Source organism: Streptomyces sp. CB02366 (assembly GCF_001905905.1).
Lineage (GTDB): Bacteria > Actinomycetota > Actinomycetes > Streptomycetales > Streptomycetaceae > Streptomyces.
The window spans coordinates 766,933-823,953 of sequence record NZ_LIVT01000001.1; the positions used below are offsets into that span (position 1 = coordinate 766,933).

A 57,021-nucleotide genomic window follows, 5' to 3' on the forward strand; every position below is an offset into this window, starting at 1 on the left:
TACCGGCGGCGGACATGAGGGCGCGGACTTCTTCGGCGGACATGGGGGTGGAGCCTGGCACGGGCGGAGCGGCCCGTGCCAGGGAATTACCGGCGGCCCCGGCGGTAGAGGTCGCCGAGGTCCACATCGACCGGGAAGGGAACGGACAGGTTCATCTTCTGGTGGTGGATTCCGGTGGGCGTGTAGGCGCGCGTCGCCGGGTCGAGCTCGTAGACGTAGACGACCGGCAGATCGTCGTCTCCCTGCTCGACCCGCCAGAAGTGCTTGACCCCGGCCTCGGCGTACTTGCGCGGTTTGACGCCGCGGTCGCGCTCGACGGAATCGGGGGACACGACCTCGACGGCGAGCACGACGTCCTCCGGTGCGTACCAGGTCTGGTCGGGTCCGGTGTCGGCGTCGGCCCGGTACACCAGCAGTACGACAATGCCGCCGCTCAAACGAATGAGCGACGGCATCGGCGTTGGCCCTGAAGGGCCCCGGAGAGCGCTCGGAGGCCCTCAGGGCGCGGGAGGGGTCACTCCCACTCGATCGTCCCCGGCGGCTTGCTCGTCACGTCGAGCACGACGCGGTTGACGTCGGCGACCTCGTTGGTGATGCGGGTGGAGATCTTCGCCAGCGTCTCGTACGGCAGGCGCGACCAGTCGGCCGTCATGGCGTCCTCGGAGGAGACCGGCCGCAGCACGATCGGGTGGCCGTAGGTGCGGCCGTCGCCCTGGACGCCGACCGAGCGGACGTCCGCGAGGAGGACCACCGGGCACTGCCAGATGTCGCGGTCCAGGCCGGCCGCCGTCAGCTCCTCGCGGGCGATGGCGTCGGCCTCGCGCAGCAGGTCCAGGCGTTCCTTGGTGACCTCGCCGACGATGCGGATGCCGAGGCCGGGGCCGGGGAACGGCTGGCGCTGGACGATCTCCTCGGGGAGGCCCAGCTCCTGGCCGACCATGCGGACCTCGTCCTTGAACAGCTGGCGCAGCGGCTCGACGAGCTGGAACTCGATGTCGTCGGGGAGGCCGCCGACGTTGTGGTGCGACTTGATGTTGGCGGTGCCGGTGCCGCCGCCGGACTCGACGACGTCCGGGTAGAGCGTGCCCTGGACGAGGAAGGCGACCTCGGGCCCTTCCTCCTGGAGGATCTCCAGCTGGGCCTGCTCGAAGACGCGGATGAACTCGCGGCCGATGATCTTCCGCTTCTGCTCGGGGTCGGAGACCCCTGCCAGGGCGTCGAGGAAGCGCTTCTCCGCGTCGACCACCTTCAGCTTCGCGCCGGTCGCGGCGACGAAGTCCTTCTCGACCTGCTCGGTCTCGCCCTTGCGCATCAGCCCGTGGTCGACGTACACACAGGTCAGCTGGGAGCCGATGGCCTTCTGGACGAGAGCGGCCGCGACGGCGGAGTCCACGCCGCCGGAGAGGCCGCAGATGGCGCGCTTGTCGCCGACCTGCTCGCGGATGAGGGCGACCTGCTCCTCGACCACGTTGGTGGTGGTCCAGTTCGGCTCGATGCCCGCGCCGCGGTAGAGGAAGTGCTCCAGAACCTGCTGGCCGTGGGTCGAGTGCATGACCTCCGGGTGGTACTGGACGCCGTACAGCTTCTTCTCGTCGTTCTCGAAGGCGGCGACCGGGACCACGTCGGTGGAGGCGGTGACCGTGAAGCCCTCGGGCGCGGCCGAGCAGGCGTCGCCGTGCGACATCCACACCGGCTGCTCGGTGGGCGTGCCCTCGAAGAGCGTCGAGCCCGCCTTGCTGACGTGCAGCGGGGTGCGGCCGTACTCACGGGCCCCGTTGTCGTCGACCGTGCCGCCGAGCGTGGTGGCCATCAGCTGGAAGCCGTAGCACATGCCGAAGACCGGCACCCCGGCCTCGAACAGCGAGCGGTCCAGGGAGGGCGCGCCCTCCGCGTACACCGAGGAGGGGCCGCCGGAGAGGATGATCGCGCGGGGGTTCTTGGCCAGCATCTCGGCCACCGGCATGGTGGACGGGACGATCTCGCTGTAGACCCGGGCCTCACGGACTCGGCGGGCGATGAGCTGGGCGTACTGCGCGCCGAAGTCGACGACGAGGACCACGTCGGCCGTGGCGTCGGGGGCGGCGGGGGGTGCTGCTGGCACGGGAGCGGCCTTCCGGCGGTGGTGAAGGGGGTCGGTTCTTCCGATTCTACCGGCCGTGCGCGAACACCCCGCCGGGCCGGCGTGCGCGCTGGCGCGACCGCCCCCGTCTCACGATGCGGGCCCCGGGGCGGCGGGGCCTTCGACGGGGGCCATACTGGTCCCATGCGTCAGCACACGACCTTCGTCTTTACCTATGGCATCCGGCCCGCCGGCTGCCATGGTCGTGCTGCTTGAGCCACTGACAAGCAACGTTCCAGGCGCCCCGGGCCATCAGGCCCGGGGCGTCTCGCGTATCCGGGTCCGTTCGCCCCGGGGGCCGTCGTCCACCACGACCCACCGGGAGTCACCACCGTGAGCACCACCGTCACCACCTCCGAAGCCACCCCCGCCGAGCTGACCGGCGCCCGCACCGACGAGGCCGCCGCCCTGATCGGCGGGGCCCGGGAGCGCATCGACGCCCTCGACGACCGGATCATCGGTCTCGTCCAGGAACGGATGGCCGTCTCGGCGGTGATCCAGGAGGCGCGGATCGCCTCCGGCGGCCGCCGGGTCAACCTGTCGCGCGAGACCGCCGTGCTCGGCCACTACAGGGACGCGCTGGGCCGGCCGGGCACCGCGCTGGCGATGACGCTCCTGGAGCTGTGCCGCGGCCGGGTGTGAGACCCCCGGGCGCGGAGGCCCCGCGCGGAGGGCCCGCGCGGGGCCGGGCCGGGGCCGGGCCGGGGCTCCCCGCTCCCCGCCGGCCCGCCCCTCCGTGCGGCGGGTCGGCGGGGCCCTCGCGGGCCCCTTCGAGGGAACGGTTCTCCGCTTGGCGGGGCGAGGGCGTATCTGCGTTCGGGAGCCGTCTCACCCGTACGGCGCGTGACCGGGAGCGCGGTGCCTTCGTTGTTCCCGGTGTCCGTGCCAACCAGGGGCGGCATCGAGAGGAAGAACCACGCGTGGCTCCGCCGGGACGTGTGACGCACCACAGGTGCGTCGTGGGACCGCATTCCGGCGTATGTGACCGGTCCGCAGGGGACAGCGGCCCGGCCACCCCATATGCGGCCGGTCCCGGGGACGCCCGGGGCCGGCCGCATCGGAACGTCTCCGGGCGGAGGCCCGCTCCCTCCTCCGCCGCCTCCCCTCCGGCTCGGCCGGATCAGGTGTGCCGGCCCGCCCGCCGCCGTGCCGCCGCGACCAGCGTCACCCCCGTCGCCAGCGCCACCGCCGCCGCACTCGCGACCGCCCCGGCGGCCGAACCCGTCGCGGCGAGGCCGCCCCCGGAGCCGGAACCGCCGGGCACGCCCGAGGCGGTGGACGCCGAGGGCGCCGGGGCGCCGGACGGGCTCTCCTCCGGGGCCGGGACCGGCGGGGCGGACGGCTCGCCCCCGCCGCCGCCCGTGCCCCCGGGTGCGGAACCGCCGTCCCCGGCGTTGAGGACGAGCCGGGCGGTGTCGTTCGCGGGGACCGGGTCGAAGGGGAGCGCCGGGTTCCGTGCGTAAAGGCCCCGGACGGCGACCTCGCCCTCCGCCCCGGTCAGGACGTCGTCGATCCGCAGCGCGAACGGCAGGTCGAGCCCTTCACCGTCGCGCACGGCCGTCCCGGTCGGACAGAGGTAGCGCGGCGCGGGGCTCGCCTGGTCCTCCCGGTACGCGCCGGCGGCGGTCACCGCCCGGCAGCGGTCCGGCTTCCCGACGACCGAAGCGCCCCGGGGGACCGTGAAGTCGACGACGGCGACGTCCTCGCCGGAGCGGAGGTGGCCGATCCAGGCCGGACCCTCGTTGCGGAAGCCGATACCGGCCGTGACGGTGGCGCCCCGGGCCCCGGAGACCTGGTCGCCGTACGCCGCGAAGTCGGCCGTGTTCTCCGTGCGGAAGTCGGCCTCGCGCTGGTTGTCGTGGGGGGTGGGGTCGGTGTTCCGCGCTGCCGTCCGCTTCGTGGGGGCCTTCACCGGGACCGCTGTCAGCACGTCGCCGCCGCCGGACGCGGAGCGTGCGCGGCCGGGCCGGGCCGCACCGGCCTCCTCGACGCGGTAGAGGAAGGTGTCGCGGTAGGCGCGCTCGGTGGCCTCGATGGTCAGGGGGGTGGCCAGGGTGTACGTTCCGCCCGCCTCGAACGCCCCCTCGACGGAGCAGAGCGCCGTGGTCCAGCCGAAGTCCGGCAGGCCCGGACCGCCCTCGGAGTACCGGCAGTTGGAGTAGCGCTGGGGGATGTCCAGCCCCCGGGTGTACCGCAGGGTGAGCAGCACGCCGTCGGCGTCCCCGGCGCCGCGGTTGGCGAAGGTGATCGGGGCCCGCTGCCGGTCGCCCGGGGTCAGTTCCGTCCGGAACGGCAGCTCCTCCATCACGAGGTCGGGGCCGCCGACGGTGACCCGCGCGGTGAACGGCGCGACCGCGGCGCCCTCCGCCTCGCCGCTCACCGTGATCGTGCCGCTGTCGCCGGTCGCGCTGCCGGGGGCGGCGGTGACGAGGAGGTCGGCGACGGACCGCGTGCCCGGTCGGACGCCCCGGTCCTCGCAGACCGCCTTCACCCCCCTGACCTGGCACTCCGGCCCCGCCCCGGCGGCGAACGCCACGTCGGCGACGCCCGCGATCCCCTGGAGGTCGAAGGTGAGCGTGAGCTCTCCCCCGAAGCCGCTCCCCTCCCCGGCGGCCGGGGCGTCGAGGGTGATGCCGACCGTGGACGCCTTCGGCCCGCCGTCGGCCGGATACGGGTGCAGGCCGGTCTCCGGAGGGCCGCCGAGCACGACCACCGGGAGGCCGGCGGCGTTCGCCGGGCCCGCCGCCCCGGCGAGCGGGGCCACGGCCAGCAGGCCCGCGGCGGCGAGCGGACCCGCTGCGCGGCGCAGCGCGGTTCCCGGGGACAAGCGTGTCATCGAAACCTCTGGTACTCGGCGGGGCCGTGCCGCCCGGCAGCGGCCCCGCGGCCGCCGCGGTGGTGGCGGCGGTGGACGCGGTACGGGTTCGACCGCGCGGCTCCCCGAACAGTTGCCCGGAGGAAGATCACGGATTGGGTACGGATCACGGGCCGGGTCCGGGGTCCGGGGCGGGCCCGGGGTCCGGGGCGGGCGGGCGTCCCGGACCGGGCACGGTCACGGGTGGGACACGGGGGTGTCCCCCACGCCCTCCACGTCCTTCCCTGCCTCCGCCGTCCCCTTCGGCGGCACCACGGGGATGCCCAGGAACGGCAGTTTCAGCGCGCCGAACGCCTCCTTCGGCACGGCGGGCGTGCGCGGTGCGACCGGGGTGAGCCGTTGGTACGCCTCGCCCTGCTCCGGGCGCGGGTCCGGCTCGCCCTTGTTGGGCCAGAAGGACATCGCGCGCTCGGCCTGGGCGGTGATCGTCAGGGACGGGTTGACGCCGAGGTTGGCGGAGACCGCGGAGCCGTCGACCACGCTGATGCCGGGGTGGCCGTAGAGGCGGTGGTACGGGTCGATGACGCCTTCCTCCGCGCTCGCGCCGATCGGACAGCCGCCGAGGAAGTGGGCGGTGAGCGGGGTGCCCATCAGCTCGCCGATGTTGGACCCGGCGAAGCCGTTGATCTCCTCGGCGAGCAGGGTGGCGCCCCGGGTGGCGTCGGGTATCTGGACCGGGTTGGGGGCGCCGTGGCCCTGGCGGGCGGTGAGCAGACCCTTGCCGATGCCGCCCGGTTTGCGGTACGTGGTCAGGGAGTTGTCCAGCGACTGCATGACGAGCCCGATGATGGTGTGCTCGGACCAGCGGCGGTTGGAGAGCGAACGGAGGGCGAGGACGGGGTGCTTGGCCATGTTGCCGAGCCAGCCGAGGACCCGGTGTCCGCCGTAGGGGACCTGGAGGATCGTCAGCGAGCCCATGGCGTTGGAGCCCTTGCCGTAGCGGACGGGTTCGATGTGGGTGTTCTCGTCGGGGTGGATCGAGGAGGTGATCGCGACGCCCCGGGTGAAGTCGGCCCTGGGGACGCCGTGCTTCTTGCGGTAGCGGCGGTCGCTGGTCTGCGCGCCCACCAGCCCCTCGGAGTTGGTCCGGGTCAGCTCGCCGAGCTTCGGGGAGAGCCGGGGCAGCAGGCCCCGGTCCTTCATGGTGTGCAGCAGGGTCTGGGTGCCGTACGTTCCGGCGGCGATGACGACCTCGCGGGCGCGCAGCCTGGTGGGCCTGGCCCTGCGGCGGCGGTCGGTGGGGACGGTCAGGACGCGGTGGCCGCCCCGCGCGTCCTCGGTGACCGCGACGACGGAGGTCATCGGGTGGATGACCGCTCCGGCCCGCTCCGCGAGGTGGAGGTAGTTCTCGTTGAGCGTGTTCTTCGCGCCGTGGCGGCAGCCCGTCATGCACTCGCCGCACTCGGTGCAGGCCGTGCGGTCGGGGCCCGCGCCGCCGAAGTACGGGTCGGGGACGGTGCCGCCCGCCGCGGTCCTCGCGGTGCCGTCGGCGTCCTTGCCGTCGCCGAAGAAGACGCCGACCGGGGTCAGGTGGAAGGTGTCCCCGACGCCCATGGTCTCCGCTACGGCCTTGAGGTGGACGTCGGAGGGGGTCATCGTCGGGTTGAGGCGGACCCCGAGCATCCGGCGGGCCTGGTCGTAGTACGGCTTCAGCTCGTCCTGCCAGTCGGTGATCGAGGCCCACTGGCGGTCCTCGAAGAACGGGGCGGGCGGCACGTACAGGGTGTTGGCGTAGTTGAGCGATCCACCGCCGACGCCGGCCCCGGCGAGCACCATGACGTTGCCGAGCAGGTGGATGCGCTGGAGGCCGAAGAGGCCGAGGGCGGGGGCCCAGAGGTAGTTCTTGATGTCCCAGGAGTTCTTGGGGAGCGTGTCGCGGGTGAAGCGGCGGCCCGCCTCCAGGACGCCGACGCGGTAGCCCTTCTCGCTCAGCCTCAGGGCCGTCACCGCGCCGCCGAAGCCCGAGCCGACGACCAGTACGTCGTAGTCGTACGCGGCGTCGTCCTCCGCCGGGACGTGGCGCACGGTCTGTTTCTGGGCAGGGCTGACCTGGGACATGGCACTCCTCGGAACGGAATCGGTACGAAAAGGGCGGACGGTGCGGCGACCGGGGACGGGCCGGGCGGGCGGCCCGGGCACGGGCGGACGGGGCCCGCCACGGCCCCGGGAGCGGCCGGCGGGGCCCGCGCCCCGGGGCGGCCCCGGGAGCGCGGCGGCCCGCGGGATCAGCGCAGCCCGAACGCCTTCATCGCCTTGAGGCTGCGGGTCATGAACGCGGCGTACTTCTCGTCGTCCATCCCGAAGGCGGGCGCGAGGGGGATCAGCCGCTGCTGGGCGACGGTCTGGGCCTCGGTGTACTTGAGGATGCCCTCGGAGCCGTGCCGCCTGCCGAGGCCGGAGTCCTTCATGCCGCCCATCGGGGACTGGACGCTGCCGTAGGCGGGGGCGTACCCCTCGTTGATGTTGACGGTGCCGGTGCGCAGCCGGGCGGCGACCTCGTGGCCGCGCCGGGAGTCGGTGGTCCAGACGCTGGAGTTGAGGCCGTACGGGGTGGCGTTGGCCAGCGCGATCACCTCGTCCTCGTCGCTGAAGCGGTAGATCGAGACGACCGGCCCGAACGTCTCCTCGGTGCAGACGGCCATCGGGGCCTCCACCCCGTCCAGGATGGTCGGCTCGTAGAACAGGGGGCCGATGTCGGGGCGGGCGACGCCGCCGGCGACGAGGGTCGCGCCCTTCTCGACGGCCTCCTCGACATGGCGGACGACCGTCTCCAGCTGGCGTTCGCCGACGAGCGAGCCCATGTCGGCCCCGTACGCGAGGGAGCTGCCGAGCCGCATGGCGCGCGTCCGGGCGGCGAACCGCCGCACGAAGTCGTCGGCGACCGACTCGTGGACGTACAGCCGCTCGATGGAGATGCAGAGCTGCCCGGCGGAGGAGAAGCAGGCGCGGACGGCGCCCGCCGCGGCCTTCTCCACGTCGGCGTCCTCCAGGACGAGCATGGCGTTCTTGCCGCCGAGCTCCAGGGAGACGCCGACCAGCCGGGAGGCGGCGCCGACGGCGACCTCGCGGCCGGTGCGGGTGGAGCCGGTGAAGGAGACGTAGTCGGCGCGGGCGACGACCTCGGGGCCGACGACCGGGCCCTCGCCGAGGACGACCTGGAAGACCTCGGCGGGCAGTCCGGCCTCGATCAGCAGGTCGCGGGCCCACAGGGCGGTGAGCGCGGTCTCCGTGTCGGGCTTCATCACGACGGCGTTGCCGGAGACGAACGCGGGCAGCGCGTCGCCCACGGACAGCTCCAGCGGGTAGTTCCAGGGGGCGATCTGGCCGACGACCCCGCGCGGCTGGCGCAGTTCGGTGACCTTGGTGAGGGTCGGGACGACGCCGGTGTGGCGGCGGGGCTTGAGGTAGGCGGCGGCCTTGCGCCCGTAGTGGCGGGCGGCGACGGCGACGGCCTGCACCTCCTCGTGGGCGTGCAGGCGCGCCTTGCCCGTCTCCAGCTGGATGAGGTCGAGGACCTCGGACTGGCGGCTGAGGACGAGGTCGTGGAAGCGCAGGAGGATCGCGGCCCGCTGCCGTACGGGGACGGCGGCCCAGACGGGCTGGGCGGCGCGGGCCCGGTCGAAGGCGGTGGCGACGTCCTCGGGGGTGGACTCGGGCAGGTCGGCCAGCTTCTCCCCGGTGAAGGGGGTGTGGTTGGCCGTACGGCCCGACCCGACGACACCGCGGGTCAGCTGGGCGATCACCTCGGGGGTGACCACGTCGGCGGCCGTGCGCACGCCGGCGGGGGCGACCGCCACGGGGTTGGTACCGAGAGGGGCGTCAGGGGCCTGCGAGTCCGTCATGGGGCCGAGAGTATGTCCAGCCGGAGCCTTTGGGTACCCGTGGGTAACAGTTTTTCACAGGACCCGCCACCACCATGCGACGCACCCCTCGACCCAGCCAGTGATCGCTGGCGACATAACCGCTGATCAGTGGCGTCGCGCGCCGACCGCCGGGCGACGGTCGGCGCTCGGCGCTCAGGGGGCGTGAATTTTCAGTCCCTCGACGACCTCCGCGAAGATCGCGTCGCCGTCCTTCGCCGCCTGCCCCTTCGCGGGCATCCGCACCCGCACCTGCCAGTAGGGGTCGCCCTTCTTCTCGCCGGGGATCAGCAGCTCCCGGAAGCGGTGGCGGAGCGGGTCGTCGTCGGACGAGGAGTAGGGGACGTACACGGTGTCCATCTCGAACGCCTTCCGCCCCTGGTGCGTGACGTCCTTAGCCGTGACGGAGGCCTCCTTCATCTCCGTGGTGCCCGCCCCGCCCTTCTCGTAGTGCCTCTTGAGGGCCGCCTTGTCGGCCCCCGGGTGTTCGTCGGTGGGGGCGTCGTCCTCCGGGGCGCGGTGCCAGAAGTCGATTTCGAAGACGCCGCTGGGGTCCGCGTACCAGACCACTTCGCCGCTGTCGTCCTGGACCCGCTTGTACTCCTCCGGCACCGCCACGTCCGCCGAGAGGACCTCGTTCTCCGGCCGGACCTGCCAGCCCTCCGGCGGCCCGTCGCCCGCGAACGGGTTCAGCAGGACCAGCACGAGCGCGACCACCACGGCCAGCGCCCCGCCGCCCAGGGCGAACCGGGCGGGCCGGTTGCGGTGCAGCACCGGCGGCACCCACTTGTTGCCGCCGCCCGCCACGAGTGACGCGTACGCGGGGGCGACCGGGGCCGGGGCCGCGAACTGCCGGAGCACCTGGCGGACCTCGGCGGCGGGCGGGCGCGCGGCCGGGTCCTTGCGGAGCAGCTGCATCACGAGCGTGCCGAACGCGCCGGCGCCCCGGGCGGGCGTCTGCGGCTCGGCGGACAGCACGGCCTGGAGGGTGGCCGGGGTGTGCGAGCGGCGGTACGGGGACACGCCCTCGACCGCCGCGTACAGCACGACGCCCAGCGACCACAGGTCCGACTCCGGGCCGGGACGCTGGCCGAGGACCCGCTCCGGGGAGATGTACTCCGGCGAGCCGATGAACGCGCCGGTCTCGGTGAGCCGCTGCTCGCCCTCGACCTGGGCGATCCCGAAGTCGGTGAGGACGACCCGGTCGCCGGCGCCGAGCATGACGTTGTCCGGTTTCACGTCGCGGTGCAGGATGCCCATCGCGTGGGCGGCCGACAGCGCGTCGAGGACCGCGAGGCCGATCCTGGCCGCCTCGCGGGGGTCCAGGGTGCCTTCCTGGAGCCGGTCGCCGAGCGAGTGGCCGCGCACCAGCTCCATGACGATCCACGGCTTGCCGTCCTCGACGACCACGTCGTGGACGGTGACGACGGAGGGGTGGTCGATCCGGGCGGCGGTCCGCGCCTCGCGCCGCATGCGCTCGTACACGGTGTCGCGCTCGCGCTCGCCCAGGTGCTCCGGCGCCCGCGGTTCCTTGACGGCCACCTCGCGGTCCACGACCTCGTCGTGGGCCCGCCACACCGTGCCCATCCCGCCGTGCCCGAGCCGGGCGAGCAGCCGGTAGCGTCCGCCGATCAGCCGGTTCGCCGCGCTGTCCGGGACGCTCGCCGGGGCCGTCGGGGAGGGGATGCGCGCCGGGGGCGCGAGATCCGGTGCGCCGAATCCGCCCGGCGCGTGCGGCGGCTGGAGTCCGTAGCTGGTGGGCTCGTGGGCCCGTCCCCCGTGATCTGTCATGCACATCATCCTGGATCACACCCCGGGTCCGGCACCACCTGGGGCGGTCGGCAGGTACGAAGCCGTGACCGTACGGCGGCCCCGGCGCCCCGGCGGTGGCCGCGTGCCGCGTCGGCCGACGCGGCACGCGGCCACCGCCGGGGTCACTGCCGGGCCCGGGGGGCGCGCCAGCTCCGGAGCATGACGTCGAACTTCTCGCGGCTCTCCGCCCAGCTGTCCTGAGGGGCGGTCAGGTACAGGGCGTACTCGGGCCCGCCGGGACCGCCGTAGTACATCTGGTCGATGCCGTGCCGGGGCCCCGCGTGGTCCTTGGTCTCGTTCCAGGTGAACTCCCAGAGGGCGCCGGGGCGGTCACGGAAGGTGTTCTCCTCCATCGCTGTCCGCCGGTAGCCGGGCAGCCGTTCGGAGAGCTGCTCCTCCATGCTCTGCATGTGCAGGTAGGGGTGGTCGAAGTCCGGGTCCGGGTCGACGCTGATGCGGATGCGGTGGGCCCCGCCGTCCGGGGTGTAGTCGATCTGGCCGTCCTGCACCTGCCGCGTCCAGCCGTCGGGCACCACCAGGCTGAAGCCCGCCGGGTCCTCGACCCGGGTCCAGCCCTCGGGCGTCCCGGACGTCCCCGGCGCGGGGGCGTCCGTCTCCGGGGCGGCGGCGGGCGCGGACGGCGTGCGGCCTGCGGCCGTGGAGCCGCGGGCGGCGCCGGAAGCACCCGGCGCTTCCCCGTACTTCATCGCGATCAGCCCGGCCGCGCCGCCGAGGACGGCCGCGGCGACGACCACGGCGAGCACCGTGCGCCACCGGGATCCGGCGCGCCGGACCACCGGGGCGGTGGCCGGGAACGCCCGGTCCGGGGCGGTGGCCGGGGCCGTTCGCGGGGCGGCGGAGGCCGCTCCGGGCAGCCGGGCGGTGGCCCCTTCGGAGCCGGGCGGGCCGGCCGGGGCGCCGGAGCCGTGCGGGCCCCGGTAGCCGTACCGGGACTCCTCCGGGTAGCGCTGGGTGGGCACATGGGCCTGGGCGGCCCGGGGTTCGCGCCCCTCCATGGCGTCCAGCAGCATCTGCTCGGTCTGCGCGGCCGTGGGCCGGTCCTCCGGTTCCTTGCGGAGCAGCGCGGTGATCACGGGCCCGAGCGGACCGGCGTTGACCGGCGCGGGCGGCTCGTCGGTGACGACCGCCTGCATGGTGGAGATCGGGGACGTACGGCGGAACGGGGAGGACCCCTCGACCGCCGTGTACAGCGTGGCGCCCAGCGACCAGAGGTCGGAGGCCGGGCCGGGGTCGCCGCCGCGTACCCGTTCCGGCGCCAGGTAGTCGATGGAGCCGACCAGTTCGCCGGTACGCGTGATGGTGGAGTCGCCCTCGATGGCGGCGATCCCGAAGTCGGTGAGGAGCACCTGTCCGTCGCGGGCCAGCAGGACGTTGCCCGGCTTGACGTCGCGGTGCAGCACCCCGGCGCCGTGGGCGGCGCGCAGGGCGCTGAGCACGTGCAGCCCGATCCGGGCCGCCTCGCGCGGGGCGACCTCGCCGCTCTCCTTGACGGCGTCGGCGAGCGAGGGCCCGTCGACGTACTGCATGACGATCCAGGGCCGCTGGTCGTACTCGATCACGTCGTGGACGGTGACCACCCCGGGGTGCGTGATGCGCGCCGCCGCCCGCGCCTCCTTCTGCGTCCGGGCGTGCAGGACGAGCCGGTCGGCCTCGGCGACGTACAGCCCGGCGGTCAACTCCTTGACGGCCACCGTGCGGTGCAGCAGTTCGTCGTGGGCCTGCCAGACCTTGCCCATGCCGCCCCGGCCGAGCACGTCGCCCAGCCGGTAACGCCCCGCCAGCACCAGTCCCGCGTCCGTGCCCTGTGATCGATCCACGTGATGTCCCCGCCCCGTTCCTCGGATTCGCCACATTACGGAGGCGGGGCGCACGGGCGGAACGGGGGATCGCCCACGAGACCGCACTGTGATGGTTGTCGCTGTCGTACAACTCCCGCGGCGGACCGGGGGCGGTGACGCGCGATCAGCCGGCGACCCGGTAGGAGGCGACCGCCCGCTCGTAGACCTCGGTGACCCTGTCCCGGTCGTTCACGGGGCCGATGACCTGGATGACGTGGTAGCGGCCGTCGACGATCATCGCGAGGTTGCGGACGAACACCTCGCGCCCGCCGCTCTCCTGCCAGGTGAACTGGCCCTCCGCCATGGCCTGCCGCCCGACGTCGACCCGGCGCACCCCGGACGAGGAGGACCAGCTGGAGTCCCGGAACGGCTGGAGTTCGGGCTCCTTGTCCCGCTGGTAGGCCAGCGGATCGCCGCCGCCCGACGCCACCGTGTCCCGGCCGGGCACGACGAGCAGGGTGAACCCGTCGCTGCCGTAACGGATCTGACGGTCCGCGTTGGCGGGACTGCGCTGCCAGTCCTTCGGCACCCCGATCTCGAAGCCCTCCGCGTCCTTGCGGAGCGCGTACCCGGCGGGCAGCGCGACGGCCGACCGGCTGGTCTGCGGCTGCTGGGAGCCGGTGGCGGCGGAGCCGCTCGGGGAGGCGGACGGGCGGGGCCCGTCCGATGCCGGGGGCGGCGCGGCGGAACCGGTGGCCGCGGGGGCGCCGCCGCTCTCGCCCGGCTCCTGCTTCGGCAGGAACAGCACGGCGTACGCGACGGCGGCGGCCATCAGGAGAAGGATCAGGACGAGCAGCAGCCGGCCCAGGTTGCGCGGGGAGGACGACTCCCCGCCCCGGCGCGGCGGTTCCCGCAGCACCCGGGGGCCCTTGGGCGCACGCGGCGCGCGGGCCGGGCGCTCCTCCTCCCAGGCCCCCACGGTCATGGGCGCGGACCGGTCGGGCGGCAGCAGCGACTCCTGCGGATCGGGCTGGTCGAACCGCTTCGCGGACTGGCGGCGCCGGTCCTGGCGGTGCCGCCCCGGGGCCGCGCCGCCGCCGAACCGGCCCCACCGCCGGCGGACCAGCTCGCCCCGGCGGCGCACGATGGGGAGCCGGGCGGCGTCGGGCGCGGGCAGCGGTACGACGTCGGCGCCCGCCTCCGGTTCCGGCGCGGAGCGCACCAGCGAGCGGAGCCAGCCGCTCAACTCCTCGACGTCCGGCCGCTCGGTGGGGTCCTGGCGCAGCAGCGACTCGACGACGGGCCGCAGCGGGCCGCACTCCTCCGCGAAGGCGGGCGGCTCGCCGCACACCATCTGGACCAGTTCGGCCGCGTTCTCCTCGGGGTAGGGGGCGTGGCCCTGGACCGCCCGGTACAGCAGCGCGCCGAGCGCCCACAGGTCGGTGGAGGGGCCGATCGGCGGCGCGAGCTGCCAGTTCTCGTGGACCGGGCCCGCCTGCTCGGGGGCCCAGCGCTCGGTGACGGCTCCGACGACGGCTATCCGCGCCTGGCGGGCGCGTTCGGCGGCGAGCGGGGTGGCGGGGCCCCGGTGGACGGCGGGTTCGCGCCCGCCCGCGACGGTCTCCTCCCAGGCGCGGGCGGCGTTTCGCCCGGCCGGGTCCGCAGCGGTACGGGCCGGCGGCTTCGGGAGGCGGTCCGGCAGGCCGGGCCGCCGGGAGTCGGCGCGCAGGGCGTCCTCGCCCGAGCCCCCGGCCGGGACGGGCCGCCCCGCGCCGGGGCCGTCGTCCCAGGTCCCGGCGAGGTGGACGCGTCGGCCCGGCGGCCGGGGGCCCTCCTCCTCGTCCTCGTCGTCCTCGTCGTCGTAGGGGTCCTCGGCGGGGCCGCCCCAGGGCGCGCCGGAAGAGGGGGCCTCGGGGGCGGGGCGGCGCTGGAGGGGGAGGACACCGGGGGCCGCGCCGGTGGCGGCGTCGGCGTCCGCGCCCTGACCCGGGTCCATGTCCTGACCCGGGTCCGTGCCCTGGCCTGTGCCCCGGCCCGCGTCCGCGCCGGATGCGGTGGGGTCCGCGTCCCCGCCGGTGCCGGGGTGTGCGTCACCAGGCGTGCCCGGCGCGGCGGGACGGGCTCCGCGCCCCTCGGGCCCCGGGGACTTCGTGAGGTCGGCCGGGGCGCGGTCGGCCCCCTGCCGGTCCTCGGTGGCCCGGGCGGCGGCGCGCGCGCCCGCGCGGTAGGCGGCGATGGCTCCGGCGCGGGCGGCCCGCAGCTGGGCGGCGCTCGACGCGCCCGGCTCGGCGGGCGGTACGGCGGTGTACGGGACGGCGGGCGCGGCGGGACGCGGGACGATCTCCTGCGCGGCCTCCGGTGCGAAGGACCGGGGGGACTCCCCGGGAGCGGAGGCGTCGGAGGGCCCCGGCTCCGGGTCCGGCGTCCGCTCCGGCCCGCGCGGGGGCCCGGCGTCCCTGCCGGACGGCTCTGCGCCCGGCGGCGGTCCGTACCGGCCCTCCCGGCCGTACTCCCGGCCGTCCCCCCGCGGCACGTACCCCCGGGGCAGCGGCGGAACCGGGAACCCGCCGGTCGCCCCGGCCTCCCGGCCCCCGTCGCCGTCGTACTCGCCGTACCCGGCGTCCCCCTGGCCGTCCTCGTCGTCCTGGACGTCCGCGTACTCCTGAGCGCTCCCGTCCGCCCGGCCCGCCGCGAACTCCCCGGCGCTCCCGTACTCCTGGACGTCCGCGTACTCCGCCGCGGCCCCGTACTCCCGGACGTCCTCGACGCCTTCGTAGGCCGCGTAACCCCCGTGCGCGCCGCTCCTGCCCGGCGGGAGCGACCGGGCGCCGTCGAACTCCCCCGGCGGGGCGGGCTCGTGGGCCGGGATGCCGTACGTCGTCGGGCCGTCCGCCGGGTCGGCGTCGGGCAGCGGCGCCGGGGCGTATCCGCAGAGCGCCTCCTCGGCGGCGCCCGTCGCGAGGCCGGTGAGCACGACCCGGCCGTCGTCGCAGACCAGGACCGTGCGCACGGTGATGTTGCGGTGGGTCCAGCCGTGCGCGTGCAGCACGCGCAGGGCGGTGAGCACGTCGGCGCCGATCTCGGCGGCCCGGTAGGGGTTGAGGGGGCGTTCGGCGAGGAGCGCGGCGAGCGGACGGGCCGCCACCAGCTCGCTCACTATCCACAGCGAACCCGCCTCGGCGAACACGTCGTAGACCTGGTCGAGCCGGGGATGGTCGGGCACCTGGGCGGCGGCCTGCGCGGCCTCGATCGCCCGCCGGACCACGGGGTCGGTACTGCGGCGGACCGCCCGCCCGGCAGGGCGCCCGGCCGCCGGAGCCCGCCCGTCCGCGTCGAGCACCTCCGCGTCCACGATCTCCGGCAGCGGCACCTGGCGGACCAGGACCTCCTGCCCGCTGTACGTGTCGAACGCCCGTGTCTCCGCCAGTTCGTACCCGTCCGAAGGGGGCAGCGGAAGGCGGTAGCGGTCGGCGAGCACCCGACCCGCGTAGTCGTCCACGTCGCCTCCCCAGAGCGCGCTGTTCCTCCGGCCGGCACAAGCCGTACGTATCCGCCGGTCACGGCCGGGCGGCGGGCGGTCGGCCCGCCGTACCGGCTGCGTACGGTCCTCGTCCTCTTACGATACGTGGCGAGGCGGGCGGACGGGCCGGGTCGCGCCAACCCGGCCCGAACAAACGTCTACTCGCCGCCCCTCACGGGGCCCGGCGGTCACTTGGTGGGCGTGAACGTGCCGAACGCCGTCTCGCGGAGCGTCCTGCACTCCTCGTCGTCCCACGCGTCGATCCTGCAGCTGATCATGATCGAGTAGCCGCGCCCGGCGTCCACCTTGAAGCCCCGGTTGAGCACCCGGACCCGGACGCCGCTGTGGCTGCGCTCGAACGTCCAGTCCGCGACGGTCGGATAGCCGTTGTACTCGACCTTCTTTATGCTGCCGTGCTTGTAGCCGTCGCTGAGGAGCTTGGCGCTGCCGACCGCCCCGCGCCAGGCGGCCGCCGCGTCGTCCCTGGGCGAGCTGTTGAAGTCGATCTGGACCCGGGGGAAGCCGCCCCGCCGGACGTTGTAGATGCCGCCGGAGTTGCTGCCCGCGATGCCGGTGCGCTTGAAGTCCTCGGGCATCGCCATGGTGAAGTGGAACCGGTCGTCGGTGATCTTCCGGTAGCCGGCGGGCAGGGCGTCGCCCCGGCCCGGCCCGTCCCCTTCCCCGTCCCCGGGACCGCCTGTCTTCGGGTCGCCGGAGGCGTCGCCCGAGGGGTCGGCGGAGGCGCGGCCGTCGTCCGTGCCCTGGCCCTCCTTCTGGCCGCCGCCCTTCTCCCCGGCCGAACCGCCGCCCGTGTCCTCGCCCTTGCCGTCGGCGTCGCCCGACGAGGCTCCGGCCGACGCCGCGGTGCCGCCCTTGCCGCCGTTGTCCGGGTCTTCGCCGCCCAGGGTGAGCGCGAGGACCGTGCCGAGGATGGCGAGGGCGACGACGGCCGCGATGATCGCGAGGGTGCGGCGGGGCACCACGTCGGTGATCGAGGCACGGGTTGAGGCGGGTCCGTACGGCGGGCGCTGACCCGGTACGGAAGGGCTCGCCGTCGTCGTGGACGCGGCGCCGGCGGCGGCCCCCTTCGCGGTCCCCGGCGCGGACGCCGTGGCCACCGCGGGCCTCGCACCGGTGGCGGAAGTCCCGGGCGGCGCCGGGGGCTTGGGCGGGGCGGCGGGCGTGCCGGCGGCCGCGGCCGGGGACCCTGCGGCGGCGGCCGCGCCCGCGGCGGCTCCCCCGGCGACGGCCGGGGTCTTCGCGTTCCGCACGGAGCGCAGGGCTCCGCGCAGCCGGTCGCGGGCTCCCTCGCCGGTCTCGCCCGGTCCGGTGGACTGCTTCGGCGGCTTCGCGGCCTTGGGCTTCGGCGTCCGCTTCACGAGGGGGTCGACGGCGGGGGCCGGGGGGACGGCCATGATCTGGGTCGAGTCCGCCGGGGCCGGCGCGGGGGCGTCGGGGGCGTTGACGACGGCGTTGAGCAACGCCCGCGCCCCGGCGTCGTCGAGTCGCTGCTCGGGGTCCCGTTCGAGCAGCCCGTAGATGACGTCGGTGAGCGGCCCGGCGTTCTTCGGCGGGTCGAGCGGCTCGGTCATCACCGCGGTCAGGGTGGCGATGGCCGAGCCCTTGTCGTACGGCGGGCAGCCCTCGACGCTCGCGTACAGCAGTCCGCCGAGGGACCACAGGTCGGCGGGCGGGCCGGGCTTGTGGCCGCGCGCCCGCTCCGGCGAGATGTACGAAGGGGCGCCGACGAGCATGCCCGTGGAGGTGACCGAGGGGTCGCCCTCGACCTGGGCGATGCCGAAGTCGGTGAGCACGACGCGCCCGTCCTCGGCGATCAGCACGTTGGACGGCTTCACGTCGCGGTGCAGGATGCCCTCGCGGTGCGCGGAGCGCAGCACGTCGAGGATGGCGAGCCCGACCTCGGCGGCGCGTCTCGGCGTCAGCGTGCCGTCCTCGCGGATCGCCTCGGCGAGCGACTTGCCCTCGATCAGCTCCATGACGATCCACGGGCGGTCGTCCTCGTCGACCACGTCGTAGACGGTCACCGCGCTGTTGTTGCGGATGCGCGCGATCGCCTTGGCCTCGCGCAGGGTGCGCGTGATCAGGCGGCGCTTCTCGTCCTCGTCGATCGCCGAGGGGAACCGCAGTTCCTTCACCGCGACCGTGCGGCCGAGCGTCTCGTCGTCGGCGCGCCAGACCGTACCCATGCCGCCCCGGCCGAGCACCTCACCGAGCCGGTAGCGCCCCGCGAGGAGACGACCGTTCTTGTCCCGTTGGGGCTCCCGTGCCTGCTCCGCCTCCGACATGCGTCCCCTCTGCGATCAACCCGCCCTGGCAGAGCGTTCATTGTCCCTCACCCCGGGACCGGTCCTGGTGCCGGGTCCGGGGTCCGCCGCGACACGGCCCGGGAGGGAATCCCCCACAGCCTCCTACCTACCGGGCCCTCCCGTCCAGGCCGGACCGGACGCGCGCCCCCGCTCCACCCGGCCGGTGAAACGGGGGCGGCCCGGGCCCGGAGGGACAGTGAAGCCCAACTGGCCCGGCGCCGACGGGTGGTGACCGGCCCTCCGACGGGGCGGTCCGCCGTCCGGGTCAGCCCGGCACGATGTCCGGCGCCCCGAGCCGGGCGGCGTCCGCCGTGAGGTCGTCGGGCTGCCGCTGCGACTCGCGCTCGGCCTCCACCCGCTTCTCGTAGTGCTCGACCTCCTGGTCGATCCGCTCCTGGTCCCAGCCCAGCACCGGGGCCATCAGCTCCGCGCAGAGGCGGGCGCTGCGGACGCCCCGGTCGAAGGTCTCGATGGAGATCCGGGTCCGCCGGGTCAGCACGTCGTCGAGGTGGCGGGCGCCCTCGTGGGAGGCCGCGTAGACGATCTCGGCGCGCAGGTAGTCGTCGGCGGCGGGCAGGGGTTCGCCCAGGACGGGGTCGGCGAGGATCAGTTCCAGAATCTGCTCGGTCATTGAGCCGTACCGGTTGAGCAGATGCTCCACCCGGGCGACGTGGAGTCCGGTCCGGTCCGCGATCCGGGCCCGGGCGTTCCACAGGGCCCGGTACCCCTCGGCGCCGACCAGCGGGGTGTCCTCGGTGACGCAGGCGGCGACCCGCTGGTCGAGGCCGTGCACCGCCTCGTCCACCGCGTCCTTGGCCATGACCCGGTACGTCGTGTACTTGCCGCCCGCCACGACGACCAGGCCGGGGGCCGGGTGGGCCACCGTGTGCTCGCGGGACAGCTTGCTGGTGGCGTCGGACTCGCCGGCCAGCAGCGGTCGCAGCCCGGCGTAGACGCCCTCGACGTCGTCCCTGGTCAGGGGGGTGTGGAGGACGGCGTTGACGTGTTCCAGGAGGTAGTCGATGTCGGCGCTGGAGGCGGCCGGGTGGGCCTTGTCCAGGTCCCAGTCGGTGTCCGTGGTGCCGATGATCCAGTGCCGGCCCCAGGGGATGACGAAGAGGACGGACTTCTCGGTGCGCAGGATGAGGCCGGTCGAGGAATGGATGCGGTCCTTGGGGACGACCAGGTGGATGCCCTTGGAGGCGCGGACGTGGAACTGGCCGCGCTCGCCGATGAGCCCCTGGGTGTCGTCGGTCCACACGCCGGTGGCGTTGACCACCTGCTTGGCCCGGATCTCGTACTCCCGGCCGCCCTCGGTGTCCCGCACGAGCGCCCCCACGACCCGCTCGCCCTCCCGGAGGAAGCCCACGACCCGCGCCCGGTTCGCCACGTGGGCCCCGTAGGAGGCGGCGGTGCGCACCAGCTCGGTGACGAAGCGGGCGTCGTCCATCTGGGCGTCGTAGTACTGGAGGGCGCCGACCAGGGCGTCCTTGCGCAGGGCGGGAGCCACCCGCAGGGCGCGCTTGCGGGAGAGGTGGCGGTGGACGGGCAGGCCGCGCCCGTGGCCGGAGGAGACCGACATCGCGTCGTACAGCGCGACGCCGGAGCCCGCGTAGAGCCGTTCCCAGCCCTTGTGCTGCAAGGGGTAGAGGAAGGGCACGGGCTTCACCAGGTGCGGGGCGAGCCGCTCCAGGAGCAGGCCGCGCTCCTTGAGGGCCTCGCGGACCAGGGCGAAGTCGAGCATCTCCAGATAGCGCAGGCCGCCGTGGATCAGCTTGCTCGACCTGCTGGAGGTGCCGGACGCCCAGTCGCGCGCCTCGACCAGCCCGGTCCTCAGCCCTCTGGTGGCGGCGTCCAGCGCCGTGCCCGCCCCGACCACGCCCGCCCCCACGACCAGCACGTCCAGTTCGCGCGCGGCCATGGCGGCGAGCGCTTCGACGCGCTCGACAGGTCCCAGTGTCGCTGTCCTCACTGCTGCCTCCCGGTGGATCGGGGTGGTCGGAGACGGGAGTGCCACCCGGCCGAGGGGCCGGCCGCCCGTCTCCACTCCTCGATTCTGTCCGCGCTCCGCGACTTCAGCCACCGCCTATGGACAACACCCCGGCGACCGGAGCCCCGCAATGCGACATATAGGTCATATTTACGCCTAGTCTGATATTGCGCTGTCCACAGCAGTTGCGATCTTCGTTCTCCGCCGTTACGGGGGCTCCTCCTATGCCAGCAGACCTCGCCGTCATCGGACTCGGTCACCTCGGCCTGCCCCTCGCCCAGGCCGCCGTGACCGCAGGCATCGACACCGTCGGCTACGACCCCGACCCCCGCCCGTACACGGAGCTGCGGGCGGGCCGCACACCCGTCGAGGGCACCCTCACCGCGTCCGAGGTCCGCCGCATGCTCTCCGGCGGCTTCCGGCCCACCACCGACGCCGCCGAGCTGGGCCGGGTCCGCACCGCCGTGATCTGCTCGCCCACCCCGCTCGGCCCCGACCACGCCCTCGACCTCACCGCCCTCGGCGACGCCGCCCGCGCGCTCGCGGCCCGGCTGCGCCCGCACACCACCGTGCTGCTGGAATCCGCCGTTCCGCCCGGCACCACCGAGGACTTCCTGCGCCCCCTGCTCGAAGAGGGTTCCGGGCTCGTCGCCGGGCGCGACTTCCACCTCGCCTGCTCCCCCAGCCGGCTCGACCCCGGCAACCGCACCCACACCCTGGCCAACACGCCCAAGGTCATCGGCGGCCTCACCTCCGCCTGCACCGAATCGGCCGCCGCCTTCTACGGACGGCTCGCCGACAAGGTCGTACGGGCCCGGGGACCGCGCGAGGCGGAGATGACGAAGGTGCTGGAGACCAACTTCCGGCACGTCAACATCGCCCTGGTCAACGAGATGGCGGTGCTCTGCCACGACCTGGGCGTCGACCTCTGGGACGTCATCCGGTGCGCCGAGACCAAACCGTTCGGCTTCCAGCCCTTCCGTCCGGGGCCCGGCGTCGGCGGACACGGCGTCCCGGTGGATCCGGGCCGGCTGCCCCACAGCACCCGCGCCCCCGGACACCCGCTGCGGATGGTCTCGCTGGCCCAGGAGATCAACGACCGGATGCCCGGTTACGTCATCCAGCGCTGCGCCACCCTCCTGAACGAGCACGGCAAGTCCGTCCGGGGCGCGCGCGTCCTGCTGCTCGGCGTCACCTACAAGCCGGACTCCGCCGACCAGGAGGCCGCGCCCGCCCGGGAGATCGCCACCCGGCTGATGGACATGGGCGCGCAGATCGGCTACCACGACCCGCACGTCCTGGACTGGCGGGTGCGCGAACGCCCCGTCCCGCGCGCCGACTCGCTGTACGAGGCGGCGGCGGCGGCCGACCTGACCGTCCTGCTCCAGCACCACCGCACCTACGACCTCCAGGGCCTCGCGGTGAAGGCCCAACTCCTCCTGGACACCAGGGGAGCCACCCCGGCGGGGGCCGCCCACCGGCTGTAGCGGCCCCCGGGCGCACGGCCCTTCCGGCGGCCGACGGGCCGTCCCCCGGGTGGTGACGGTCCACCCACTGAGACGTGACGGACCGTCGAAAGATTGCCAGTGACCGAATCAGGGGGGTGCTGCTACTCTGCGGCGTCACAGAGCGCACACACGTGCGATCCCGCACATGCGTGCGCCGTCGTCCCAGGGGGAGCCCCGCCGTGAGTCAGCCCGTGCAGCCGCCGAACCAGCCCCAGCAGCCCTACGGTCAGCCGGTGGACGGCAACCCGTACGCGGGCGGCCCGGGCCAGGGCGCCCCCTCCGCACCGACCGGCAACCCCTACGGCCAGCAGCCCCCCGCCCCCGCCGGCAACCCGTACGGCCAGCAGCCGCCCGCCCCGTCCGGCAACCCGTTCGCGGGGCAGCAGCCCGGCCAGGGGGCCCCGTTCGGCGGCGCGCCCCACACTCCGCCGCCCCCGGCCCGCGACAACCTCCTGCTCGGCATCGGCGTCGCGTTCGGCGTGGCGATCCTCGCGGGCATCCTGTACGGCGTGATCGCGGGCTCCATCGAGCGCGAGGTCGGCTACGCGGCGGTCGGCGTCGGCTTCCTGGTCGGCTTCGCGGCGAGCAAGGTCGGCGGCTCCAACCCGGCGATCGTCGCCGCCTCGGCCGTCTTCTCGGTCGGCGCGGTCTACCTCGGCCAGCTCGTCGGCATCTCGATGGTCCTCGCCGACCTGGCGCAGATCCCGTTCTCCGAGGTCGTCGGCGACCACTTCGACACCGTGACGAAGGCGTGGTCGGAAGAGGCGGACTTCATGACGTACCTCTTCCTCGCCCTCGGCGCGATCGCCGCCGTCGGCGGTTCGAAGAAGGCCCGCTGACACCGGACGGCAGCACGCGCCGAAGGGCCCGGACCGGTCCCCCTCTCGGGGGGCGGTCCGGGCCCTTCGCGTACGTACGGGAGGTACGGGGCGGGTCAGCGGCTGTGCTGCGAGTCCGCCACCGTCACCTCGACGCGCTGGAACTCCTTGAGGTCGCTGTAGCCGGTGGTGGCCATCGCGCGGCGCAGGGCCCCGAAGATGTTCATCGAGCCGTCCGGCGTGTGCGAGGGGCCGGTGAGGACCTCCTCCGTCGTCCCGACCGAACCGAGGTCGACCAGCTTGCCGCGCGGCACGTCCTCGTGGACGGCCTCCATGCCCCAGTGGCGGCCGCGGCCCGGCGCGTCGGTGGCGCGGGCCAGCGGGGAGCCCATCATCACGGCGTCCGCGCCGCAGGCGATGGCCTTCGGCAGGTCGCCGGACCAGCCGACGCCGCCGTCCGCGATGACGTGCACGTACCGGCCGCCGGACTCGTCCATGTAGTCGCGGCGGGCGCCGGCGACGTCCGCGACGGCGGTGGCCATCGGGACCTGGATGCCGAAGACGTTGCGCGTGGTGTGCGCCGCGCCGCCGCCGAAGCCGACGAGGACGCCGGCCGCGCCGGTCCGCATCAGGTGGAGGGCGGCGGTGTACGTGGCGCAGCCGCCGACGATGACCGGGACGTCCAACTCGTAGATGAACTGCTTCAGGTTGAGCGGCTCGGCCGCGCCGGAGACGTGCTCGGCGGAGACCGTCGTCCCGCGGATGACGAAGATGTCCACCCCCGCGTCCACGACCGCCTTGGAGAACTGGGCGGTGCGCTGCGGGGAGAGCGCGGCGGCGGTGACGACGCCGGAGTCGCGCACCTCCTTGATGCGCTGCCCGATCAGCTCCTCCTGGATGGGGGCGGCGTAGATCTCCTGGAGGCGGCGGGTGGCGGCCTCGGCCGGCATCTCCGCGATCTCGTCCAGCAGCGGCTGCGGGTCGGCGTGCCGGGTCCACAGCCCTTCCAGGTTCAGCACGCCCAGGCCGCCGAGCTCACCGATGCGGATCGCGGTCTGCGGGGAGACCACGGAGTCCATCGGAGCGGCCAGGAACGGCAGCTCGAAGCGGTAGGCGTCGATCTGCCAGGCGATCGAGACCTCCTTCGGATCCCGGGTGCGGCGGCTCGGAACGACGGCGATGTCGTCGAATGCGTAAGCCCGGCGGCCGCGCTTGCCGCGCCCGATCTCGATCTCAGTCACGATGTGTGGCCTTTCCCTCTACGTCTGCGCTGACCAGTATCCCCGACACGCCCCGAGGGGCGGTACCGGAAACTCCGGTACCGCCCCTCGCCTGCGGCGACGCGTTACTTCTTGCTGTAGTTCGGCGCCTCGACCGTCATCTGGATGTCGTGCGGGTGGCTCTCCTTGAGGCCCGCCGAGGTGATCCGGACGAAGCGGCCCTTGCTCTCCATCTCGTCGACCGTGGCGGCGCCGACGTAGCCCATGGTCTGGCGCAGGCCGCCGACGAGCTGGTGGAGGACGTTGCCCAGCGGACCGCGGTAGGGCACCTGGCCCTCGATGCCCTCGGGGACGAGCTTGTCGTCCGAGGCCACCTCGGCCTGGAAGTAGCGGTCCTTGGAGTAGGACCGGCCCTGGCCGCGGGACTGCATCGCGCCGAGCGAACCCATGCCGCGGTACGACTTGAACTGCTTGCCGTTGATGAACATCAGCTCGCCCGGGGACTCCTCGCAGCCGGCGAGCAGGCTGCCCAGCATCACGCTGTCGGCGCCGGCGGCCAGCGCCTTGCCGATGTCGCCGCTGTACTGGAGGCCGCCGTCGCCGATCACCGGGACGCCCGCGGCGCGCGCGGCGAGCGCGGCCTCGTAGATCGCGGTGACCTGCGGGACGCCGATGCCGGCGACCACGCGGGTGGTGCAGATCGAGCCGGGGCCCACGCCGACCTTGACGCCGTCGACGCCGGCGTCGATCAGCGCCTGGGCGCCGTCGCGGGTGGCGACGTTGCCGCCGATGACGTCGACGCCGACGCTCGACTTGATCTTCGCCATCCAGTCGAGGGCGTTGCGGTTGTGGCCGTGCGAGGTGTCGACGATGAGGAAGTCGACCCCGGCGGAGGCGAGCGCCTGGGCGCGGTCCAGCGCCTCGGGGCTGGCGCCGACGGCCGCGCCGACCAGCAGCCGGCCCTCGGCGTCCTTGGCCGCGTTCGGGTACTGCTCGGCCTTCTTGAAGTCCTTGACCGTGATGAGGCCCTTCAGGAGGCCCGCCTCGTCGACCAGCGGCAGCTTCTCGATCTTGTGGCGGCGCAGCAGCTCCATGGCCTCGACGCCGGAGATGCCGACCTTGCCGGTGACGAGCGGCATCGGCGTCATGACCTCGCGCACCTGGCGCGTGCGGTCCGACTCGAAGGCCATGTCGCGGTTGGTGACGATGCCGAGGAGCTTGCCCGCGGCGTCGGTGACCGGCACGCCGCTGATGCGGAACTTCGCGCAGAGCGCGTCCGCCTCGCCGAGCGTGGCGTCGGGGTGCACGGTGATCGGGTCGGTGACCATGCCGGACTCGGACCGCTTGACCAGGTCGACCTGGTTGACCTGGTCCTCGATGGAGAGGTTGCGGTGCAGCACGCCGACACCGCCCTGACGGGCCATGGCGATCGCCATGCGGGCCTCGGTCACCTTGTCCATGGCGGCGGACAGCAGGGGGATGTTCACCCGTACGTTGCGTGAGATGAGCGAGGAGGTGTCCACAGCGTTGGGCAGGACCTCGGACGCGCCGGGCAACAGCAGCACGTCGTCGTAGGTCAGCCCGAGCGTCGCGAATTTCTCGGGCACTCCGTCGACGTTTGCAGTCATGACACCTTCCCCAAATGGCCTTGATCGGTGCGGATGTCCATGCTAACGGCCCGAGGAGGCGTCTCATTCCACGAGCAAGATCACCCGGTGGTTCCGTAGCTTCGCACCAAGCGGCTCCGGGGGCCGCGCGGCGTTCCCCTGCTCCGCGCCCCGCGGCGCCCGCCGGCCGCCCGGCGGGCGACGGGCCGCCGCTCGGCCGAGGTCCGGCTACTGCTCGGCGAGCGCCCGGAGTCTGCTGAGCGCGCGGTGCTGTGCGACCCGGACCGCGCCCGGCGACATCCCGAGCATCCGCCCGGTCTCCTCGGCGGTGAGTCCGACCGCGACCCGCAGGACCAGCAGCTCGCGCTGGCTCTCCGGGAGGTTGGCCAGCAGCTTCTTGGCCCAGGCCGCGTCACTGCTGAGCAGGGCCCGCTCCTCCGGTCCGAGGGAGTCGTCGGGCCGCTCCGGCATCTCGTCGGAGGGGACGGCGGTCGAGCCGGGATGGCGCATCGCGGCGCGCTGGAGGTCGGCGACCTTGTGGCCGGCGATGGCGAAGACGAAGGCCTCGAAGGGCCTGCCGGTGTCCTTGTAGCGCGGCAGCGCCATCAGCACCGCGACGCAGACCTCCTGCGCCAGGTCCTCCACGAAGTGACGGGCGTCACCGGGAAGGCGGTTGAGCCGCGAGCGGCAGTAGCGCAGGGCGAGGGGGTGGACGTGGGCCAGCAGATCGTGGGTGGCCTGCGCGTCGCCGTCGACGGCCCGGTGCACGAGGGCACCGATCACCGTGGTTTCGTCGTCGCGCATCGGACCATGGTGCCCTGATGCCTTCGGGTCCGCTCCACCACGTCCCGAGTTGTGCACCGAAGCGTTATGAGCGGGTGCGCCGGATGTCATGTCCTGCGCCCTCCCCTTCCGCTCGACCGAATCGTTCCCGAGGAACTCCACGACTCAAGGATGCGTCATCGGCCGGGAAGCGTCACATGGCGCCGGAGCGGGCGCCCTCATGCGGGGTGCGGGGCGGCGGGCCCGCTCCGTGACCCCGCCCGCGGAACGGCGGACGGGGCGCGGTCCGGGCCGGCCCTCAGCGGACCAGGCCCCAGCGGAACCCGAGGGCCACCGCGTGAGCGCGGTCCGAGGCCCCGAGCTTCTTGAACAGGCGCCGGGCGTGGGTCTTGACGGTGTCCTCGGACAGGAACAACTCCCGTCCGATCTCCGCGTTGGAGCGGCCGTGGCTCATGCCTTCGAGCACCTGGATCTCCCGCGCGGTCAGTGTGGGGGCCGCCCCCATCTCGGCGGACCTCAGCCGGCGCGGGGCGAGCCGCCACGTCGGGTCGGCCAGCGCCTGGGTGACCGTGGCCCGCAGTTCGGCGCGCGAGGCGTCCTTGTGCAGATAGCCGCGGGCCCCGGCGGCGACCGCGAGCGCGACGCCGTCCAGGTCCTCGGCGACGGTCAGCATGATGATCCGGGCGCCGGGATCGGCGGAGAGCAGCCGGCGGACCGTCTCCACACCCCCCAGACCGGGCATGCGTACGTCCATCAGAATCAGATCCGAACGATCGGCGCCCCAGCGGCGGAGGACTTCCTCGCCGTTGGCGGCCGTCGTCACGCGCTCGACGCCGGGCACGGTGGCCACCGCGCGACGGAGCGCTTCTCGGGCGAGCGGGGAGTCGTCGCAGACGAGGACGGATGTCATGACCGTCCTCCGCAGCTGATGCGCGTCACCTTGAGCCTCCAGGCTGAATCAAGTCGTCACCTGTGCGGTCGACCCCCTCGGACATGTGCCCGAGCCGGATATTCGTCAACCGCATCCGTTCCCTTAACGACGGTCACTCGAAAGAGTTACGGGTCGGGCGGCCGAGTTCGGCACTCTACGTGAAGGCGTGAACACGGAGGAGAACGACGCGGATGATTCACCCGTCAACTTGATCTTCACCCTCCGGCATGCCCTATTTGGCAGCTTTTCTTCCCTTTCGAGGGTGTCTGTGGCTAGATTCGCAATCAGTCATATTTACATCTACTAGCACCGTAGATGTACGGTCGAGACTTCGGTCACACCGATCACCGACGGTCCGCACACCGCAGCCGTCGATCCCAGACGGTCGAGATGCCGCTTCCGACGCAGCACAGCTCCGAGGGGACAAGCAATGGCAGATTTCTCCCGCCTTCCCGGACCCAACGCAGACCTGTGGGACTGGCAGCTGCTCGCCGCCTGCCGCGGCGTGGACAGTTCCCTGTTCTTCCACCCGGAGGGCGAGCGCGGCGCCGCCCGCAGCGCTCGCGAGACCTCCGCCAAGGAGGTGTGCATGCGCTGCCCGGTACGGGCCGAGTGCGCCGCGCACGCCCTGGCCGTACGGGAGCCCTACGGCGTGTGGGGCGGCCTGACCGAGGACGAGCGCGAGGAGCTGATGGGCCGGGCCCGGACCCGCCTGATCACCGCCGCCGCGGGGAGCCCCGCCTCTCCGGGCCCCGGCGCCACCTGACCCCCGCACGCGCCCCCTGAACGCAGAAACGTTTCTCCGACGCCTCGGCCTCCCGCGCCCTCGGCCCCCCGTGCCTTCGGCCTCCGGCACCCCAGGCCTCCGGCGCCTTCGGCCTCCGGCGTTCTCAGCCCTCCGGCGCCTTCGGCCCGCCGGACCCGCCCGGTCGCGGCCGGCGCCGGGCGGTGCGGCCCGGCGCGGCCTCAGCGGGCGGCCGTGCGCGCGAGTTGGTCCAGCGTGGCCGCCACCGCCGGAACCCGTGCCAGGTCCGGCAGCGTCAGCGCGACGATCTCCCGCTCGATGGCGGGCTCGACCGGCACGGCCCTGGCCCCCTGGGGGCGTACCGTCTCCACGGCCAGCTCCGGCAGCACCGCCACCCCGAGCCCGGCCCCGACGAGGCCCATCACCGCCGGGTAGTCGTCGGTGGCGAAGTCGATGCGCGGGGCGAACCCGGACTCCTCGCAGACCTCGACGAGCTGTCGGCGGCAGCGCGGGCAGCCCGCGATCCACGACTCCTCGGCCAGCTCCCCGATGGACACGCTCTCCGCCTCCGCCAGCCGGTGCCCCTCCGGGAGCAGGCCGATCAGCCGATCGGTGAGCAGCGGCCGGACCACCAGGTCGTCCCACTCGCCGCCGCTCGCCCCGTAACGGAACGCCAGGGCGATGTCGCAGTCGCCCTCGCGCAGCAGGTCCACCGAGCGCGGCGGCTCGGCCTCCACGAGCGAGACGCGGGTGCCGGGGTGCTCGGCCCGCAGCGCGGCCAGCGCCCCCGGGACCAGGGTGGAGCTGCCGCTGGGGAAGGAGACCAGGCGGACCCGGCCGGCCCGCAGCCCGGCGATGGCGGCGATCTCCTCCTCGGCGGCGGTGAGCCCCGCGAGGATGCCCGAGGCGTGCCGTACCAGCGCCTCGCCGGCCTGCGTGAGGCGCATCTCGCGTCCGGTGCGGATCAGCAGCGGGGTGCCGGCCGACGCCTCCAGGGCCTTCATCTGCTGGCTGACGGCGGGCTGGGTGCAGCCGAGTTCGCGGGCGGCGGCGGAGAACGAGCCGGTGGTGGACACGGCGCGCAGGACACGGAGGTGGCGGGCTTCGATCACCTCTCCAGCATAAGGAATGCTTGGAGAAGAAGCCTATTGATATCGGATGACTTGGGGTGTACGCGGCGGCTAGCGTGAGCGCATGAAGCTGCTGACCGTGAACACCGGCCGCCCTCGCCACTCTCCCCACACCGACGGCCCGGAGGGCCTGACCGGGATCGACAAGCGACCGGTGGAGGGCCCGGTCGAGGTGCGCGACCCGGGGGCCAAGGGGGCCGGCGGGAGCGGTCTGGCCGGGGACACCGTGTGCGACCTGCGCCACCACGGCGGCAGCGACCAGGCGGTGTACGCGTACGCCCGTGAGGACCTGGACGCCTGGGAGCGGGAGCTGGGCGGCCGGACCCTGGCCAACGGGGTGTTCGGCGAGAACTTCACGACCCTGGGCCTCGACGTCAGCGGTGCGCTGATCGGCGAGCGCTGGCGGGTGGGGACGGACCTCGTACTGGAGGTGACCTCCGGGCGCATCCCGTGCCGGACCTTCGCCGGACACCTCGGCGAGCAGGGCTGGGTCCGGCGGTTCACTCAGCACGGCGTCACCGGCGCGTACCTGCGGGTGGTCGAACCGGGGACCGTCCGTGCCGGGGACCCCGTGGAGATCGTGCACCGGCCGGACCACGAGGTCACCGCCGCCCTGCAGTTCCGGGCCGTGACGACCGAGCGCACCCTGCTGCCCGCCCTGCTGGCGGCCGGGGACGCGCTACATCCGGAGGCGCTGCGCAAGGCGCGGGAGTACGCCGGGCGGCAGGACTGAGGGGGCGGCGGCAGGGGGCCGCACGAGCCCGGCGGCTCGCCGACCGGTGACGCGGGGCCGTACCCCCAGGGGCAGCCCGGCGGGTCGGCCGGGAACTGGACCGGTGCACGGCGCGTCCCCCTCCAGTGACCCGCGCCCGATCATCAGATGCCGAGCCGAGCGGCACGTCTCAGGGGGAAGACCATGCCCGACCCGCAGCAGCCCTGGTACACCCCGGGCCGGCCGCAGCAGCCCGTTCCCGATAATCCGTACGCCTCGGGGCCCGGTACGCCGCAGGGGTACGCGCCGCCTCCGGCCGGTGCGGGCTACGGGCCGCCAACACCTCCCCCGCCCCCGCCGGGTCGCCGCCGGTTCGGCCGGGGCCCGGTCGTCGCCGCGGTCGTCGTGCTGGTGCTCGTGGTCGTGGCGGGCGGGGTGTACGCCGCCACCGACTGGGGCCGGGGCGAGCCCGCGAAGCCCGTGGCGAAGAAGTCGCCCGGTCCCTCCGCCTCGGCGTCCCCGTCCTCCGCGCCCCCGGCGGGCGGCCCCGAACTGAGCCACATCCCGACGACGAAGGAGGTCGCCGCCGCACGGAAGCCGGGCGAGGCGGCGGCGTGGATCGCCGACGACAAGACCGACATCCCCAAGCAGATCAACAAGGTCCACGACCTGTGGATCGTCGGCGACACCGCCGTCCAGGCGCTGTACCGGAAGGTCACGGCCTACCGGCTCTCGGACGGCGCCGAGGTCTGGAGCGTGACCCTGCCCAGCTCCGTCTGCGAGACACCGGCCAACCCCACGCCCGACGGCAAGGTCGTGGTCTTCCGTCACGAGCGGCCGGACAACGAGCGGAGCAACCTCTGCAACCAGATGCAGATGATCGATCTGAAGACCGGGAAGCAGGGGTGGAGCAAGAAGCTCGACGAACCCGGTGACGAGGACGACACGTTCATCGTCCACAGCGCCATCAGCGGCGACGTCCTCTCCGTCGCCCGGGGGCAACGGGCGGTGGCCTACCGGATGGGCGACGGGAGCACGCTCTACAAGGTCCCCTCGGAGAAGAAGGGCGCCTGCTTCCCCGACGACGTGGCGGGCGGCCCGGCCCGGCTCCTGGTCAACTACACCTGCATGGTGTCCATGGACCGGAGCAAGAACTACGGCCAGGTACGCGAGCTCGACCCCCGCACCGGCAAGGTGCTGTGGCGCTACCGCACGAAGACCGGCTGGAGCTTCGGCAGCCTGATCTCCATGGACCCGGTCGTCTTCACCACCTACAACAACGAGGACACCGCGAAGGACTGGCGGATCACGGTCCTGGACCCCGGCGGCAAGCACCGCGTCACCTTCGACGCCCGTGGCAAGGGTTTCGAGGAGTGCGCCGGCACCGGGTCCGGCGGCGACATCCAGCCCTGCCGGGGCTCGGGGGTCGGCAAGGGCCTGATCATGCTGGGCGGCCAGGACCAGGTCGGCGCGTACGACGTGAGGACCGGGAAGTTCCTGTGGGGCATCAAGGACAACCGGATGAGGACGCTGTATCCCCTGCGCGCGGAGGACGGCAACGCGATGCGTGTCTACGAGGCGGCCGGCCCCAGCAGCCCGGGCCGGACCTTCCTGATGGGCCCGCGCGGCGTCGGCACGGAGACGGAGGTCGTGAAGCACCCGGCGGCGACCGCCCGGTGGGAGTACGAGATGTTCTCCGCGCATACCGCGTACGTGGACGGACGGCTCGTGCTGACGCCGACGCACGTCAGCGGCGACGAGAACCACAAGCCCGTGCGCGAGGCCCGCATGCTGTCCTTCGCGCCGGGGTCCCCCTGACCCATACCCGGGGGGTGCTGCCCCGGTACGGCTCAGGGCGTGAGCTGCCGGATGCCCGGGGCGCGGTACGCACGTCCCACGAGGACGACGGGACGGCGGACGAGTTCGTGGTGGGGGGAGCAGGGGCGGCGGGCGGGTGAGCCGCCGGAGCACGCGGGGCACTAACGTGCCGCGTATGACGACTGCACTGATCACGGGCGCGACGGCGGGCATCGGGGCCGCGTTCGCGCGGCGTCTCGCGGCCCAGGGGCACAACCTGGTGCTGGTGGCGCGGGACACCGAGCGGCTGCGCGACCAGGCCACCGAACTGCACGACCGGCACGGCATCGAGGCCGAGGTGCTGAGCGCCGACCTGTCCACGGACGGCGGTATCGAGGCGGTCGAGAAGCGGCTCGGGGACCGCAGACACCCGGTCGATCTACTGGTCAACAACGCGGGGTTCGGCAACAAGGGGCGCTTCCTGGAGGTGTCCATGGCCGATGAGCTGACGATGCTCAAGGTGCACTGCGAGGCGGTGCTGCGGCTGACGGCGGCGGCGGTCGCCGGGATGAAGGAGCGGGGCCGGGGCGGGGTCGTCAACGTGGCGTCCGTCGCGGCGTTCGTGCCGCGCGGTACGTACGGGGCGTCCAAGTCGTGGGTGGTGCAGTTCACCCAGGGCGCGGCGCGGGACCTGGCCGGGTCGGGGGTGCGGCTGATGGCGCTGTGCCCCGGGTTCGTGCGGACGGAGTTCCACGAGCGGGCCGGGATGGGCACGGACAACATCCCGGGCTGGATGTGGCTCGACGCGGACAAGCTGGTGGTCTCGGCGCTGGAGGACCTGGGCCGGGGGAAGACCGTGTCGGTCCCGGACCCGCGCTACAAGGCGCTGATGGGGCTGGTCAAGATCGCCCCGCGGGGCCTGCTGGGCGGGGTCACCTCGCGGACGGGGCGCAAGTACGGCCCGCGGTAGCCGCGCCCGCGACGGTGGCCGGACGCCGCCGCGCGAGCCCGACGCACCGAGGCCCGGCGCCCCCGCGACGGGGGTGCCGGGCCTCGGGCGTACCGGGAGGTACGGGCCGTGCTAGTGGGAGTGGCCGTGCCCGGCGTCGGCCTCTTCCTCGGCCGGCTTCTCGACGACCAGGGTCTCGGTCGTGAGCAGCAGCGACGCGATGGACGCGGCGTTCTCCAGGGCGGAGCGGGTGACCTTGACCGGGTCGATGACGCCGGCCTTGACCAGGTCGCCGTACTCGCCGGTGGCGGCGTTGAAGCCCTGGCCCTTGTCGAGGTCGGCGACCTTGGAGGTGATGACGTAGCCCTCCAGGCCGGCGTTCTCGGCGATCCAGCGCAGCGGCTCGACGGCGGCGCGGCGGACGACCGCGACACCGGTGGCCTCGTCGCCGGTCTTGCCGAGGTTGCCCTCCAGGACCTTCACGGCGTGGACGAGGGAGGAGCCACCGCCGGAGACGATGCCCTCCTCGACCGCGGCGCGGGTGGCGGAGATGGCGTCCTCGAGGCGGTGCTTCTTCTCCTTGAGCTCCACCTCGGTGGCGGCGCCGACGCGGATGACGCACACGCCGCCGGCCAGCTTCGCGAGGCGCTCCTGGAGCTTCTCGCGGTCCCAGTCGGAGTCCGTGGACTCGATCTCGGCCTTGATCTGGTTGACGCGGCCCTTGACGTCCTCGGCGTTGCCGCCGCCGTCGACGATGGTCGTGTCGTCCTTGGAGACGGTGACGCGGCGGGCGGTGCCGAGCACGTCCAGACCGGCCTGGTCGAGCTTGAGGCCGACCTCCTCGGCGATGACGGTGGCACCGGTGAGGGTGGCGATGTCGCCGAGCATGGCCTTGCGGCGGTCGCCGAAGCCCGGGGCCTTCACCGCGACGGCGTTGAAGGTGCCGCGGATCTTGTTGACGACGAGGGTGGAGAGCGCCTCGCCCTCGACGTCCTCGGCGATGATCAGGAGCGGCTTGGAGCCGCCGGCCTGGATGACCTTCTCCAGGAGCGGGAGCAGCTCCTGGATGGAGCCGATCTTGCCCTGGTGGATCAGGATGTACGGGTCGTCGAGGACGGCCTCCATACGCTCCTGGTCGGTCACCATGTACGGGGACAGGTAGCCCTTGTCGAAGGCCATGCCCTCGGTGAACTCCAGGTCCAGGCCGAAGGTGTTGGACTCCTCGACGGTGATGACACCGTCCTTGCCGACCTTGTCCATCGCGTCCGCGATGAGCTCGCCGACCTGCGGGTCCTGCGCGGAGAGCGCGGCCACGGCGGCGATGTCGGCCTTGTCGTCGATCGGACGGGCGGTCGCGAGGAGCTCCTCGGACACGGCCTTGACGGCGGCGTCGATGCCCTTCTTCAGGGCGGCCGGGGAGGCGCCGGCGGCGACGTTGCGCAGGCCCTCGCGGACGAGCGCCTGGGCCAGGACGGTCGCGGTGGTGGTGCCGTCGCCCGCTACGTCGTTGGTCTTGGTCGCCACCTCCTTGACGAGCTGGGCGCCCAGGTTCTCGTACGGGTCGTCGAGCTCGACCTCGCGCGCGATGGTGACACCGTCGTTGGTGATGGTGGGGGCACCGAACTTCTTGTCGATGACGACGTTGCGGCCCTTGGGGCCGATCGTCACCTTGACCGTGTCGGCAAGCTTGTTGACGCCGCGCTCAAGGGCGCGACGGGCGTCCTCGTCGAACTTCAGAATCTTCGCCATGGGCTGTACTTCCCTCTCGAACGAACTGCGCCCCTCGCCGCCCGGCTAGTCAGTCGCTGGGGGCCAGGGGCGCAGAACACAAGCAAACGTGGGTGAATTACTTCTCGACGATCGCGAGGACGTCGCGGGCCGAGAGGACGAGGTACTCCTCGCCGTTGTACTTCACCTCGGTGCCGCCGTACTTGCTGTACAGGACGACGTCGCCGGTCTTGACGTCGAGCGGAAGTCGCTCGCCGTTCTCGAAGCGGCCCGGGCCCACGGCGAGGACGACGCCCTCCTGGGGCTTCTCCTTCGCGGTGTCCGGAATGACCAGGCCGGAAGCCGTGGTCTGCTCGGCGTCGAGCGGCTGGACCACAATGCGGTCCTCGAGCGGCTTGATCGCAACCTTGGAGCTGGTGGTCGACACGATCCGGTCTCCCCCTTCGGAGATCTCACGGGGTTTAACAGTCAGTGGGAGGCGAACGGACCGATCCGTCGTCGCGGGTGCCGGACCTGCCCTGTCGCGCAAAGTGGTGCTGGCACTCTCCAGGGGGGAGTGCCAGACCTGAGACTATGACCGCGATTAGCACTCGGTCAAGCGGAGTGCCAATTCACCACCCTCGCGCCGCCCCGGCCGGGGGCTGGGCCGGTACGCCGCCGCCGTCCCGGCCCCGGCCCGGCGGGAGCGCCGCCGCCCTCTCCACCGGGCCCCGTCGGGTCGCCGTCCGGACAACGCGGGGAGGGAGCGCGGGGTTCCGTACAGCGCCGCCGGAGCGACGCGTCCCCACAGCCGCCGCCCCGGCGCGGCCGGAGGGGAGCACGGCCGCGCCGGGCCCGGCGGCCGCGCGGAGCCGCTGCCGGGGGGCGGCAGCCGGGCAGGGGTGCGGGCCGCGCCCCCGGCGGGGCGGGTCGCACCGGCCGAGGATCAGACGTAGTCCTCCAGCTTCGCCACCGCGTAGCCCTTGTCCGTGATGGTCTTCATGACCTGGCGGATCATGTCGGGCATCGAGCCCTTCCAGTCGTCCTCGCCCCGGAAGTGGGTGAGGACGATGTCGCCCGGGTGCAGGTCCCGGTCCCACTCGCGCCACTCCATGCGGTCCGGGAACGCCTCGGAGGCCCACAGGGGTACGGCGGTGATCCCGCAGGACTTGGCGGCGACGAGGGTGTCGCGGTTGTAGTTGCCGTAGGGCGGCCGGAAGAGGGTGGGCCGCTTCCCGTACTGCTGGAGCATCTTCTCCTGCTGGCCGCAGATCTCCCGCTTCTGTTCGGCGGCGGAGAGGCCGGGCAGGTAGCGGTGGTTGAGGGTGTGGTTGCTGAGGGCCACCCCGCGCCGCTGCATCTTCCGGAAGTAGCCGTAGTCGTCGCTGGTGACGTAGTCACTGAGGAACGCGCTGTACGGGATGTCCAGTTCGGTCATCATCCGCAGCAGTTCGGGGTCCTTCTCGGCCCCGTCGTCCATCGTCAGGAAGACGATCTTCTCCTTGGTCGGGACGGTGGTGAAGACGGGCGGCAGCCCCGCACCGTCCTGGACCTCGAACCCCTGGCGGGTGGTGATGCGCGGCTTCTCCGCCGGTGGCTCGGGGGCCGCGAGCGGGGTCTTGGCGAGCCCCCACCTCTTCGCGGCGAGGGCCCGTGCGGCCTGCTTCTTCGCGGCCTTCTCCGCGTACGTCTCCGGGGCTCGGGCCGGTCCGGCCTGCGGGGCCGACTCGCCGGGCCGGCCGGCGGCGGACTTCACGGGCCCGCCGCCGGCCGCCGTCTCGCCCCCCTCCTCCCTCTTCTCCGGCGCCGCACATCCGGAGGCGAGGGCGGCGGCCAGCAGGGCCGCCAGCACGACGACGCCCTTTCCGTGCCATTTCATGGCTGATTTTTCGTTTTGTCGTACTAGCTGCATGGCGCCGCATCCTGCCAGCTGCCGGGGTACGCGCCCTCCCGACACCGCGAGCACTCCCGCCCGGTCCCCCGGCCGGCCCACACCCGCGCACCGGCGCACACCCGCGCACCGGCATGCCGGTATACCGCCCACAATGGACCGGGTGAACGCTTCGACCTCCTCCGCCGCGGCCGACGACCCCGCCCGCGCCGCCTTCGCCGCGCTGCGCACCCCTGAGGGCGAGCAGTTGCTGGCCGAGCTGCGCGACCACGACCCCGCCGACGAACTGGCCACCGCGACCCGGCTGCGCCGCACGTACCCGACGGAGCTGGTGTCGGCGGCGCTGGGCCAGGCGCGGCTGCGGCAGCGGGCGGCGGCGAAATTCGGCGCCGAGGACGCGTACCGGATGTTCTTCACGCCCAACGGGGTCGAGCAGGCCACCCGCACCTCGGTCGCCGCCCACCGCGCGGCCCGGTTCGCCGGGCTCGGCGTGCGGAGCGTGGCGGACCTGTGCTGCGGCATCGGCGGGGACGCGATCGAGCTGGCCCGCGCCGGGATCTCCGTGCTCGCCGTGGACCGCGATCCGCTGACCGTCGAAGTGGCCCGCGCCAACGCCGGGGCGCTGGGCCTGGACGGGCTGATCGAGGTGCGGTGCGCCGATGTCACGGAGATCGACGCCTCCCCGTACGACGCGGTCTTCGTGGACCCGGCCCGGCGCGGCGGCCGGGGCAGGATCTTCGACCCGGAGGCGTACTCTCCGCCGCTGTCCTGGGCGACGGCCGCCGCGCTGCGAGCCCCCCGGGCAGCTCTGAAGATCGCTCCGGGCGTCCCGCACGAGGCGATCGGCCCGGAGGCGGAGGCCGAGTGGATCTCGGTCGGCGGGGACGTGAAGGAGGCGGTGCTCTGGTACGGGGAGGGCTTCGCGCCCGGCGCGTTCCGGGCGACGCTGCTGCCGTCCGGGGCGACCCTGACCGCCCCGGCCCCGCTGCCCGCTCCGCCGGTGGGCCCGGTCGGGCGCTATCTGTACGAGCCGGACGGCGCGGTGATCCGGGCGCACCTGGTCGCCGACATCGTGGAGCGGTGCGGCGGGCGGCTGGTGGACGAGACGATCGCCTACGTCACGAGCGACGAACCGTACTCCTCCCCCTACGTCTCCGGTTACGAGATCACCGATCAACTGCCCTTCAACCTGAAGAAGTTGAAGGCGCTGCTGCGGGAGCGGGAAGTCGGTGTGCTGACCGTCAAGAAGCGCGGATCGGCGGTCGAGCCGGAGGAGGTGCGCCGCCGGATGAAGCTCGCGGGGCCGAACGCGGCGACGGTCTTCCTGACCCGCGTGGCGGGCGCGCCGACGATGCTGATCGGCCGCCCTCTGCGCTGAGCCGGCCCGCCCGGCGATGCGCGGCCCGGCGACCCGGCACGGCGGGCGGCGGAGCGGGCTCCGGGCGGCCCGGCCGTTCCCGGACCCGCCCGGTCTCCGCTCCGCGGCGGGCGGGGCGGCCGGGCTCCCGGTCGGGCGCGCTCACGGAGTCACCGCCCCGCGCCGGAGCCGCCGCCCGTCGCGGCTCCGGTCCCGCCCGCCGGCCCGCCACCGGTACCGGCGCCGGTCCCGACGCCCGTGCCCGGCCCGGGAGGAGCCGCCTCCGCGCCCGTTCCCGTACCGCTCCCCCTCAGCACGCCCAGCACCCAGCGGCGGTGTGCCAGGGCGGTCACCGCGCCCGTCAACGCGGTCAGCCAGGCGATCATGCCGACGCCCATCACCAGGACGACCAGCCCGTACGTGTCCCGGCCCGGTTCGGCGCTCGCCGGCCCGATGACGCAGAGGGCGAGGCCCGTCGCGCCGAGGGCGAACGACAGCAGCAGCCAGGTGAGGCTCATGCCGGGCATCCGCAGCCGCCGGTCGCGCTCCGGATCGCGGTCCAGCGCGCCCCAGGAGGCCAGCAGCACACGGACCTTCCGGTCCCGGAGGACGCCGACCCAGAAGAAGACGGCGGCCGGGACGAAGACGGCGGCGCCGAGGACCAGGCTGACGGCTCCGCCGATGACGCTGACGAAGTCGACCAGGTCGATGGCCTGTTCGAGCATGCCGATCCCGGCGCCCACCAGGCTCCAGCCGATCGCGGCGAGCGCCGCCCACATCCCCAGCAGCCCGAGCCGTCCCGGCCCCACGTGCATCCTCACCAACACGCCCAGAACCGCGGCCCGGTCGGCGAGCATCGCCTCGCGGTCGGGCCAGGACCGGATCTCGACGGGCGGCGGAGGGGGCGGGAGCGGGGCACGGCGTGACATGAGCGGAACATTACCGAGCCGGGCCGGCCCACCGCCGAGGACCGTACGCTCGGGCGTCGCGCAGCGTCTGGCCCCCGTCAGGCATCGCGCAGTGCCTGGATGTCCAGCTTGGTCATGCCGAGCATCGCCTTCATGGTCCGGTCCGCCTTCGCCCTGTCCGGGTCGGCCAGCAGGCGGGGCAGTTCGTTCGGCACGATCTGCCAGGAGACCCCGAACCTGTCCTTGAGCCAGCCGCACCGCCCCGTCTCGCCGCCCTCGGAGAGCGCGTCCCAGAACCGGTCCACCTCGGCCTGGTCGGCGCAGTCCACGGAGAACGAGATCGCCTCGGTGAACGGGAACTGCGGGCCGCCGTTGAGCCCCGTGTACTCCTGGCCCGCGAGCCGGAAGCCGACGGTGAGGACTGAGCCCGTCCCGCCGGGGCCGGCCTCGCCGGAGTAGGTGGTGTCCAGGATCCGGGAGTCGCCGCCGAAGATCGCGACGTAGTGCTCGGCGGCCTCCTGGGCCTGCCCGTCGAACCAGAGACAGGGGGTGATCTTCTGCATGGCCTTCTCCTCGTCGAACCGTCCGTACGCCCGGCCCGGGCGGCCGCGACGTCCGGAAGGTAGACCGGTCCCGCCGCCGGAACTCATCGGACTCGCCCCGGATCGCCCGCCCGTGCCCGTACGCCACCGGTACGGCCCCACCGGAAGCCGGGGCGACGAGGACGGCCCGCCGGGCGGCCGTCGCCGGGGGAACGGCCTCACCGGGGCACGGCCGCCGCCCTTCCTTCCGCCGGCAGCAGCACGTACGCCACCGGCGCCGCCACCGCCAGGAGGCCCGCCGCGACCCACAGCGCGGCCGCGTGCCCCGAGGACAGCGCGGCGGGCCCCGTGGCGTCGCCGGTGACCTGGACGGCGACGGTGACCAGGACCGCGAGGCCGAGCGAGCCGCCCACCTGGCGCGAGCTGTTCAGCAGCCCCGAGGCCATCCCGGTCTCCTCGGGGGCCACACCGGTCGTCGCGGCCGTGCCGAGCGGGACGAAGCAGAGTCCGATGCCGAAGGAGCAGAGCAGCGACGGGCCGAGGACGGAGACGAGGAAGGAACCGCCGACCGCGGCGGTCGCCGCGAACCAGGCCATGCCGAGCGCCGCCGGCACCGCGCCCGCCGCCATCAGCCGCCGCATGCCGAGGACCGCGATCGCGCGGGGGGCGAGGACCGAGCCCGCGACGACGCCCGCGCAGAACGGCAGGAACGCCAACCCGGCGGCGGTCGGCCCGAAGCCGAGGACCAGTTGCAGGTGGAGGGAGAGGAAGTAGAACGCGCCGAACTGGGCCGAGGCCAGCAGCAGGCAGAACAGGTTCGCCGTCAGGACCGGCCGCCCCTTCAGCAGGCCGGGGCGGAGCAGCGGGGAGGCGGTCCGCAGCTCGACGGCGACGAAGGCGGCCAGCAGGAGCACCGCCCCGCCCAGCGAGGTGAGCGTGGCCGGCGAGGTCCAGCCGTGGTCCGAGGTCCGTACCAGAGCGAAAACCAGCAGGGTCGTCCCGGCCGTGGCCAGCAGCGCCCCGGCCACGTCGAGCCGCGCCCCGGTCCGACGCCGGCCCCCGACCGGTCCGGTGCGCGCGGTGGCGGCCAGGGCGAAGGCGACGATCGGCACGTTGACCAGCATCACGGACCGCCAGTCCGCCGCGTCGGTGAGCACCCCGCCCGCCAGCACCCCGACCGCGCCGCCCGCCGCGCCCGCCATGCCCCACAGCCCGAGCGCCCGGGAGCGGGCGGGCCCGGCCGGGAAGGCGAGGGTGATCAGGGCGAAGGCCACCGGGGCGAGGGCCGCCGCACCGGCCCCCTGCACCGCCCGCGCCGCCACCAGCGAACCGGGCGACCAGGCCAGCCCGCCCGCCAGACTGGCGAGCCCGAACAGGACCAGGCCCGCCGTCAGGACGCGGCGGGGCCCCACCAGGTCGGCGAGCCGGCCGCCGAGCATGAGGAGCCCGCCGAAGGCGAGGGCGTAGGCGTTCACCACCCACAGCAGCCCTTCCCCCCGGAAGCCGAGGCCGCCGCGGATGTCCGGCAGCGCGATGTTCACCACGGACATGTCCAGCGACACCAGGAACTGCACGGTGAGCGCCACCGTCAGCAGCCACCGCGCGTGCTTCTCCCCCGCCCCCGGTCCGCCCTCCGCCCTTCTCTCCGCCCTTCTCTCCGCCGTGGGCGCCGCCCCTGTGCTCCCCGCGTCGTCCATGGCGTCCCTCCCCCTTCGCGGTCCCTCGGCCGGATAATTACCATACGCGTACAGAAAATAAACGCACCGGTCGGCGGAGGGCGCCGGAAGAGGAGAATGCCCGGGTGTCAGGCAGCGAGAAGACCGATCAGCAGAAGAAGAGGGCGCCGGGGCGTCCCGTGGGGCGGCCCCGCCGCCTCGATCCGGACGTGATGGTCGCCACCGCGCGCCGCATCGTCGAGGAGGAGGGGGTGGAGGCCCTCTCCATGCGCCGGGTGGCGAAGGAGCTGGGCAGCACGCCCATGGCGCTGTACCACTACGTGCAGGACAAGGACGAGCTGCTGATGCTCACCCTGTCCGGCATGACCGCGGCGTTCCCGCGCCCGGAGCTGCCCGAGGACCCGCGCGAGCGGATGGTGGCGGTGGCCGCGCACATGCACGCCGTCGTCGGCCGCATCCCCTGGGTGCTGGACGTCCTGGCGCTGGGCGGCCTGACCGACCGCAACGCCCTGTGGATGGTGGAGGAGATCATCGACTGCGCGCTGGCCTGCGGCCTCTCCCCGGCACGCTCGGTCCGGGCCTACCGGGCCATCTGGAATTACGTGTACGGGGACCTGGTCTTCCGCAGGGCGGCGGACCGCCTGGCGAAGACCCCTTCGCGCCGGGAGTTCTTCCCGGAGCTGATCACGGAGGCGGACGCGGCGGAGCTGCCCCGGCTCACCGGGGTCAAGGACCGCTGGCGGGAGTACGCCGCCGACTACGAGGCCGTCGAGGAGCTGGACGCCCTCGTGGAGGGCCTGGTCCGCCGCGGAACACGGGACGGGGAGAGCGGGGACGGGGCCGGGACCGGCGGCAGGGGCACGGGCGCCTGACCCGCCCGCAGGCGCGCGGGCCCTCTCCCCGGCCGGCGCTCCGCGTGCCTTCGCCACCGGCCCGCCCGCGCGCGGGGGCCCTCAGTCCACCGCCTCGAAGCGCCAGCGGTGCACCGGGCGGGTGATCAGGTCGGCGTCGGGCTCGGGGAGTTCGGGGAGGTCGTCGCCGTACGAGGCGTCCTGCCACCACGTCATCACCAGCACCCGGTCCTGCGGGGCGCGCAGGAGTTCGCGGCGGTGCGGTGCGCGGGCCAGTTCGGCGGAGCGGGCCCGCGCCCACTCCAGGAGTTCGCCGCCCCGGCCCTCGACGGCGCGGGCCTCCCACATCAGGACCATGGTCGCGGTGCTCATGAGTACAGGTTGTCCTTGCTGATCTCGTGCACGTGGTCGTGGGAGTGCCCGTGCGCGGTCCCCGGCACGTGCGGCTCCGTGACCGGCAGCGAGGAGTCGGCGGACAGCTCCAGGTCGGAGGGGAGCCGGTTGCGGGCGACCATCTCCGCCCCGAGCGCCGCGACCATCGCGCCGTTGTCGGTGCAGAGCTTCGGGCGCGGCACGCGCAGCCGGATGCCGGCGCGTTCGCAGCGCTCCTCGGCCAGGGCCCGCAGCCGGGAGTTGGCCGCGACGCCGCCGCCGATCATGAGGTGGTCGACGCCCTCGTCCTTGCAGGCGCGGACCGCCTTGCGGGTCAGCACGTCCACCACGGCCTCCTGGAAGGACGCCGCCACATCCCGTACCGGCACCTCCTCGCCCGCCGCGCGCTTCGCCTCGATCCAGCGGGCCACCGAGGTCTTGAGACCGGAGAAGGAGAAGTCGTAGGGGGCGTCGCGCGGGCCGGTCAGACCGCGCGGGAAGGCGATCGCGGCCGGGTCGCCCTCCTTGGCGAGGCGGTCGATGACCGGCCCGCCGGGGAAACCGAGGTCCAGCACCCGGGCGATCTTGTCGAACGCCTCGCCCGCCGCGTCGTCGATCGTCGCGCCGAGCGGGCGGACGTCGCTGGTGATGTCGGGGGCCAGCAGGAGCGAGGAGTGGCCGCCGCTGACCAGCAGCGCCATCGTCGGCTCCGGCAGGGGGCCGTGCTCCAGCTGGTCGACGCAGATGTGCGAGGCGAGGTGGTTGACCCCGTAGAGCGGCTTGCCGAGCGCGTACGCGTACGCCTTCGCGGCCGAGACGCCGACGAGCAGCGCCCCGGCGAGACCGGGCCCCGAGGTGACGGCGATCCCGTCGAGGTCGCGGGCGGCGACGCCCGCCTCCTTCAGGGCGCGCTCGATGGTGGGGACCATCGCCTCCAGGTGGGCCCGGGAGGCGATCTCCGGGACGACGCCGCCGAAGCGGGCGTGGGCGTCGACGCTGGAGGCGACGGCGTCCGCGAGCAGCGTCGTGCCGCGCACGATGCCCACGCCGGTCTCGTCGCAGGAGGTCTCGATGCCGAGTACGAGGGGTTCGTCGGCAGCCATCATTCAGTCCCGTTCTCCGCTGCGTGTTCGTGCATGGTGAGGCGCATGACCAGGGCGTCGATGTTCCCCGGCTGGTAGTAGCCGCGCCGGAAGCCGATCGGTTCGAAGCCGAAGCGCTCGTACAGCTTCTGCGCCCGGGCGTTGTCGACCCGGACCTCCAGGAGGACGGTGGCGCACTCGAAGTCGGTGGCGGCCTTGAGCAGGTCGGTGAGGAGTTCGGAGCCGAGGCCGGAGCCCCAGGCGTCCCGGCTGACCGCGATCGTCTGGACGTCGGCCAGGTCGCCGAGGGCGGCGAGCCCGGCGTACCCGACGATCCGGCCGGTGGCGGGGTCCTCGGCGACGACGTAGCGGCGGGTGGCGCCGGGGCCGCGCGCGTGGGCCAGCTCGGACCAGAACATGCCGGGCGACCAGGCGTCGTCCGGGAACAGCGCGTGTTCGAGGTCGAGCACCGGCGCGATGTCCCACCAGCGCATCTCGCGCAGTACGGCGGCGGTGGCTGCGCTCACTGGGGGGTGACCACCTTGTAGTTCTTCGGGACCTGCGCGTCGGGCCTGCGCAGGTAGAGCGGCTGCGGCGGCAGCAGCTCCTGCCCGGCGGCGAGGCGTTCGGCGGCGAGGGCGGCGAGCGCCCCGGCGGCCACGTGCTCGGGGCCGCGCGCGTCCGGGAAGGCGTCCGGGTAGAGCACCGCGCCCGCTCCGACCACCGGGAGCCCGGCGAGCGCCGCGGCGATGTCGGCGGGCCGGTCCACGGCGGGCCCTCCCGTGCGGGTGCGGCCGTCCTCGTACCGCGCCCAGTAGACCTCCTTGCGCCGTGCGTCCGTCGCCACGGCGAACGGCCCCTCCAGCCCCTCGGCCCCCGCGGCGTACGCGAGGCCGTCCAGGGTGCACAGGCCGTGGACCGGCACGGAGAGGGCGGAGCCGAAGGTGGCGGCGGTGACCAGGCCGACCCGCAGCCCGGTGTAGGGGCCGGGGCCGACGCCCACGACCACGTCCGTCACGGCGTCGAGCGTCGTCCCGGCCTCCGCGAGGACCCGGTCGACGGCGGGCAGCAGCAGCTCCCCGTGCCTGCGGGCGTCGACCTGTCCCGAGGAGGCGAGGACGGACGTACCGTCGTGGAGGGCGACGGTGACGGCGGGCGTGGCGGTATCCATGGCGAGCAAGAGCACGCAAACAGCCTACGGCTCCGCCGACGGCGTTACGGCGTCCGTACGGCGTCCCGGCCCTCACCCGTGCTGCTGCTACCGTCACCGGGTATCCGACGGGTACGACGTAAACGCTTGTAGGACATGCGGCAGAGGGCCGCCGAAAGGGGACGCACGGTGGCAAGGAGCAGCTCGGGAATCGTGGCCGGGCTCACCGCGGCGGCGGTCGCCGCGGTCGCCTTCCTCGCCTACCAGGCATCGGCGAACGCCCCCGCGTCGGTGGCCTCCACGGCCGGTCCGAAGGCGTCCGTCTCGGCTTCGGCCAAGCCCACCGCGAAGCCGAAGCCCTCGGTCGACCCGCTGGCGGTCCCGGCGGCGTCCGGGGAGGGCGAGCGCGTCGTGTACGCGTTGAAGGACCGCCGGGTGTGGCTGGTGGACGAGAACGGCAAGGCGCTCCGCACCTTCACCGTGATGCCGAGCCCCGTCGGCCCGCCGCCCGGCGTCCACCGGGTCACCTCGCGCTCGGGCACGGTCCAGGGGTCGGACGGCGTCCCGATCGAGCACGTGGTCCGCTTCGCGAACGTGGACGAGGTGGCGATCGGCTTCAGCGCGGCCCAGGACGGCTCGATGGCCAGCCCGGACCCGACGTCGAAGACCGGCGGCGTCCGGATGAAGCGCGAGGACGGCGACGCGATGTGGACCTTCGCGACGGTCGGCGCCAAGGTCGTCGTGGTCCCGTGACCGCCGTCCCGCGCCGCTCCCCGGAGCAGCGCGCCGGCCCCGGGGACCTCTGGTCCACGGGGCCTTTCCGCGTTACGCGGCCTGCCGGCCGGTCTGCGGACGGGCGTCCGCCTCGTCGCGGGGCGTCGCGCGGGCCGCTTCGGCGGGCGGGGTGGAGACGGCGCTGGCCGCCGCGCACGAGGCGAGCAGGTCCTTCATCGACAGGGCGGACGGAGTCGGTCGGGCCTTCGGTCGCGCTGCGCGCTCGGGCGTCGGCATGGATGCCTCCTCGGTGCTCCGGTGGAGGGCACGGTTAGGCAACCCTAACCATGCCTCGTACCCATGTGACCACGCCCACGGGCCCGCACGCAACAATTTACCGACGCCCTGTCGGGAAGGCCACTCCCGGAGCCTTACGACAGCTCCGCCCGCAACCCCGCCCAGCGCGCCCCGACGCCCACCAGGGTGACCTCGCGCCGCTCGTCGTCGGTGTCGCCGGTGGCGCGGTCGATGAGGACCCGCAGCCGGTCGTCGGACAGCTCCTCGACCTTGCCGTCGCCCCACTCCACGACCACCACCGATTCCGGCAGCGACACGTCCAGATCCAGGTCCTCCATCTCGTCGAGCCCGCCGCCCAGGCGGTAGGCGTCGACGTGGACGAGGGCGGGTCCGCCGGTCAGGGAGGGGTGGACGCGGGCGATGACGAAGGTCGGGGAGGTGACGGCCCCGCGTACGCCGAGACCCTCGCCGAGGCCCCGGGTGAGCGTCGTCTTCCCGGCGCCCAGCTCGCCCGTGAGCATCACCAGGTCGCCGGGGGCCAGCACCCCGGCCAGGCGGCGGCCCAGTTCCCGCATCTGTTCGGGGGACGTGACGGTGAGCGTCAGGCTGACGGCTTCCGGCACGGCCCCGGCGGGCTCGCCGGTCCCGCCGGGAGCGGCCGTCCCGGCGGGGCCGGGAGCGATGGTCCCGGGAGCGGTGGGGCCGGGAGCGGTGGGGCCGGCGGGGTCCGGAGCGGTCTCAGCGGCCGGGTTGTCGTGCGGTGCTTCCATGCCCGCCAACGTTAGCGGGCGGCACCGTGCCGCTGCGGACGAGCAGGTCGGCCAACCGGTCGGTGACGGTCTCCGGGTGCTCCAGCATCACCAGGTGCCCGGCGTCCGGCACGATCACCAGCTCGGCGTCGGGCAGCACGTCCGCGATGGCCTCGCTGTGCGTGCCGGGCGTGACCAGGTCCTTGTCCCCGGCCAGGATCAGTACCGGCACGTCCCTGAAGGCGGGCAGCGCGCCGCTCTTGTCGTGCTCGGTGAAGGCCGGGTAGAACTCCGCGACCACGTCGATCGGGGTGGACTCGATCAGCCGCTCCGCGAACCGGGCGACCGCCGGGTCCACGTCCCGCGAACTGAACGAGTACCGCTTGATCAGACCGGCGAAGAGGTCCGCGGTGGCCCGCCGTCCCTTCTCCACCAGCTCCGCCTGCGAACCGAGCGCCCGCAGCAGCCCGGGCAGCACCCGGCGCACCGCGTTGACGCCCGCCACCGGCAGCCCGAAGTCCACCTCGGCGAGCCGGCCGCTGGAGGTGCCGATCAGGGCGACGGCGGCGACCCGGTCGCGGATGAGCGCCGGGTACTGGTCGGCCAGCGCCATCATCGTCATGCCGCCCATGGAGTGCCCGACCAGCACCAGCGGGCCCTCGGGGGCCGCCGCGTCGATGACCGCCTTCAGATCGCGGCCGAGCTGGTCGATGCCGAGCGGCACCCCCTCCGCCTGGGACCGGCCCCGTCCGGAGCGGCCGTGGCTGCGCTGGTCCCAGTAGACGGCGCGGACGAGGCCGCGCAGGGCGGCCCGCTGGAAGTGCCAGGAGTCCTGGCCGAGGCAGTAGCCGTGGCTGAAGACGACGGTGACCGGGGCGGGGGTCTTGTGCCCGAAGAGCCTGCGGCGACGGGGCGCGGAGGCGCTCCCCTCGGGAGGGGTCCCGCCCGCGGGCGTTTCGGCCTCCACCTCGTCGACCTCGTAGTACAGCTCGGTGCCGTCGTCGGCGACGGCCCGGCCGGGCGTGCCGCGCAGGGAGCCGTAGGGCCCGGTGGCGTCCAGTGCCAGACGGGCCTTCTTGCGCATGCCGCGCCCGACGGTCAGCCGCTCCACGGCGACCCCGGCCGCCGCGCCCGCCGCCAGCACCCCTATCGCGGCCCCGGCGATCCCGGCCCGCCGCCAGCCGGCCGCCCCGGCGGCGCCCGCCGCATTGGCGGTCGCGGCCACCACGGCCTCCGCGCTGCTCTCGCTCACCGCTCCACGCCCCCGCCCGCCCCCAGGGCCCCGGCCGCCTCGACCAGGCCGGCGGTACGGGTCCGGTCGGCCGGATCGGCCGTCTCGTGGGCGTACACCCTCGGCACCCGGGCCCCGATGCGGGTGACGATCTCGTACGCGATGGTGTCGGCGGCCTCCGCCCAGTCCTGCGCGGTCGGCTCGCCCCGGTCGCCCGGCCCGAACAGCACCGCCTCCGCGCCCTCCTCGGGCCGGTCGCCGTGCAGGTCGACGACGAACTGGTCCATGGCGACGCGGCCCGCGACCGTGCGCACCTTCCCGCCGATCAGCACCGGACCCCGGCCCGACGCGTGGCGCGGGACGCCGTCCGCGTACCCGACCGGGACCAGGCCGAGGGTCGTCCCGGCGGTCGTCGTGTAGTGGTGGCCGTAGCTGACGCCGTGGCCGGCCGGGGCGTCCTTGACCAGGGCGACGGAGGCGGCCAGCGTCATCACCGGGCGCAGTCCGAAGTCGGCGGGCGTGCCCAGCTCGGGAGCGGGCGAGATGCCGTACATCGCGATGCCGGTCCGCACGAGGTCGAAATGGGAGGCGGGGACGGTGAGCGTGGCCGGGGAGTTGGCGATGTGCCGCACCTCGGGCTCCACGCCCTCCTTCTCGGCGTACGCCACCATCGTGCGGTAGACGTCGAGCTGGGCGGCGATCGAGGGGTGGCCGGGCTCGTCGGCGCAGGCGAAGTGGGACCAGAGGCCGGTGATCCGCAGGTGTCCGGACCGTTCGGCGGCCAGTGCCTCGGTGACCAGCTCCGGCCAGTCGGCGGGCTGGCAGCCGTTGCGGCCGAGGCCGGTGTCGGCCTTGAGCTGGACGCGGGCGGGGAGGCCGGCGGCCTCGGCGGCCGCGACGACCTCGCGCAGCGCCCACATGCCGCTGACCGAGACGTCGATGCCGGCCTCGATCGCCTCGCGCCAGGGCCCGCCGGGCGTCCACAGCCAGCACATGATCCGGCCGTCGATCCCGGCCGCCCTCAGGGCGAACGCCTCCTGCGGGGTGGCGGTGCCGAGCCAGGTCGCCCCGGCCTCCCGCGCGGCCCTGGCGCAGGGCACCGCCCCGTGCCCGTAGCCGTCGGACTTCACCACGGCCATGAGCTGCGCCCCGGCCGCCCGCTCGCGCAGGATGCGCACGTTGGCGCGCAGCGCGGCGAGGTCGATCTCGGCACGGGCTCTCAGGGACGCTGTCTCGTTCATCGCGCCCAGTCTCTCAGAGGCATCGGCGGCCTCCCCGGCATCGCACGCCGCCAACCGGACTTATGTACGTTTCATCACATGCTTCAGGTGGTCGACCAGGACCGGGACATGGCTGCCGGGGACGTCCTCGGCCGCCGTGACAAGGGTGACCGGAGCGCCCTCGCGCACCAGGTCCACGAGTCGGCCGACCGCCTCCGTGTGCGCCTCGTCGCCGAGTTCGGCGCGGTAGCGCTCGACGAACGCGTCGTGCCGGTCCTCGCGGTCGTGGTGGTACCAGGAACGCAGCTCGTCGGAGGGCGTGACGTCCTTCAGCCACAGGTCGACGCCGGCCCGCTCCTTGGAGACGCCCCGGGGCCAGAGCCGGTCGACCAGCACCCGGGCGCCGTCGTCCTCCTCGACGGGGTCGTACACCCTGCGTACGCGTACGGGGTCGCTGCCGTGCGCCATGTCCGACCGCCCTTCCTCGTCCGCCCCGCCCCGCCCCCGCGGGCCTTCGCCCCGGCCGGGGCTTCCACTCTGTCCCCGGTTCAGCCCGCCCGCACGTCGCGCCAGGCGGCAGGGATGCCGGCCGCCACGTCCTGCGCGGAGACCGGGGCCCCGTCCGAGCGGCGGCGGGCGGCGAGCCCGTGCAGGTACGCCCCCACGGAGGCGGCGTCGCGCGGGGCGAGCCCGGCCGCGAGCAGGGAGCCGGTCAGCCCGGAGAGCACGTCGCCGCTGCCCGCCGTGGCGAGCCAGGACGTACCGGTCGGGTTGACCCGCACGGGGGTGTCCCGGGCCTCCGCGACCAGGGTGGTGGAGCCCTTGAGGAGGACGGTGGCGCGGTAGCGGGCGGCCAGTTCGCGGACGGCGGCGAGCCGCCCGCTCTCGACCTCGTCCCGGGCCCTGCCGAGGAGGGCGGCGGCCTCGCCCGCGTGCGGGGTGAGGACGGTGGGGGCGGTCCGGGTCCGTACGGTCTCCGCGTCCAGCAGGTGCAGCCCGTCCGCGTCGACCAGGACGGGGACGTCGGCGGCCAGCACGTCGGCGACGGCCGCCGCCGCGTCCTCGCCGTCCCCGAGCCCGGGTCCGACGACCCACGCCTGTACGCGTCCGGCCTGCGAGGGCGGCCCCTCGTGCACCAGCGTCTCGGGGAACCGGGCGATCACGGCGTCCGCGCCCGGTCCCACGTACCGCACGGCCCCGGCCCCGCCGTGCAGGGCGCCCGCGACCGCGAGGACGGCGGCGCCCGGGTAGCGCTCGGACCCGGCGACGACGCCGACCACCCCGCGCCGGTACTTGTCGCTCTCGGCCCCGGGCGTCGGCAGCAGGGCCGCCACGTCCGCGTACTGGAGCGCCTCCAGGTCCGGCGGCTCGGGCAGCTCCGGGCCGAGCCCGATGTCCACCAGCCGCAGGGCCCCGGCGTGTTCGGCGGCCGGGTCGATGAGGAGGCCGGGCTTGTAGGTGCCGAAGGTGACGGTCGCGTCCGCCCGGACCGCGTCGCCGTGCACCTCCCCGGTGTCGGCCTCCACCCCGCTCGGCAGGTCGACGGAGAGCACCGGGGTACGGTCCCGGACCACGGTGTGCAGCAGCTCGGCGGCGTCCGGCCGCAGCCCGCCGCGTCCGCCGATGCCGGTGATGCCGTCCACGACGAGGTCGAGCACGCCGAGCCCGTCCGGCCCGTCCACCACCCGCCCCCCGGCGGCCAGCAGCGCGGCGAGGCCGCCGGGGTGGGCCCGGTCGGGGGCGAGCAGCAGCGCCCGGACGCCCGCGCCCCGGCGGGCGAGGCGGGCGCCCGCGTAGAGGGCGTCGCCGCCGTTATCGCCGCTGCCGACGAGGAGCAGCACCCGGGCCCCGTACACCCGGCCGTTGCGCCGCAGCAGATCGCCGCAGGCCACGGCGAGCCCGGCGGCGGCGCGCTGCATCAGCGCGCCCTCCGGCAGACGCTGCATGAGGGCGGCCTCGGCGGCCCGTACGGTCTCCACGCTGTAGGCACGTCGCATGAACCCCACCCTCCGCGATCACGGGGGCGGACGCCAGCCCCGCGGGGCGTGGCGCACACCGTGGTCCCCGGGGCGGACGCCGGCTCCGCCGCTCGGGGGGCGGGCCGCGACCGGCCGGCTCCCCGTTCGCCCCGGCCTCCCCCGGCGCACGCGCACACCCCGGCCGGCTCCCCGTCCGCCCCGGCACGCGCACACCCCGGCCGTCCCTGCGCACACCTCTGCCCCCCGGCGCACGCTCCGGGCCCGCCCTGCGCACGCGCTCCGGGCTCACCCCTCCGCGATCACCACCGCCGACGCCACGCCCGCGTCGTGGCTGAGGGAGACGTGCCAACCGCGTACGCCCAGTTCGGCGGCTCGGGCGGCGACCGTGCCGGTCACCCGCAGCCGGGGCCGCCCGCTCTCCTCGACCCAGACCTCGGCGTCGCTCCAGAGCAGTCCGCCCGGCGCGCCGAGCGCCTTGGCCAGGGCCTCCTTCGCCGCGAACCGGGCGGCGAGCGAGGCGATCCCGCGCCGCTCGCCGCTCGGCAGCGTCAGCTCGCCGGCGACGAAGAGCCGGTCGGCCAACTGGGGCGTACGCTCCAGCGCCGCACCGAACCGCTCGATCTCGGCCACGTCGATCCCGACTCCGATGATCACGAACCCACCCTCGCCATCCCCATCACCCGGGGCGCGCGCCCCGGCTCACTCCACGGTCACGGACTTCGCCAGGTTGCGCGGCTGGTCCACCTCGTTGCCGCGGGCCGTCGCCAGCTCGCAGGCGAAGACCTGGAGCGGCACGGTGGCGACCAGCGGCTGAAGCAGCGTAGGCGTTGCGGGGACGGTGATGAGGTGGTCGGCGTACGGGACGACGGCCTCGTCGCCCTCCTCGGCGACGACGATCGTGCGCGCGCCCCGGGCCCTGATCTCCTGGATGTTGGAGACGATCTTGTCGTGGAGGATCGAACGGCCGCGCGGTGAGGGGACGATGACGACGACGGGCAGCCCTTCCTCGATGAGCGCGATGGGGCCGTGCTTCAGCTCGCCGGCCGCGAAGCCCTCGGCGTGCATGTAGGCGAGTTCCTTGAGTTTGAGCGCGCCTTCGAGAGCGACCGGGTAGCCGACGTGCCGGCCGACGAACAGGACGGTGCCGTGGTGGGCGAGGGACCGGGCCAGCTCGCGCACCGGCTCCATCGTCGTGAGGACGCGGTCCACCTCGCGGGGCACGTCCGCGAGCTGGCGCACCACGGTGCGGATCTCGTCGCCCCACTTGGTGCCGCGCACCTGGCCGAGGTAGAGCGCCACGAGGTAGCAGGCGACCAGCTGGGTGAGGAAGGCCTTGGTGGAGGCGACGGCGACCTCGGGTCCGGCGTGGGTGTAGAGGACGGCGTCGGATTCGCGCGGGATCGTCGAGCCGTTGGTGTTGCAGATGGCGAGGACCTTCGCACCCTGTTCGCGGGCGTGCCGCACGGCCATCAGGGTGTCCATGGTCTCGCCGGACTGGGAGATGGCGACGACCAGGGTGCGCTGGTCGAGGATCGGGTCGCGGTAGCGGAACTCGCTGGCCAGCTCGGTCTCGCAGGGCAGCCGGGTCCAGTGCTCGATGGCGTACTTGGCGATCATCCCGGCGTGGAACGCGGTGCCGCAGGCGACGATGACGACCTTGTCGACCTCCCGCAGCTCGGCGGCCGGGATGCGCACCTCGTCGAGGTGGAGCAGCCCCTCCCCGTCGACCCGGCCGAGGAGGGTGTCGGCCACGGCCCGGGGCTGGTCGGCGATCTCCTTGAGCATGAAGGAGGCGTGGCCGCCCTTCTCGGCGGCGGAGGCGTCCCAGTCCACGTGGTACTCGCGCACGTCCGCCGGTTCCCCGTCGAACCCGGTGACGACGACGCCCTCCCGGCTCAGCTCGACCACCTGGTCCTGGCCCAGCTCGATCGCGGAGCGGGTGTGCGCGATGAAGGCGGCGACGTCGGAGGCGAGGAACCACTCGTCCTGCCCGACGCCGACGACGAGCGGCGAGTTGCGCCGGGCTCCGACCACCACGTCCGGCTGGTCCGCGTGCACGGCGACGAGGGTGAACGCCCCCTCCAGCCGTCGGCACACCTGCCGCATCGCTTCCGCCAGCTCCCCGCCCGCCGAGAACGCCTCGGCCAGCAGGTGCGCGACGACCTCCGTGTCGGTCTCCGACTCCAGGGCGTGGCCGCGCCCGGTCAGCTCGCGCCGCAGGGCGGCGAAGTTCTCGATGATCCCGTTGTGCACGACGGCGACCCGGCCCGCGTTGTCCAGATGCGGGTGGGCGTTGACGTCGGTGGGCGGGCCGTGCGTCGCCCACCGGGTGTGCCCGATGCCGGTCCGTCCGGCCGGCAGCGGCCGGTCGCCCAGCTCCTTCTCCAGATTGACGAGCTTGCCCGCCTTCTTCGCGGCGGCGAGCCCGCCGTCCGCGAGCACGGCGACGCCCGCCGAGTCGTAGCCCCGGTATTCGAGGCGCTTGAGTCCCGCGACGACGACGTCCTGCGCCGACTGTCCACCGACATAACCCACGATTCCGCACATAGCGGCACGATAAGGCCGAAAGGGGCTCGCGGGAGGAATGTCGGCCACATGCGATTCTTCGTACATGCCCCACATGGCGCAGGACGCACGACGGGAGGGCCGGACATGTCGGTGACCCGGATCGACATGGACGATGAAGCTCTGGAGCGGGCGATGACCCTGTCCAAGGCCCCGACGAAGAAGGAGGCCGTCAACATCGCTCTGCGCTTCTACGCCGAGCAGCAGGAGCGGGCGGCACGCCTCAGCCGCCATTTCGACCGCGCGCGCACCTGGGGTGCGGTCGAGGACGCCGAGCGACGGCACCGGGCGGAGAAGGACGGTCGGTGATCTACCTGCTCGACACCTCGGGCCTCGTACGACTGCTCTCCGACACCGCCCTCCAATCGGCTTGGTCCGATGCGATCGAGGCCGGAACGATCGCCTCCTGCTATCCGCAGCGGGTGGAGTTCCTGTACGGCGCCCGGAACGCTCGCGAGTACGACGAGATCGCGGAGATGTTCGCCGACCTCTACCCGGACGTTTCCGTACCGAAGGGCGCCGGACGCTGGATCACCTCGGCCCAGCACCGCATGGCACGTGCCGGGCAGCATCGTGGCGCCTCCGCGGTGGACCTGGTCATCGCCGCCACGGCGGCCCACCACGGACTGACGGTCCTCCACGACGACCTCGACTACCGGACGGTCGCCCGACACGCTCCGGACCTCGGCGAGCACAGCGTCCACGACGTGGCCTGACGCCGGTACGGCCTCGGCGGCCACACGGCCCCGCTCCGGTGCGGGCCCGTTCGGGTCCCGCACCGGAGCGGCGTCGGGCTCGCCCCGTCAGGAGCGGTGGCTCACCCCGTCAGGAGCAGTCAGGAGCAGCCCGAAGCGGTCAGGAGCAGTGCGGTCAGGAGCAGTACTGCGCCTCCTTGCCGATCGAGCGGTACATGCAGTCCGCGTTCTCGATCAGTTGCAGGACCGCGTCCCGGTTGCGGGAGGTCTCGCGCTCGATGACCTCGTCGGGCGGGTAGAAGCCGCCGCCGGAGGTCGAGCGCGGGTACATCTCGAAGGTGTAGCCGAAGATCTTCTGCGAGCCCCACAGCCAGTCGTCGATCGACCCGTCGGTGATGTAGAGGTCACTGGACTGCTCGGCGGTGTACCCGTTGCTGGCCGCCATCTTCTTGCCCACCGCCGCGAACGCGTTGCGGTCGTCGGCGGTCATGCCGGGGGCGGTGTCGTTGTACGTGTAGCCGAAGGGCCACAGCACCAGTTCGCTGTACGTGTGGAAGTCGATGGCCGCCGTGATCTGCTGCTTCCCGCCGACCACCCGGCTGCGCACGAAGTCGGCCACGACCTTCGTCTCGGGCGCGGACTCGGCGGCCGTCCCCCGGTAGGTCTCGGAGGAGGGGCTGGAGGAGGAGCCGCCGCAGCAGCCCCACTTGTAGGCCCAGTTGCGGTTGAGGTCGGTGCCGACCGCGGTGGAGCCGGAGTTGGGCTGCCGGTTCTTGCGCCAGCTGCGGTACGAGCCCGAGGCGATGTCGTACTCGCCGCCGTCCGGGTTCATGTCCGGCACGATCCACAGCTCGCGGCCGTTGACGGCCTGGGTGATCCGCGAGTCGGAGCCGTAGCCCTGGCCCAGCTCGCGCAGCAGGTAGAGCGCCATCTCGACGGTCAGGTGCTCGCGGGCGTGCTGGTGGGCGGTGAAGAGGACTTCAGGCTCGGCCTCGTCGGTGGCGACGTTGTCGCTGACCTTGACCGCGATGACGTCCCGGCCCTGGTACGTCTTGCCGATGACGCGCTTGCTCATGATCGCGGGGTTCGCCGCGATACGGGCGTCGATCGCCGCGTTCATCTCCGCGTAGTTGTGGTAGCGGGAGTCGGCGGGCGGGAAGTCGAGGGCGCTCACACCGTCCGCCGCCTGCGGGGCGGCGACCGGGGCGGGCAGGGCTTCCAGGGTGTGGCCGCGCGCCCGGAGCTTGCGGGCCTGGGCGGCGTCCGCGGTGACCACGACGCCGTGGTCGTGGACCTCGTCGATCGAGACGCCCGCGCGGGCGATGTCGGTGCGGGCGGCGGGGGTGGTCCGCCCGGGGATCTCGTACTGGAGCGTCCGCTCGTCCGCGGCGACGGCCGCGTCGGGGGCCGAGGGCCCGGCGGTCGCCACCGCGGCGGCGGGGGCGGCGAGGCCGAGGGCGAGCAGGACGGCGAGGGCGGCGGTGCGGCGGGACGTCGCCGGCCGGGTTCTCGGCCGGGGCGTCCGTGGGGTGACAAGTCGCATGCTGGCTTCTCCTGGGTCCGTCGGGGTGGGGGTGGAGCTGCGCGACGGGCCCAGGGTGAGGCGATGTCATGGTCAGGTCAATACCGCCCCTTCGGCCATACCTCCCCCACGCACCGGCGACGACGCCCGCCCTGACCGAAATGCAGACGCCATGCGGTGCGGCCCGCCCCTGCGCCGTCAGTCGCCTGGCGGCCTTCTCAACCCGTCCAGTCCGTCCAGCCGCCGGAGCTTCCGCCGCAACGCCGCCCGCTCCGGTTCGATGCCCGCCGTCTCCAGCGCCGCCCGGTACGCGGCGGTGGCCTCCCCGTCCCGCCCCAACCGGCTCAGCAGGTCCCCGCGCGCCACCGCGTACGGCGGGTACGCCCGCAGCCTCGGCTCCCCCGCCAGCGCGTCCAGCAGCGCCAGCCCGGCCCCCGGCCCGTCCCGCATCGCCACCGCCACGGCGCGGTTCACCGCCACCACGGGGGACGGCGTGAGGGTGAGCAGCACGTCGTAGAGGGCCACGATCTGCGCCCAGTCCGTGGACTCCACGTCCGGCGCCTCGTCGTGCAGGGCGGCGATGGCCGACTGCACCCCGTAGGGCCCGGCCGGGCCGCCGGTCAGCGCCCGGACCACGAGCGCCCGCCCCTCCTCGATCAGCGCCCGGTCCCACCGCCCCCGGTCCTGGTCCTCCAGGAGCACCGGCTCGCCTATCGGGTCCGTCCGCGCGTCGCGCCGGGCGTGGACGAGGAGCAGCAGCGCGAGGAGCCCGGCGGTCTCCCGCTCGGCGGGCAGCAGGCGGTGCAGTATCCGGGCCAGCCGGATCGCCTCCTCGGCCAGGTCCAGCCGCTGGAGCCGAGGGCCCGAGCTGGCCGCGTACCCCTCGGTGAAGAGCGAGTAGACGACCTGGAGCACCCCGGGCAGCCGGTCGGGCAGTTCGTCGGGGCCGGGCACCCGGAACGGGATGCGGGCCTCGCGGATCTTCTTCTTCGCCCGCACGATGCGCTGGGCCATGGTCGCCACCGGCACGAGGAAGGCACGGGCCACCTCGGGGGTGGTGAGTCCGGCGAGGCAGCGCAGGGTCAGCGCGGTACGGTCCTCGGCGGCGAGGGCGGGGTGGGTGCAGGTGAAGAACAACTGGAGTCGGTCGTCCGGAAGTTCACCGGTCCCGGTCGCCGCGTCGGCGGCCGGGGCGACGGCGTCGGCCCGCTCCGCGTCGGCGCGGAGCACGGCGAGCCGGGCCGCGTACGCCTGGTCGCGCCGCAACCGGTCCACGGCCTTGCGCCGCGCCGTCGTCAGCAACCAGGCCCCCGGGCGGGCGGGGACCCCCTCGCCGGGCCAGTGCAGCAGGGCCGCCTCGATCGCCTCGGAGGTCACCTCCTCGGCGAGATCCAGGTCCCCGAACCGGCGGACGAGGGAGGCGAGCAGGAGCCCGCGCTCCTCCCGGAAGACCGCTTCGACGGCGAGCCGGGCGTCACCCGCCGCAGCTCCCTCGCCCGCTGCTCCGCCCTCCTCCGGGACCACGCCCCCACCCCCCACTGTCGTCAGGCCCCGAAGTCGGCGACTGGCCGGACGACGACCGCGCCGCCGTCCCGCGAGCCGGGGCAGCGCGCGGCCCAGTCGAGGGCGGCGTCGAGGTCGGGCACGTCGATCACGAGGAATCCGCCCAGCAGCTCCCGCGTCTCGGCGAACGGCCCGTCCGTCACGGTCCGCTCCCCCGTGGGCGAGACGCGCACGGTGGTCGCGGTCACCAGATCGGCCAGCGACTCCCCGGAGACGTGGATCCCCGCGTCGCGCACGGCCTTGTCGTAGGCCATCCAGTCCTCGACGGTGCACTGGGGAGCGCCGCCCTGCTCGTCGACGGCCCCGCTGTGGATCAGCAGCATGTACTTCATGGTCGGCTCCTGTCGCCTGTGTGGTGCGAGCCCCTCGGGGTCGCCTTTCATCATGACGACGAACGGGCCCGGGACGGATCGACAGGCCCGCCGGAAAAATTCCCGGTGCTTCAGGC

Annotated in this window: 48 protein-coding genes and 1 pseudogene (1 of these 49 only partly in view); 12 read left to right on the plus strand and 37 right to left on the minus strand. The window is 74.0% G+C overall.

What is annotated here, in order from left to right; all coding sequences use genetic code 11:
* From AMK24_RS03295 to guaA, 3 genes and pseudogenes are all read right to left on the minus strand, one after another.
* A protein-coding gene (locus AMK24_RS03295) for an SAM-dependent methyltransferase (RefSeq protein WP_073764775.1) crosses the window boundary here: on the minus strand, positions 1-43 show its 5' portion. Its footprint begins 728 nt before the window's first position; the window shows 43 of its 771 coding nt (coding positions 1-43); it begins with the start codon at positions 41-43; its stop codon lies off the left edge, out of view.
* 43 nt (positions 44-86) lie between these two features.
* Positions 87-416, minus strand: a pseudogene (locus AMK24_RS03300) (Uma2 family endonuclease); the annotation flags it as partial.
* 98 nt (positions 417-514) lie between these two features.
* Positions 515-2,101: a glutamine-hydrolyzing GMP synthase gene (gene guaA / locus AMK24_RS03305; protein ID WP_073764777.1), complete on the minus strand. Its 1,587-nt coding sequence runs from the start codon at positions 2,099-2,101 to the stop codon at positions 515-517.
* Positions 2,102-2,452: 351 nt separating this feature from the next.
* On the opposite strand from guaA, the gene AMK24_RS03310 reads away from it, so the two are divergent.
* On the plus strand, positions 2,453-2,761 hold the full coding sequence (locus tag AMK24_RS03310) for a chorismate mutase (RefSeq protein ID WP_073764779.1): 309 nt from the start codon (positions 2,453-2,455) through the stop codon (positions 2,759-2,761).
* 478 nt (positions 2,762-3,239) lie between these two features.
* Here the strand turns inward: AMK24_RS03310 and AMK24_RS03315 are convergent, their stop codons facing one another.
* The 8 genes from AMK24_RS03315 to AMK24_RS03350 all read right to left on the minus strand — a co-directional run bounded on the left by AMK24_RS03315 (position 3,240) and on the right by AMK24_RS03350 (position 20,284).
* Positions 3,240-4,955, minus strand: coding sequence for a peptidase (locus AMK24_RS03315; RefSeq protein ID WP_073764781.1), 1,716 nt, complete (start codon positions 4,953-4,955; stop codon positions 3,240-3,242).
* A gap of 216 nt (positions 4,956-5,171) precedes the next feature.
* Positions 5,172-7,052 carry a GMC family oxidoreductase gene (locus AMK24_RS03320; RefSeq protein ID WP_073764783.1) on the minus strand — a complete coding sequence of 627 codons (1,881 nt, stop codon included), beginning with the start codon at positions 7,050-7,052 and terminating at the stop codon, positions 5,172-5,174.
* A gap of 167 nt (positions 7,053-7,219) precedes the next feature.
* On the minus strand, positions 7,220-8,836 hold the full coding sequence (locus AMK24_RS03325; protein WP_073764785.1) for a succinic semialdehyde dehydrogenase: 1,617 nt from the start codon (positions 8,834-8,836) through the stop codon (positions 7,220-7,222).
* Between the two features lie 174 nt (positions 8,837-9,010).
* Positions 9,011-10,645, minus strand: a complete 1,635-nt coding sequence (locus tag AMK24_RS03330; protein WP_073764787.1) for a serine/threonine-protein kinase — start codon at positions 10,643-10,645, stop codon at positions 9,011-9,013.
* Positions 10,646-10,788: 143 nt separating this feature from the next.
* On the minus strand, positions 10,789-12,504 hold the full coding sequence (locus tag AMK24_RS03335; RefSeq protein WP_073764789.1) for a serine/threonine-protein kinase: 1,716 nt from the start codon (positions 12,502-12,504) through the stop codon (positions 10,789-10,791).
* A gap of 145 nt (positions 12,505-12,649) precedes the next feature.
* Positions 12,650-15,964, minus strand: a complete 3,315-nt coding sequence (locus AMK24_RS03340; protein ID WP_073764791.1) for a protein kinase — start codon at positions 15,962-15,964, stop codon at positions 12,650-12,652.
* Between the two features lie 209 nt (positions 15,965-16,173).
* A complete protein-coding gene (locus AMK24_RS03345; protein ID WP_073764793.1) occupies positions 16,174-18,291 on the minus strand; it encodes a serine/threonine-protein kinase in 2,118 nt (705 codons plus the stop codon).
* Between the two features lie 286 nt (positions 18,292-18,577).
* The gene (locus tag AMK24_RS03350) at positions 18,578-20,284 is read right to left on the minus strand and encodes a glycerol-3-phosphate dehydrogenase/oxidase (protein ID WP_073764795.1); all 1,707 of its coding nucleotides are present in this window, start codon (positions 20,282-20,284) and stop codon (positions 18,578-18,580) included.
* Between the two features lie 242 nt (positions 20,285-20,526).
* Here AMK24_RS03350 and AMK24_RS03355 point away from each other — a divergent pair, with 242 nt between their 5' ends.
* Positions 20,527-21,789, plus strand: coding sequence for a nucleotide sugar dehydrogenase (locus tag AMK24_RS03355; RefSeq protein WP_073764797.1), 1,263 nt, complete (start codon positions 20,527-20,529; stop codon positions 21,787-21,789).
* A gap of 200 nt (positions 21,790-21,989) precedes the next feature.
* A complete protein-coding gene (locus tag AMK24_RS03360; RefSeq protein ID WP_242434897.1) occupies positions 21,990-22,649 on the plus strand; it encodes a hypothetical protein in 660 nt (219 codons plus the stop codon).
* Between the two features lie 95 nt (positions 22,650-22,744).
* Here the strand turns inward: AMK24_RS03360 and AMK24_RS03365 are convergent, their stop codons facing one another.
* From AMK24_RS03365 to AMK24_RS03380, 4 genes are all read right to left on the minus strand, one after another.
* Complete coding sequence (locus tag AMK24_RS03365) at positions 22,745-23,869, minus strand: GuaB3 family IMP dehydrogenase-related protein (RefSeq protein ID WP_073764801.1); 1,125 nt, start codon at positions 23,867-23,869, stop codon at positions 22,745-22,747.
* Between the two features lie 104 nt (positions 23,870-23,973).
* Entirely contained in the window at positions 23,974-25,476 is a 1,503-nt protein-coding gene (gene guaB, locus AMK24_RS03370) for an IMP dehydrogenase (RefSeq protein ID WP_073764803.1), read from the minus strand.
* Positions 25,477-25,683: 207 nt separating this feature from the next.
* Complete coding sequence (locus AMK24_RS03375; protein ID WP_006126954.1) at positions 25,684-26,259, minus strand: sigma-70 family RNA polymerase sigma factor; 576 nt, start codon at positions 26,257-26,259, stop codon at positions 25,684-25,686.
* A 277-nt stretch (positions 26,260-26,536) separates the two neighbouring features.
* On the minus strand, positions 26,537-27,148 hold the full coding sequence (locus tag AMK24_RS03380) for a response regulator transcription factor (RefSeq protein ID WP_003948568.1): 612 nt from the start codon (positions 27,146-27,148) through the stop codon (positions 26,537-26,539).
* 451 nt (positions 27,149-27,599) lie between these two features.
* Here AMK24_RS03380 and AMK24_RS03385 point away from each other — a divergent pair, with 451 nt between their 5' ends.
* Positions 27,600-27,935, plus strand: coding sequence for a WhiB family transcriptional regulator (locus AMK24_RS03385; protein WP_073764805.1), 336 nt, complete (start codon positions 27,600-27,602; stop codon positions 27,933-27,935).
* A 200-nt stretch (positions 27,936-28,135) separates the two neighbouring features.
* Here the strand turns inward: AMK24_RS03385 and AMK24_RS03390 are convergent, their stop codons facing one another.
* Entirely contained in the window at positions 28,136-29,026 is an 891-nt protein-coding gene (locus tag AMK24_RS03390) for a LysR family transcriptional regulator (protein WP_073764807.1), read from the minus strand.
* An 82-nt stretch (positions 29,027-29,108) separates the two neighbouring features.
* Here AMK24_RS03390 and AMK24_RS03395 point away from each other — a divergent pair, with 82 nt between their 5' ends.
* The 3 genes from AMK24_RS03395 to AMK24_RS03405 all read left to right on the plus strand — a co-directional run bounded on the left by AMK24_RS03395 (position 29,109) and on the right by AMK24_RS03405 (position 32,523).
* Positions 29,109-29,777, plus strand: a complete 669-nt coding sequence (locus AMK24_RS03395; protein WP_073764809.1) for an MOSC domain-containing protein — start codon at positions 29,109-29,111, stop codon at positions 29,775-29,777.
* 183 nt (positions 29,778-29,960) lie between these two features.
* Entirely contained in the window at positions 29,961-31,574 is a 1,614-nt protein-coding gene (locus AMK24_RS03400; protein WP_073764811.1) for an outer membrane protein assembly factor BamB family protein, read from the plus strand.
* A 175-nt stretch (positions 31,575-31,749) separates the two neighbouring features.
* On the plus strand, positions 31,750-32,523 hold the full coding sequence (locus tag AMK24_RS03405) for an SDR family NAD(P)-dependent oxidoreductase (RefSeq protein WP_073764813.1): 774 nt from the start codon (positions 31,750-31,752) through the stop codon (positions 32,521-32,523).
* 111 nt (positions 32,524-32,634) lie between these two features.
* Here the strand turns inward: AMK24_RS03405 and groL are convergent, their stop codons facing one another.
* From groL to AMK24_RS03420, 3 genes are all read right to left on the minus strand, one after another.
* The gene (gene groL / locus AMK24_RS03410) at positions 32,635-34,251 is read right to left on the minus strand and encodes a chaperonin GroEL (RefSeq protein ID WP_073764815.1); all 1,617 of its coding nucleotides are present in this window, start codon (positions 34,249-34,251) and stop codon (positions 32,635-32,637) included.
* A 97-nt stretch (positions 34,252-34,348) separates the two neighbouring features.
* Entirely contained in the window at positions 34,349-34,657 is a 309-nt protein-coding gene (groES, locus tag AMK24_RS03415; protein WP_003966899.1) for a co-chaperone GroES, read from the minus strand.
* Positions 34,658-35,155: 498 nt separating this feature from the next.
* On the minus strand, positions 35,156-36,088 hold the full coding sequence (locus AMK24_RS03420; protein WP_079190404.1) for a polysaccharide deacetylase family protein: 933 nt from the start codon (positions 36,086-36,088) through the stop codon (positions 35,156-35,158).
* Between the two features lie 166 nt (positions 36,089-36,254).
* Between AMK24_RS03420 and AMK24_RS03425 the strand changes: the two genes are divergently transcribed.
* Positions 36,255-37,478, plus strand: a complete 1,224-nt coding sequence (locus AMK24_RS03425) for a THUMP-like domain-containing protein (protein ID WP_073764819.1) — start codon at positions 36,255-36,257, stop codon at positions 37,476-37,478.
* A 149-nt stretch (positions 37,479-37,627) separates the two neighbouring features.
* Here AMK24_RS03425 and AMK24_RS03430 read toward each other — a convergent pair whose 3' ends face one another.
* The 3 genes from AMK24_RS03430 to AMK24_RS03440 all read right to left on the minus strand — a co-directional run bounded on the left by AMK24_RS03430 (position 37,628) and on the right by AMK24_RS03440 (position 40,604).
* Positions 37,628-38,386, minus strand: coding sequence for a hypothetical protein (locus tag AMK24_RS03430; protein WP_073764821.1), 759 nt, complete (start codon positions 38,384-38,386; stop codon positions 37,628-37,630).
* A 77-nt stretch (positions 38,387-38,463) separates the two neighbouring features.
* Positions 38,464-38,928, minus strand: a complete 465-nt coding sequence (locus AMK24_RS03435; RefSeq protein WP_073764823.1) for a VOC family protein — start codon at positions 38,926-38,928, stop codon at positions 38,464-38,466.
* A 197-nt stretch (positions 38,929-39,125) separates the two neighbouring features.
* Positions 39,126-40,604, minus strand: coding sequence for an MFS transporter (locus AMK24_RS03440; RefSeq protein WP_079190405.1), 1,479 nt, complete (start codon positions 40,602-40,604; stop codon positions 39,126-39,128).
* Between the two features lie 104 nt (positions 40,605-40,708).
* Between AMK24_RS03440 and AMK24_RS03445 the strand changes: the two genes are divergently transcribed.
* Positions 40,709-41,455, plus strand: coding sequence for a TetR/AcrR family transcriptional regulator (locus AMK24_RS03445; RefSeq protein ID WP_073764825.1), 747 nt, complete (start codon positions 40,709-40,711; stop codon positions 41,453-41,455).
* An 81-nt stretch (positions 41,456-41,536) separates the two neighbouring features.
* On the opposite strand, the gene AMK24_RS03450 is transcribed toward AMK24_RS03445, so the two are convergent.
* The 4 genes from AMK24_RS03450 to tsaB are packed head-to-tail and all read right to left on the minus strand — an operon-like array spanning position 41,537 to position 44,059.
* Positions 41,537-41,806, minus strand: a complete 270-nt coding sequence (locus AMK24_RS03450) for a hypothetical protein (RefSeq protein WP_073764827.1) — start codon at positions 41,804-41,806, stop codon at positions 41,537-41,539.
* Entirely contained in the window at positions 41,803-42,909 is a 1,107-nt protein-coding gene (gene tsaD, locus AMK24_RS03455; RefSeq protein WP_073765649.1) for a tRNA (adenosine(37)-N6)-threonylcarbamoyltransferase complex transferase subunit TsaD, read from the minus strand. Before tsaD ends, AMK24_RS03450 begins: the two co-directional genes overlap by 4 nt.
* Positions 42,909-43,415 (minus strand): ribosomal protein S18-alanine N-acetyltransferase, encoded by a 507-nt coding sequence (gene rimI / locus AMK24_RS03460; protein ID WP_199876353.1) that lies wholly within the window; start codon positions 43,413-43,415, stop codon positions 42,909-42,911. Before rimI ends, tsaD begins: the two co-directional genes overlap by 1 nt.
* The gene (gene tsaB / locus AMK24_RS03465) at positions 43,412-44,059 is read right to left on the minus strand and encodes a tRNA (adenosine(37)-N6)-threonylcarbamoyltransferase complex dimerization subunit type 1 TsaB (protein ID WP_073765651.1); all 648 of its coding nucleotides are present in this window, start codon (positions 44,057-44,059) and stop codon (positions 43,412-43,414) included. The genes rimI and tsaB overlap by 4 nt, the downstream gene beginning before the upstream one ends.
* A 135-nt stretch (positions 44,060-44,194) precedes the next feature.
* Here tsaB and AMK24_RS03470 point away from each other — a divergent pair, with 135 nt between their 5' ends.
* The gene (locus tag AMK24_RS03470) at positions 44,195-44,791 is read left to right on the plus strand and encodes a hypothetical protein (RefSeq protein WP_199876354.1); all 597 of its coding nucleotides are present in this window, start codon (positions 44,195-44,197) and stop codon (positions 44,789-44,791) included.
* 72 nt (positions 44,792-44,863) lie between these two features.
* On the opposite strand, the gene AMK24_RS03475 is transcribed toward AMK24_RS03470, so the two are convergent.
* From AMK24_RS03475 to glmS, 8 genes are all read right to left on the minus strand, one after another.
* Positions 44,864-45,049 carry a hypothetical protein gene (locus AMK24_RS03475; protein ID WP_073764831.1) on the minus strand — a complete coding sequence of 62 codons (186 nt, stop codon included), beginning with the start codon at positions 45,047-45,049 and terminating at the stop codon, positions 44,864-44,866.
* Between the two features lie 134 nt (positions 45,050-45,183).
* The gene (gene tsaE / locus AMK24_RS03480) at positions 45,184-45,819 is read right to left on the minus strand and encodes a tRNA (adenosine(37)-N6)-threonylcarbamoyltransferase complex ATPase subunit type 1 TsaE (protein WP_073764833.1); all 636 of its coding nucleotides are present in this window, start codon (positions 45,817-45,819) and stop codon (positions 45,184-45,186) included.
* Positions 45,788-47,050 (minus strand): alpha/beta fold hydrolase, encoded by a 1,263-nt coding sequence (locus AMK24_RS03485; RefSeq protein ID WP_073764835.1) that lies wholly within the window; start codon positions 47,048-47,050, stop codon positions 45,788-45,790. The genes tsaE and AMK24_RS03485 overlap by 32 nt, the downstream gene beginning before the upstream one ends.
* A complete protein-coding gene (alr, locus tag AMK24_RS03490) occupies positions 47,047-48,270 on the minus strand; it encodes an alanine racemase (RefSeq protein ID WP_242434898.1) in 1,224 nt (407 codons plus the stop codon). The genes AMK24_RS03485 and alr overlap by 4 nt, the downstream gene beginning before the upstream one ends.
* A gap of 60 nt (positions 48,271-48,330) precedes the next feature.
* Positions 48,331-48,717 (minus strand): DUF488 domain-containing protein, encoded by a 387-nt coding sequence (locus tag AMK24_RS03495; RefSeq protein WP_073764837.1) that lies wholly within the window; start codon positions 48,715-48,717, stop codon positions 48,331-48,333.
* 80 nt (positions 48,718-48,797) lie between these two features.
* Positions 48,798-50,246 (minus strand): bifunctional ADP-dependent NAD(P)H-hydrate dehydratase/NAD(P)H-hydrate epimerase, encoded by a 1,449-nt coding sequence (locus tag AMK24_RS03500; protein ID WP_073764839.1) that lies wholly within the window; start codon positions 50,244-50,246, stop codon positions 48,798-48,800.
* Positions 50,247-50,513: 267 nt separating this feature from the next.
* Positions 50,514-50,882, minus strand: a complete 369-nt coding sequence (locus AMK24_RS03505; RefSeq protein ID WP_073764841.1) for a holo-ACP synthase — start codon at positions 50,880-50,882, stop codon at positions 50,514-50,516.
* Between the two features lie 45 nt (positions 50,883-50,927).
* Positions 50,928-52,775, minus strand: a complete 1,848-nt coding sequence (glmS, locus tag AMK24_RS03510) for a glutamine--fructose-6-phosphate transaminase (isomerizing) (RefSeq protein ID WP_073764843.1) — start codon at positions 52,773-52,775, stop codon at positions 50,928-50,930.
* 105 nt (positions 52,776-52,880) lie between these two features.
* Here glmS and AMK24_RS03515 point away from each other — a divergent pair, with 105 nt between their 5' ends.
* Positions 52,881-53,102: a type II toxin-antitoxin system VapB family antitoxin gene (locus AMK24_RS03515; RefSeq protein WP_073764845.1), complete on the plus strand. Its 222-nt coding sequence runs from the start codon at positions 52,881-52,883 to the stop codon at positions 53,100-53,102.
* Positions 53,099-53,509 carry a PIN domain-containing protein gene (locus AMK24_RS03520; RefSeq protein WP_073764847.1) on the plus strand — a complete coding sequence of 137 codons (411 nt, stop codon included), beginning with the start codon at positions 53,099-53,101 and terminating at the stop codon, positions 53,507-53,509. The genes AMK24_RS03515 and AMK24_RS03520 overlap by 4 nt, the downstream gene beginning before the upstream one ends.
* A gap of 154 nt (positions 53,510-53,663) precedes the next feature.
* On the opposite strand, the gene AMK24_RS03525 is transcribed toward AMK24_RS03520, so the two are convergent.
* The 3 genes from AMK24_RS03525 to AMK24_RS03535 all read right to left on the minus strand — a co-directional run bounded on the left by AMK24_RS03525 (position 53,664) and on the right by AMK24_RS03535 (position 56,905).
* On the minus strand, positions 53,664-55,031 hold the full coding sequence (locus AMK24_RS03525) for a M14 family metallopeptidase (protein ID WP_073764849.1): 1,368 nt from the start codon (positions 55,029-55,031) through the stop codon (positions 53,664-53,666).
* Positions 55,032-55,208: 177 nt separating this feature from the next.
* Entirely contained in the window at positions 55,209-56,534 is a 1,326-nt protein-coding gene (locus AMK24_RS03530) for an RNA polymerase sigma factor (protein WP_073764851.1), read from the minus strand.
* Positions 56,535-56,554: 20 nt separating this feature from the next.
* Positions 56,555-56,905 (minus strand): YciI family protein, encoded by a 351-nt coding sequence (locus AMK24_RS03535; protein WP_030798833.1) that lies wholly within the window; start codon positions 56,903-56,905, stop codon positions 56,555-56,557.
* Between the last annotated feature and the right edge of the window lie 116 nt (positions 56,906-57,021).

Coding starts and splice junctions, on each gene's coding strand:
- AMK24_RS03425 (WP_073764819.1), top strand. CDS start 36,255: ATGGACCGGGTGAACGCTTCGACCTCCTCCGCCGCGGCCGACGACCCC.
- guaB (WP_073764803.1), bottom strand. CDS start 25,476: ATGACTGCAAACGTCGACGGAGTGCCCGAGAAATTCGCGACGCTCGGG.
- alr (WP_242434898.1), bottom strand. CDS start 48,270: ATGAACGAGACAGCGTCCCTGAGAGCCCGTGCCGAGATCGACCTCGCC.
- AMK24_RS03440 (WP_079190405.1), bottom strand. CDS start 40,604: ATGGACGACGCGGGGAGCACAGGGGCGGCGCCCACGGCGGAGAGAAGG.
- glmS (WP_073764843.1), bottom strand. CDS start 52,775: ATGTGCGGAATCGTGGGTTATGTCGGTGGACAGTCGGCGCAGGACGTC.
- groL (WP_073764815.1), bottom strand. CDS start 34,251: ATGGCGAAGATTCTGAAGTTCGACGAGGACGCCCGTCGCGCCCTTGAG.
- AMK24_RS03535 (WP_030798833.1), bottom strand. CDS start 56,905: ATGAAGTACATGCTGCTGATCCACAGCGGGGCCGTCGACGAGCAGGGC.
- AMK24_RS03430 (WP_073764821.1), bottom strand. CDS start 38,386: ATGTCACGCCGTGCCCCGCTCCCGCCCCCTCCGCCGCCCGTCGAGATC.
- tsaE (WP_073764833.1), bottom strand. CDS start 45,819: ATGGAAGCACCGCACGACAACCCGGCCGCTGAGACCGCTCCGGACCCC.
- AMK24_RS03475 (WP_073764831.1), bottom strand. CDS start 45,049: ATGCCGACGCCCGAGCGCGCAGCGCGACCGAAGGCCCGACCGACTCCG.
- AMK24_RS03375 (WP_006126954.1), bottom strand. CDS start 26,259: ATGCGCGACGACGAAACCACGGTGATCGGTGCCCTCGTGCACCGGGCC.
- AMK24_RS03345 (WP_073764793.1), bottom strand. CDS start 18,291: ATGTCGGAGGCGGAGCAGGCACGGGAGCCCCAACGGGACAAGAACGGT.
- AMK24_RS03495 (WP_073764837.1), bottom strand. CDS start 48,717: ATGGCGCACGGCAGCGACCCCGTACGCGTACGCAGGGTGTACGACCCC.
- AMK24_RS03380 (WP_003948568.1), bottom strand. CDS start 27,148: ATGACATCCGTCCTCGTCTGCGACGACTCCCCGCTCGCCCGAGAAGCG.
- AMK24_RS03385 (WP_073764805.1), top strand. CDS start 27,600: ATGGCAGATTTCTCCCGCCTTCCCGGACCCAACGCAGACCTGTGGGAC.
- AMK24_RS03420 (WP_079190404.1), bottom strand. CDS start 36,088: ATGAAATGGCACGGAAAGGGCGTCGTCGTGCTGGCGGCCCTGCTGGCC.
- tsaB (WP_073765651.1), bottom strand. CDS start 44,059: ATGGATACCGCCACGCCCGCCGTCACCGTCGCCCTCCACGACGGTACG.
- AMK24_RS03330 (WP_073764787.1), bottom strand. CDS start 10,645: ATGACAGATCACGGGGGACGGGCCCACGAGCCCACCAGCTACGGACTC.
- AMK24_RS03450 (WP_073764827.1), bottom strand. CDS start 41,806: ATGAGCACCGCGACCATGGTCCTGATGTGGGAGGCCCGCGCCGTCGAG.
- AMK24_RS03325 (WP_073764785.1), bottom strand. CDS start 8,836: ATGACGGACTCGCAGGCCCCTGACGCCCCTCTCGGTACCAACCCCGTG.
- tsaD (WP_073765649.1), bottom strand. CDS start 42,909: ATGGCTGCCGACGAACCCCTCGTACTCGGCATCGAGACCTCCTGCGAC.
- AMK24_RS03500 (WP_073764839.1), bottom strand. CDS start 50,246: ATGCGACGTGCCTACAGCGTGGAGACCGTACGGGCCGCCGAGGCCGCC.
- AMK24_RS03395 (WP_073764809.1), top strand. CDS start 29,109: ATGAAGCTGCTGACCGTGAACACCGGCCGCCCTCGCCACTCTCCCCAC.
- AMK24_RS03405 (WP_073764813.1), top strand. CDS start 31,750: ATGACGACTGCACTGATCACGGGCGCGACGGCGGGCATCGGGGCCGCG.
- AMK24_RS03525 (WP_073764849.1), bottom strand. CDS start 55,031: ATGCGACTTGTCACCCCACGGACGCCCCGGCCGAGAACCCGGCCGGCG.
- AMK24_RS03435 (WP_073764823.1), bottom strand. CDS start 38,928: ATGCAGAAGATCACCCCCTGTCTCTGGTTCGACGGGCAGGCCCAGGAG.
- AMK24_RS03400 (WP_073764811.1), top strand. CDS start 29,961: ATGCCCGACCCGCAGCAGCCCTGGTACACCCCGGGCCGGCCGCAGCAG.
- AMK24_RS03470 (WP_199876354.1), top strand. CDS start 44,195: ATGCGGCAGAGGGCCGCCGAAAGGGGACGCACGGTGGCAAGGAGCAGC.
- AMK24_RS03320 (WP_073764783.1), bottom strand. CDS start 7,052: ATGTCCCAGGTCAGCCCTGCCCAGAAACAGACCGTGCGCCACGTCCCG.
- AMK24_RS03315 (WP_073764781.1), bottom strand. CDS start 4,955: ATGACACGCTTGTCCCCGGGAACCGCGCTGCGCCGCGCAGCGGGTCCG.
- AMK24_RS03515 (WP_073764845.1), top strand. CDS start 52,881: ATGTCGGTGACCCGGATCGACATGGACGATGAAGCTCTGGAGCGGGCG.
- AMK24_RS03355 (WP_073764797.1), top strand. CDS start 20,527: ATGCCAGCAGACCTCGCCGTCATCGGACTCGGTCACCTCGGCCTGCCC.